This is a genomic window from Streptomyces sp. NPDC006925 (assembly GCF_042869575.1).
In the GTDB taxonomy this organism is placed as follows: Bacteria; Actinomycetota; Actinomycetes; order Streptomycetales; family Streptomycetaceae; genus Streptomyces.
Genome location: NZ_JBIAGB010000005.1, coordinates 171,292 through 226,284 on the forward strand (window position 1 = coordinate 171,292; position 54,993 = coordinate 226,284).

Here is a 54,993-nt window from a genome sequence, read left to right on the forward strand (position 1 = left end):
TGTACATGGTCACCTTGCCGCCGCGGATGGTCGACCTGGATCCCTCGGCGGCCTGCACGTGGTAGGTCAAGCCGTCGGCCTGCACCGTCTGGTGCAGATCGCCGATGTCCAGCGCGTCGGCGGTGAACTTGAGGGCCTGCTTGGTCTTCCCGTTGGGCATGGTGATGTTGACGACCCCCTCGTAGTCGAGGCCCATCAGCGTCAGCGAGGACGCCTCCAGGTGCCAGGGGACGTTGGGGACCTGGGTCGGGGTCTGCTCGCCGGTGCCCTGGACGTCCATCTTCTCGGGGCACGGGAAGGGCTTGCCGGCGTCCTTCTCGGGGTCGTAGTCGCGGGCGGTGCCGTCCTTCGCGTCGACTCCGGAGTCCTCGCCCGGCTTGTCGCCCTTGCCGTCCTTCTCGTCCCCGGCGTCCTTGTCGCCCTCGTCGCCCTTGCCGGCCTTGTCGGACCCGCTCGCGGGACCGCTCCCGTCGGCCTTGCTCCCGTCGGACTTCTCGGTCCGGTCGGCCGTACCGCCGCCGTCCGATCCGCGCTCGGACTTCGCGTCACCGCCGGACGAGGAGTTCGCGTCCCCGGAGTCCCCGGCATCCCCGGAGCCCTTCGAGGGGCTGGGCGTGGGGCTGTCGGAGGGCTCGCCGGCGGGCTCGTCGGTGTCCTCGCCCTTGTCCGGGTGGAGGAGGTCGTCGAGTGTCTTGCCCACCCCCAGCGGGTCGTACCAGGGGTTCTCCTCCTCGTCGTCCGACGCGCTGTCCTCGGACTTCGCGGACGGCGAGGGCGAGGTGGCGGGCTCCTCGGAAGGGGTCTTCCCGGAGGACCCGGAGGACCCGGAGGACCCGGACGGCTTGTCGCCGTCGGACCCGGCACCGGAGGCGCCGTCCTCGGACTTCCCGTCGGACTTCCCGTCGGCCTTCTCGCCGTCGGCCTTCCCGGCAGCCTCCTCCGCCGCCTTCTCCCGCTCGGCCTGCTTGCGGGCCAGCTCCTTCTTGAGCTTCTCGGCCCGTTCCTTGCGCTCGGCCTTCTCCTCCTCGGTCTCCTGCTGCTCGGATATGGAGACGCAGGAGTCGCCCTTGAAGGGGTTCTTGGGGAGCGGCTTGGCGTTGGCGAGCTGCGGGGTGATCCCGACTCCCAGCAGGACGGCCGAGGGCATCGCGGCCAGGGCCACCGCCTTGCCGGCCGGCAGGTGGAACCGGGTCAGCAGCGGCTTCCTGGGGGCGGCGTGCCGGGGCCCGGCTCTCCCCCGGGCACCCGACGCGGCGCCCGGGCGCGCGCCCTCCCCTTCGTGGACCTCGTCACCCGGCACGGTGCCTCCCGTTCCCGTCGTGCGCGTCGACCCCGTCCGCGGGGGACGCTCCAGAGACTGCTGTGTTGTCGCTCGCCGGCCCCGTTCCGGCGTCCGTACCGGCATCCTCCGCGGGGTGCTCCGCCTGGTCGGTGCGCTCGGCCCGTTCGGCCGGCGCGGTGGGCTCGGCCACGACCGTCTTGCCCGGGGCCCAGGAGACGCCCAGCGCTCCACCGATCAGTCCGAGCAGGAAGCCGATGAGGAAGGCGCCGAAGTTGGAGACGACGAGGGAGACCAGCGCGAGGAGGATCGCGGCCACGCCTGCGAACACCCGCGAATGGGGCTGGAACCACATGGTCAGTCCGAGGACGACCAGCAGCACGCCGATGATCAGCGAGCCCGCGCCCGCGGTCGTCGACATCCGGATCGTCAAGGACCCCAGGGTGAGGTTCTGGTAGGGGACGTACATGATCGGGATGCCTGCCAGCAGCGTCAGCATCCCGCCCCAGAACGGGCGCTGGCCGCGCCAGTGCCGGAAGGACTGCCTCTTGTGGCCGAATCCGGTCGTCAGACTCTGTCGCGTGTCGGCGCTCATGGTAGGGGGCTCCTCGGAACTGGCACAGAACTTGCTGGTGTGGAGCGGACCCTACGGGTGCGGAGGTGCGGTCGGAGCGGGTGCCCTCGCCCTCCGCACCCGCGGGAGGCTCACATCAGTAGCACTCGGACTTGCCCTTCTTGACGCTCATGTGCAGACCACTGAGCTTGAAGGTGCCGGCGGTGGTCGCCCACGCGCGCTGCTTGACGTCGGTGAACCGGACGCTCTCCGCCTGCTGGGCGAAGGAGCCCTTGGCGTAGGCGTCGCCCTTGTGCGGACCGGGACCCTTGGTGGTCTTGTCCGTGCTGACGCCGATGTCGATGTTCTTGAACGTGGCGTTCGCGTACAGGTCGTCGGCGTCGATGTAGAGCTTCTTCGCCTCGACCTTGGGGCCGCCGGCGCCGCCGGCGCTCAGCTTCATCGAGACGTCGCCGAAGACCGGGACCGGAACGACGACCGACTGGCAGAGATTGCGTATCTTCGCCGAGTTCATGCCGACGACGGCGACGGGCTTCTTGCCCTTCTCCGTGCTGTCGAGCGCGCCGTACTGGACGAATCCGCTGCCGTCCAGCTGATCCGCCGTGACCTTGAACTGCTGGCCGGAGACGCTGAACGACGCCGCCAGCGCACCCTGCGAGAGGGCGACGCCGATCGCTGCCGTAGCGGCCACGCTCGGCACCATGACTACGGCGAACCGCTTCCATCTGGTCCCGCCACGAGCCAGGGACTCCATGACTTTCCTCCTTCTCGGACGTACATCTCCGGCTCGGAGAGCCGTGCCGCCTGTGCTCAGCGGGCCGCTCCTGCCGTGGGGGTACCTCCCGGCCACGTGGCTGGGGAGGGAGACGAGCTACGTCCTCGGAACGGAGAGCGCCAACGTCGTCCATGCCGTCCTCACGCACGTCACGTCCGAGTTGTTGACGATCACCCCCGAGCGACAACCACGGGCCACGCTCTCGCGCAACCTTGCTTTGCAAGGACAGGCCCTGCCGTGGAGCAGGGACCCCCCTGTCCTGAGGACCGGCGGGTGGAACGGATGTTGGGTGATGCAGGTGGTGCGATGCCGGTCCACTCGGTGGGGAACCATCGACCGCGGCGCCGAATGGATGCCGGGCTGCGGGGCGATGGACCGAGCGTGGCCGATCGTGGTGCATCTGAGCCCGCCGCACAAGGGGGTTCGTTACTTACGAGTAACGGCTGGATAACCCGGAAGCCGTCGCGGGGTACCGATCGGCGACGGAGGGTTGCGGAAGGGGGTGGGTGCGGAACCGACTCAACCGGGCAATCCGGGAGCTATCCGCGAGATTTCGCTACCGTGCGTAAAGGCGGCCGCGATTACCAAGTTTTGGTAAAGCGCGGCCGCCGATGTCGCTAAATCAATGAGTGGCGACGCCTGTGTGACCGTCGGTACGGGCAGGTCAGAACAGCGCGCGAGCGAGGGCCGCCCGCGCGGTCACGACGCGCGGGTCCTCCGGGCCGATGACCTCGAACAGCTCCAGCAGCCGCACCCGTGCCGCGTCCCGGTCCTCACCGGCCGTGCGCCGGACCGTGTCCACCAGCCGGCTGAAGGAGTCCTCGACATGACCGCCGGCCATGTCCAGGTCGGCCACCCGCAGCTGCGCGGCCACGTCGTCCGGACGGTCGGCGGCGTCCTTGCGCACCTGCCGGGCGTCCATGTCCTGGACCCGGGAGAGCAGTTCGGCCATCGCCAGACCGACCTTGGCCTCCACGTTCGCCGGCTCGTCCGCCAGCTTGTTGCGGTACGCCTGGATGGCACCGGGCAGATCGCCCGAGTCCAGCGCCTGCTGGGCGGCGGCCAGCACCGGGTCCTCCGGGGCCTGCGGCTCGGCCGGCTCGTCGGCGGCCTCCTCCTGGGGGACGCCCTGCAGGCCGGTGATGCCGAAACGCTGCTCGGCGACCTGGACGAGCTGGTCCAGCGTGGCGCGGATCTGCTGCTCGGGGGCCGCCCCCTGGAACAGCGGCAGCGCCTGCCCGGCCACCACGGCGAAGACCGCCGGGATGCCCTGGACGCCGAACTGCTGCATCAGCATCTGGTTCCGGTCGACGTCGATCTTGGCCAGCAGCAGCCGGCCCGCGTACTCCTGGGTGAGCCGCTCCAGGAGCGGTGAGAGCTGCTTGCACGGCTCGCACCACTCCGCCCAGAAGTCGATGACGACCGGTACCTCGGCGGAGCGCTCCAGCACCTCCGCCTCGAAGTCGGCCTCCCCGACATCGAGCACCAGGCCGGCCGGCCCCGGCGCCCCGTTCCCCTCGGCGGCGCGGGCTCGCCCCTGCTCCGCCTTCTGCTTGGCCTCACCGGCCGCCTTCACCGCGGCGAGGTCGACGACTCCGCTCATGGACATGTTGCGTGGCTGCATGAGTCCAGTCTCCCCCCTTGCCGCGGCCTCGTGTGCAATGGTCGCCAGGTCCCCACCCGGCGGGTGATCGTCGCGGGGGTCATTCCGCTACGAGTCGTAGCGTAACTTGTGCGCCCCGCGCCCCCGCAAGACGCAAGCGCCCGGGCGCGCAGTGATCCACCTCACTCTGCACCTCCCGTACCGATCGGTAGGGTCTGCGCATGGCCGTCCCCGACCCCCTGCCCTCAGCCCAGCGCCGCGGCCGCCCGCGCAGCGCCGCGGCCGACCGGGCGATCCTCGCCGCCACGCGCGCCGCGCTGGTCGAGGTCGGCTGGAGCAGGCTGACGATGGGCGAGATCGCCCAGCGCGCCGGCGTCGCCAAGACCACCCTCTACCGGCGCTGGGCCGCCAAGAGCGAGCTGGTGATCGACGCGGTCGCCGTCCTCTTCGACGAGTTGCAGCTGCCCGACCGGGGCTGTCTGCGTGCCGACGTGGAAGGGGTCGTGCTCTCCTTCGCGGCCCTGCTGCGCCGCCCCGAGGCCAAGACCGCGCTGATGGCCGTGCTCGCCGAGTCCACCACCGACGAGGCGCTCCGGCCCCGCATCCGCGAGGCGATCGTCGACCGCCAGAAGCGGCTGGTCCTGGACGGCCGCTCGCGGGCGCAGCGGCGCGGAGAGCTGCCTCCCGACCCGGCCGACCCCGCCGAGACCGCACGCGTCGTCGACCTGATCTTCGATGTGATCGCGGGCGCTGTGGTGCACCGCTCGCTGGTGAGCGACTGCCCGGTGGACGAGACGTGGGCCCGCCTGTTCACCACCCTGCTGCTGGAGGGCCTGGGCGCGGTCTCACCCCCGCAGGGCGCCGGCGACGCGGCCCCGCCGGACGGGACGGAGCCGCCCGGCGGCGGAGGCCGGTAGCCGCCCGGCGGCGGGAGTCCACGCCCGGCACCGGAATCGCGCGGGCCGGCCGGGGACCGGGCCACCACCACCCGGCCCGGCATGCGAAGAGCCGGGCCGCGGGGCCCTGCGGCCCGCGTCCCGGCTCCCCGTGCACCCGGCTCAGAAGACCGGCGGCTCGGTGTAGGTGCCCCACTCGTCCCGCAGGGCACCGCAGATCTCCCCCAGCGTGGCTTCGGCCCGGACGGCGTCCAGCATGGGCACGATCATGTTGCCCTCGCCCCGCGCGGCCTGCACGAGGGTGCTGAGCGCGGTGCGCACGGCGGCGTCGTCCCGCGCGGCGCGCCGGTCGGTGAGCGTCACCACCTGCTCGCGCTCCACCTCGTGGCTGACCCGCAGGATCTCCAGATCGCCGGTGACCGACCCGGTGTGGCAGTTGACGCCGACGACCTTCTTGTCGTTCTTCTCCAGCGCCTGCTGGTAGCGGAAGGCGGACTCGGCGATCTCGCCGGTGAACCAGCCGTCCTCGATGCCGCGCAGGATGCCGGAGGTGATCGGGCCGATCGGGTGCTGCCCGTCGGGCACGGCGCGCCGTCCCCGCTCGCGGATCTGCTCGAAGATCTTCTCGGCGTCGGCCTCGATGCGGTCCGTCAGGTCCTCGATGTACCAGGAACCGCCCAGCGGGTCGGCGACGTTGGTGACGCCGGTCTCCTCCATCAGCACCTGCTGGGTGCGCAGCGCGATCTCGGCGGCCTGTTCGCTGGGGAGCGCGAGGGTCTCGTCCAGCGCGTTGGTGTGCAGCGAGTTGGTGCCGCCCAGGATCGCGGAGAGTGCCTCCACGGCGGTGCGGACGACGTTGTTGTAGGGCTGCTGGGCGGTCAGCGAGACGCCCGCGGTCTGCGTGTGGAAGCGCAGCCACTGCGCCTTCTCGCTGGTGGCGCCGTACACGTCGCGCATCCAGCGGGCCCAGATGCGGCGCGCCGCACGGAACTTGGCGATCTCCTCGAAGAAGTCGAGGTGGGCGTCGAAGAAGAAGGAGAGCCCGGGCGCGAAGGTGTTGACGTCCAGGCCGCGGCTGAGCCCCAGTTCGACGTAGCCGAAGCCGTCGGCCAGCGTGTAGGCGAGTTCCTGCGCCGCGGTCGCCCCGGCCTCGCGGATGTGGTAACCGGAGACCGACAGCGGCTTGTAGGCGGGGATGCCCGCCGCGCAGTGCTCCATCAGGTCGCCGATGAGGCGCAGATGGGGCTCCGGCGGGAAGAGCCACTCCTTCTGCGCGATGTACTCCTTGAAGATGTCCGTCTGCAGGGTGCCGTTGAGGACGGCCGGGTCGACGCCCTGCCGTTCGGCGGCGACCAGGTACATGCAGAAGACGGGGACGGCGGGACCGGAGATCGTCATGGAGGTGGTGACGTCCCCCAGCGGGATGTCCCGGAAGAGAACCTCCATGTCGGCGGCGGAGTCGATGGCTACGCCGCAGTGGCCGACCTCGCCCAGCGAGCGCGGATCGTCCGAGTCCCGCCCCATGAGCGTGGGCATGTCGAAGGCGACGGAGAGCCCGCCGCCGCCGGCCTCGAGGATCATCTTGTAGCGCTCGTTGGTCTGCTCGGCGTTGCCGAACCCGGCGAACTGGCGGATGGTCCAGGTCCGGCCCCGGTAGCCGGTCGGGTAGAGCCCGCGGGTGAAGGGGAACTCACCCGGCCACCCGATGCGCTCGAAACCCGCGACGGTGTCGCCGTCCCGGGGCCCGTAGGCCGGCTCCACGGGATCGCCGCTGAGCGTGGTGAAGTCGGCGTCCCGCTTGCGCGCGGAGTCGTAGCGCTCCTGCCAGCGGCGGCGGCCTTGTGCGATGGCGTCAGCATCCATACCACCGAATTTACTAGGACGTCCAAGTAAATGTCGATGACCAAGCGCCCGGTGTGGCCCAGCCGACCCCGGCCGGAGGGCCGGAGCCGACGGGACCCGAAGCGGGCCGGGCCGCGCTCAGGCGCCGACCGGCGTCGCCGTCCCGTCCTTGACCAGCGGCGCGACCTCGCGGGTGACCTTGCGCTCGACGAAGAAGGCGGCGGTGGGGACAGTGCCCGCCAGCAGCACCCACAGCTGCTTGCCCAGCGGCCACTTCGCCTTCTGGCCCAGATCGAAGGCGAAGATCAGATACAGGATGTAGAGCCAGCCGTGCGCGATCCCGACCACGCTGGTGAAGCCCTCGGCGCCGTCCATACCCAGCAGGTACTTGCCGATCACGCCGAGCGTCAGCAGGACGAGGAGCACAGCGGTGACGTACGCCATGACGCGGTAGCGGGTCAGCACGCTTTGTTTCATGGAAACGAGCGTAACCGTCGCTCCGGCCCGCCCCACCACCGCCCCGGACCCCCGGTGACCGCGTCCCGCCGCCTCCTCGGGCGGGTCCGGCTCAGTGCCCGGGCTCCTCGGGGAAGTCCCCGGCGGCCACCCGCAGCGGACGCAGCAGGGCGAAGATGTCACCGAGCTGCCCGACGTCGTAGGCGCCGAGGCCGAAGTCCATCGCCATCAGGTCCTCGGTGGCCGCGTCGCACACCTCGCGGCCCTTGTCGGTGATCGCCGCCAGGGTGCCGCGGCCGTCGTTGGGGTTGGGCCGCTTCTCCACGAAGCCCGCCGCCTGCAGCCGGTCCACGGTGTTGGTCACCGACGTCGGATGCACCATCAGCCGCTCGCCGATCTTCGACATCGGCAGCTCGCCCTTCTGCGAGAAGGTGAGCAGCACCAGGGCCTCGTACCGCGCGAACGTCAGCCCGTAGGGCTTGACCACCGCGTCGACCTCGGACAGCAGGATCTGGTGAGCGCGCATGATCGAAGTGATCGCGGCCATGGACGGGACCGAGCCCCATCGCTGCTTCCAGTGCTCATCGGCACGGGCGATCGGGTCGAACGTCAGACTGAGCGGCTTGGACACCCTACGACCCTACCGGCCGGTCATGTACCGGCTGAAGCCGTCTCACTCTCCGGGCGTTCCACACCACGCAGCCGGTGCCCACGACGCCGGTCGACGCGATCACGAGGTGCGTCGGCACGGCCTCGGCCAGCGCACCGCCCAGCGCCATCCCCAGCCCCTGGGAGCTCATCAGGCCCGCCGTCATCAGCGTCAGGGCCCGGCCGCGCAGCTCCTCGGGGGCCGCGTCGAAGAACCACCGGTCCAGGCCGAGGGTGTAGCCGATGCCCGCGCCCGAGAGGCAGAGCGCGGCCAGTGCCAGCGGCAGCGCGGGGCGCAGGACGAAGACGAGCAGCGGAAGCAGAAGCGTGGAGGCGAGCGGCAGGACCAGCCGCTCACGGGCCGCCGGGGACAGCAGCGAACCGACGGCCAGCTCGCCCGCCACGCTGCCCACCGGCGCCGCGGCCAGCAGCAGCCCCACCCCGACGGGCCCGGCCCCCAGCGCGTCCGCGTACGGCGCTGCCAGGCCCTCGGGGACGACCACGAACAGCGGCGGGAGCCAGCACAGCAGCAGCAGCGCCCGCACCCGCGGATCGGCCAGCAGCCGGCGGGTGCCGCCGCGGGTGTGTGCGGCCGCGCGCACCAGCGCCGGCCGCAGCCGGGTGCCGGTCCGCAGGATCAGCGCCGAGCCCAGGAACCCGGCGACGGTGAGCACCAGCGCCGTGCGCGGCGCGATGACGACCAGCAGCAGCCCGGTGGCCGCGTTGCCGACGATCAGGGCGCTCTGTGCGACGACCCGCAGCAGCGACCGGCCGAGCACGAACGCGTCCTCGCCCGGCAGGATCGCGCCCAGACTGGCGGCCCGCACCCCGGTGAACAGCGGCTGGACGAAGGCGGCCGCGGCCCGCAGCGCGAGCAGCAGCGCCACGTGCGCCCCCGGCAGCAGCATCGCGGCGACGCAGGCCGCGCTGAACACGTCACAGGCGACCAGTACCCGGCGGGCGCTGAACCGGTCCGCGACCGAGGCCAGGGCGGCCCCGCCCACCGCGTTCGGGAGGAAACCGAGCGCGAAGGTCAGGGCGCTCAGCAGCGGCGAGGAGGTCTCCGCGTAGATCATCACGGGCAGCGCGAGTCCCGCCACGACCGTCCCAAGTAAGGACAGCACATGCGCCGCGAACACGGCGCGGAACTCCGGCACGCGGAAGAGCCCGGCGTACCGCGCCCGCTGCGGGACCGCGTCCGGCCGCGCGCTGTTCGCCCCGCTGTCCGCCCGCTGTGGGACCGCATCCAGCCGCGCGCTGTCCGACGGGGTGCTCGGTTCGTTGTCCGGTGGCATGGAACGAGACTGGACCACCCGGCCCGCGCCGGACAGGGGTTCGCCTCGGCCCGGGCCCACCTCGCGGCGCCAAGCGCAGCGGGGAGCCGCCGGCCTCGTCGCGGGGCCGGCCGCCGGGTGCTGTACGGGCGCACTCCGCTGGGCCGGGCGCCGGCAGCCGGCCGGGACGGGGACACCCCCGCTCCCGGTGGCCCGGTCAGCTCCCGTCGAGGTACCGGTCGACCGTCGCGACCTTCGAGGTGAGTCCGTCGGCCACGCCGGGCCGGATGTCGGCCTTGAGGACGAGCGAGACCCGGGGTGCCCGCGCCTCGACCGCCGCGACCGCCTGCCGTACGACCTCCATGCACTCCTCCCAGTCGCCCTCCAGCGAGGTGAACATGGCGTCGGTCCGGTGCGGCAGCCCGGACTCGCGGACCACGCGCACGGCGTCGGCGACGTACTCCCCCACGTCCTCGCCGACTCCCAGCGGCGTGACGGAGAAGGCGACGATCACGAGTTGACCGCGCTGGGCGAGGTCTGCTCCTTGCGGGCGCGCGCCGCGATCACTCCCGCTTCCTCCTCCTTGCGGAGCATCTTGTCCGCGAAGAAGCCGCCGGTCGGGAGCACCGAGAGGACGAAGTAGAGCGCGGCGCGGTTCCTGTCCCACTTGTTCCGGTACCAGGCGTCCAGCCAGAAGAGGACGTAGATGATGAACAGGACTCCGTGGAGGGGACCCATCACCTTCACGGCGCCCGGCGCCCAGCCGATGTCCGTCGCCCACTTCAGCAGGGAGCAGGGGAGAAGGATGAGGAAGGAGATCGCCTCGGGCACCGAGGTGAGTCGCAGACGGCGCAGGGCGGAGACCGCCTTGGGCGGCAGGCCGCTAGGAGTTTCCAGTATGGCCACGGCAGGTCCTCAGATCGTATGGGTCGAGCGGGGTCGGCGGTGCGGGGAAGCCGCGGGGAAGGGGACGAGCGACGCCCGGCGTTTGTGAAGGAACGCACAAGCTCTTCCATTGTGGCAGCCCTGCAATGGATCACGGGCCGCAGGGTAGGTTCGTCGGGTGGCTCAGTTCCGACTCGACGGCACCAAGGTGCTGGCCGTCACGCTCGAGGGCGGCGGCGACGCGGTCAAGGCGAAGAACGGCTCGATGGTCGCCTACGACGGCGAAATGGCGTTCAAGAAGTTGAGCGGCGGCGGCGAGGGCGTGCGCGGCATGGTCACGCGGCGGCTCACCGGCGAGCAGATGACGGTGATGGAGGTGAAGGGCCGGGGCACCTGCTATTTCGCCGACCGGGCCTGCGACATCAACCTCGTCCGGCTGAACGGCGAGAAGCTGCACGTCGAGGCGAGCAACCTGCTGTGCACCGACAGCGGTCTGCGCACCGGCACCAGTTTCACCGGGCTGCGCGGCGCCTCCCAGGGCAACGGGCTGTTCACCACCTCCGTCGAGGGCACCGGCCAGGCGGCGCTGATGTCGGCGGGCCCCGCGGTGCTGCTGCGGGTCGGTCCGCAGACGCCGCTCCAGGTCGACCCGGGCGCCTACGTCGCGCACCAGGGGGACCTGCGGCAGAGCTTCCAGTCCGGGGTGAACTTCCGCACCCTGATGGGCGAGGGTTCCGGCGAGGCGTTCCAGATCCGGTTCGAGGGCACGGGCCTGGTGTACGTGCAGCCGAGCGAGCGCAACACGCTGGGAGGGGACGTCTGATGCCGTTCCGGGAGTTGTCCGGCAAGCTGGTGGAGGCCCGTGTCGCTCCCGGGCAGCGGATGTTCAGCCAGCGCGGCGCGATGGTCGGCTACCGGGGCGAGGTCTCCTTCACGCCCAACCTCCAGGGCGGCCAGGGCGGTGTGATGTCGATGATCGGCCGCCGGGTGGCGGGCGAGGCAGCGCCGCTGATGACCGTGGAGGGCGACGGCACCGTGATGTTCGGCCACGGCGGCCACCACATCCAGGTGATCGACCTCGACGGCGACACGCTGTGCGTCGAGTCGGACCGCCTCCTCGCCTTCGACGGCACCCTGCAGCAGGGCACCCTCTTCCTCGGCAGGGACGGCGGGGTGATGGGCATGGTGCGCGGCCAGGTCTCCGGGCAGGGCCTGTTCACCACCACGCTCTCCGGGCGGGGTTCGGCGGCCGTGATGGCACACGGCGGCATCATCCAGCTCCCCATCGCACCCGGCCGCCCGGTCCATGTGGACCCTCAGGCGTATGTGGCGCACTTCGGCGACGTACGCAACAAGCTGTCCTCGGCGTTGGGCTGGCGGGACATGGTGGGGCGCGGCTCGGGCGAGGCGTTCCAGCTCGAACTGTCCGGCAGCGGCGCCGTTTTCGTGCAGGCCAGTGAGGAGAAGCTGTGATGTCCCAGCCGCCGCAGGGGGGCGCCCCGCAGGACTACCAGGTGTACGACGCGGCGTCGCTGCCCGCGAACGACAACGTCAACCCCTACGCCTTCTGCGTCGAGCTGGACGGCCAGTGGTTCCTGCAGAAGGGGAAGATGATCGCCTACTACGGGCAGATCGACTTCCACGGCATCGGGCACGGGCCGCTGGACGGACTCGTCGCCGGCAGCTTCCACTCGCCGCTGCACGCCGCGGACTGGGTCGTCGCCCAGGGGCGCGGCAAGCTGCTGTTGGCCGACCGTGCCTTCGACATCAACTCCTACGACCTGGAGGACGGCAATCTGACCGTCCGGTCCGGCAACCTGCTCGCCTTCGACCCGTCCCTCTCGCTGAAGCAGTCGATCATCCCGGGTTTCCTCACCCTGATCGGCACCGGCTCCTTCGTGGCCGCCTCGAACGGGGAGGTGCACTTCGTGGAGCCACCGGTACGGGTCGATCCGCAGGCGCTCGTCGGCTGGGCGGACTGCCCCTCGCCGTGCCACCACTACGACCACCGGTACCTCAAGGGCGTCATGGGCGGGCTGCGCGCCCTGACGGGGGTGGGTGGCGCCTCCGGCGAGGAGCACCAGTTCGAGTTCGTCGGGGCGGGCACCGTGCTGATCCAGTCGTCCGAGGTGCTCATGGACGAGCGCGACACCGGCGCCGTCCCGCAGCAGGCCGGGGTACCCGGCGGCGGCCACGGGGGCGACGGCGGCCACGGCGGACAGCAGGGGCCGCAGCTGCCGGGCCAGTTCGGCAGTCTCCAGCGCCGACTGGGGCTGTGAACGGCCGTCCGGCAACGCTGCGGAGCCCGAATACCACGCGGTGTAAGCACGCCTGTACGAGCCTGGGTAGAGTCTCACGGTATGGACACCGATGACGGCACCCGTTGGCTCACCGAGGACGAGCAGCGCGCCTGGCGCACCCACCTCGACGTCGGCAGGCTGCTCAGCTATCAACTCGAGCGCGATCTGCAACCGTTCGGGTTGACCCTCAACGACTACGAGATACTCGTGAATCTCTCGGAGTCGCCCGAGCACCGCATGCGGATGACCGACCTGGCCACAGCGACGCTCCAGTCCAAGAGCCGGCTGTCGCACCAGATCACCAGGATGGAGAAGGCCGGGCTGGTCCGGCGGGAGTCCTGCGAGTCGGACAAGAGAGGGCTGTTCGCGGTGCTCACCGAGCACGGCTGGGAGACCATGCGCACGGTGGCACCGCACCATGTCGCCTCGGTGCGGCGCCACTTCATCGACGGGGTCTCCCCCTCGGACCTCGCCCACCTGGAGCGCATCCTGCGCCCCATGGCGGAGAAGCTCCGCACCGAGCGGGGCCGCGTGTAGCGCTCCCGCACGGACCGGCCCCACCCGCCGGGCTCCCAGTCCGTCTCACCCGTCGGCGAGCGGCAACCGCAGGACGCACCGGCCCCTCTCCCGGAGGGTGCCGGTGCGCGGAAGGTGCCGCCGTGCCGCTCCGCGACTTCCCCGGAAGATGGCCGGCCCCGGACCGGGCCCGCCGCCGTCGCGGGCGCGCACGGCACCCGGCCGCACAAGGCGTTCGACGATCCGCCCGCCCGCCGCACCGGGACCCGCACCTACGCGGCGGCGTGCCGCTGGGCGTGGTCCAGCAGGTCGGCCCGGCCGGGGCGTCACCCCTCGGTGACGCCCTCGACCAGTTCGTCGGCCGCGGTGTAGGGGTCCAACGTCCCCTCGAGCACGCGCGCGGCCAGCGCGTCGAGCCGCTTGCCGCCCCGCAGCTCGCCGATGCGGCGGCGCAGCGCGGTGACCGCGATGGTCTCGATCTCCTTCGCGGCACGCGCCGCGCGGCGCTCGGCCAGCACGCCGCGCTCCTCCATCCAGCCACGGTGCTTGTCCAGGGCCGCGACCATCTCCTCCAGCCCCTCGCCGCGCGCGGCCACGGTCCTGACCACCGGCGGCCGCCAGTCGCCGGGACCGCGGGCCTCGCCCAGCCCGAGCATGTGGTTGAGCTCGCGGACGGTGGCGTCGGCGCCGTCCCGGTCGGCCTTGTTGACGACGTAGACGTCGCCGATCTCCAGGATTCCGGCCTTCGCCGCCTGGATGCCGTCGCCCATGCCGGGCGCGAGCAGCACCACGCTGGTGTCCGCCTGCGCCGCGATCTCGACCTCGGACTGCCCGACACCGACGGTCTCGACCAGGATCACGTCGCAGCCCGCCGCGTCCAGCATCCGGATCGCCTGCGGGGCGGCCCAGGCCAGACCGCCCAGGTGGCCGCGGGTGGCCATCGACCGGATGTAGACGCCCGGGTCGGAGGCGTGCTCCCCCATCCGCACCCGGTCGCCCAGCAGGGCGCCGCCGGAGAACGGCGAGGACGGGTCCACGGCCAGCACGCCCACCCGCCTGCCCTGCGCACGGTACGCGGTGACCAGTGCGGAGGTGGTGGTGGACTTGCCGACACCGGGCGACCCCGTCAGGCCGACCACATAGGCGTTGCCGCAGTGGGGTGCGACGGCCGCCATGGCCTCGCGAAGCTGCGGGGAGGCTCCCTCGACGAGGGAGATCAGCCGCGCCACGGCCCGCGGCGCGCCCTCCCGGGCCGCCGCCACCAGCGCTGCGACATCCGCCATGTCAAACCGCTCCGTTCTGGGCTGTCACCGTCTGTCCGTTCCTCCTACCCGGTTGCGGCGGGATCTCCGCTCCGGGACCCGGCCGCACCCGCATCATCCCGCCGCATACCGCCGGCGGACGGAGGGCACCCGCCGGTGCGGCCGCCCGGCCCGGGAGGGAACGGGTTCCCGGGCCCCGGCGGGGAGCCGCCGTCAGGGGACGCGGATGAGCAGGGCGTCGCCCTGTCCGCCACCACCGCAGAGGGCGGCGGCGCCCAGCCCGCCCCCGCGCCGCTTCAACTCCAGCGCGAGGTGGAGGACCAGGCGCGCCCCGGACATCCCGATGGGGTGCCCCAGGGCGATGGCACCGCCGTTCACGTTCACCTTTTCGGGGCTGATTTCCAGGTCCTTCATGGACTGGTACGCCACGGCCGCGAACGCCTCGTTGATCTCGACCAGATCGAGGTCGGCGACCGCGCGCCCCGCCTTCTTCAGCGCGTGCTGAATGGCGTTCGAGGGCTGCGACTGGAGCGAGTTGTCCGGCCCGGCGACATTGCCGTGGGCGCCGATCTCGGCGATCCACTCCACCCCGAGCTCCTCGGCCTTCGCCTTGCTCATCACGACGACCGCCGCGGCGCCGTCGGAGATCTGCGAAGCGGAGCCGGCGGTGATCGTGCCGTCCTTGGCGAAGGCGGGCCGCAGCTTGCCCAGCGACTCGGCGGTGGAGTCGCCCCGGATGCCCTCGTCCTCGGAGAAGAGCACCGGGTCGCCCTTGCGCTGCGGGATCTCCACGGGGGTGATCTCCGCCTGGAAGAGCCCGTCGCGCTGCGCGGCGGCGGCCCGCTGGTGGGAGCGGGCGGCGATCTCGTCCTGCACCTCGCGGGGGATGCCCAGGCGGGTGTTGTGCTTCTCGGTGGAGGCGCCCATGGCCACGCCGTCGAAGGAGTCGGTCAGGCCGTCGTGCGCCATGGAGTCCAGCACCTCGAGGGAGCCGTACTTGTAGCCCTCACGGGACTTGGGCATCAGATGCGGGGCGTTGGTCATGGATTCCTGGCCGCCTGCGACGACGACGTCGAACTCGCCCGCGCGCACCAATTGGTCGGCGAGCGCGATGGCGTCGAGCCCGGAGAGGCACACCTTGTTCACGGTCAGTGCCGGGACGTTCATCGGGATGCCGGCCTTGGCCGCGGCCTGGCGCGCCGGGATCTGCCCGGCCCCGGCCTGCAGGACCTGGCCCATGATCACGTACTCGACCTGGTCGCCGCCGATCCCCGCCCGCTCCAGGGCCGCCTTGATGGCGAAGCCGCCCAAGTCCGCCCCCGAGAAGGACTTCAGCGAACCGAGCAGCCGCCCCATGGGCGTACGGGCTCCGGAGACGATCACGGATGTGGTGCTGCTGGGGGTGGGAGTCATGAGGAGTTTCCTTCCGGGGGGAAGTTAACGAGGGTTACCACTCAAGATACTGAGCGGTACCACCCCGGGTCACCGGTCAGTGAGTGTGACCGTGCGCACGTTGCGTAACCGCGCGGAGAGCGCTGCACTGTTCCCCATGCTGACGCGTATCGACCACATCGGAATCGCCTGCCGGGACCTGGAGGCCACCGTCGACTTCTACTCTCGCACCTACGGCTTCCAGGTGTTCCACACCGAGGTCAACCAGGAGCAGGGCGTCCGCGAGGCCATGCTGAGGATCAACGGCACGGACGACGGGGGCGCCTCCTACCTCCAGCTCCTGGAGCCCATCCGGGAGGACTCGGCGGTCGCCAAGTGGCTGGCCAAGAACGGCGAGGGCGTCCACCACATCGCGTTCGGCACCGCGGACGTGGACGGCGAGGCGGAGGCCATCCGCGACAAGGGCGTCCGCGTGCTGTACGACGAGCCCCGCAGGGGCAGCATGGACTCGCGGATCACGTTCCTGCACCCCAAGGACTGTCACGGGGTGCTCACCGAACTGGTCACCGCGGCGGCGCCCGGTGACGGGGAGCACTGAGTTCCGGCCCGCCACCAGCAGCGGACCCGGTCCGGCGGGGCATCGCGCGCCGTCCGGGCGACGGCGCGGCCCGCCCCGAGGGTCGGCACCCCGGAGCTCCCAGGGGCGGCACCCGGAGGATCTGCGCCCCGCCCCCGCCGATCCGGTCACGCTCCGCCACGCCCGGCGCACCGCCCCCGTACCCCCTGGACCACAGCAGCATCAACGGACCACTGACGTCGGCTTCCAGGCCCGGTAGAGTGGCCCTTCGGCCGGGGCGGGCCCTCCCCACCCGTACGGAGATCTCCGGGCTGGGGGCTCGGTCCACGTTCCGCCGATGATCTGACACCATTTCCGGGAGACGTGTCCACTCAAGTCCGGGAGAGGGCTCGGATCATCTCCACGACTACCAGGGGACGGATGGGACCGCGCAGTGCGGGGCTACGACCGCTACGAGGCTGACGATCACCTCTCGCAGTTCGAGGCCGAGATGGAGCGGCTGAAGAAGGAGCGGGAGAAGGCCGTCGAGCATGCCGACGACCTCGGCTACCAGGTCGAAGTGCTGCGCGCCAAGCTGCACGAGGCGCGCCGCGCCCTGGCCACGCGCCCGGCGGGGTACGACAATCTCTCCCATCAGGCCGAGCAGTTGCTGCGCAACGCCCAGCTCCAGGCCGACCAGATGCGCGCCGACGCCGAACGCGAGCTGCGCGAGGCGCGCGCCCAGACCCAGCGGGTGCTCCAGGAGCAGGCCGAGCAGCAGGCGCGGCTGGAGGCCGAGCTGCACGCCGAGGCGGTACGCCGCCGCCAGCAGCTCGACCAGGAGCTGGCCGACCGCCGCGCGACGGTGGAGACCCACGTCAACGAGAACGTGGCCTGGGCCGAGCAGCTCCGCTCCCGCACCGAGCAGCAGGCCCGCCGGCTGATGGAGGAGACCCGCGCCGAGTCCGAGCAGGCGCTCTCCCAGGCGCGTGCCGAGGCGCAGCGGCTGACGGAGGAGTCGCGGCAGCGGCTGACCACCGAGGCCGAGCAGGCCCGCAGCGAGGCCGAGTCGATCCTGCGGCGGGCCCGCGCCGACGCCGAGCGGCTGCTGACCGCCGCCTCCACCCAGGCGCAGGAGGCCACCGACCACGCCGAGCAGCTCCGCAGCTCCACCGCCGGGGAGGTGGAGAGCAGTCGCCGCGAGTCCGCCGAGCTGATGCGCGGCGCCGAGGAGCGGATGCGGGAGGCCGAGGAGGCCCTGCGCGAGGCCCGGGAGCAGGCCGCCGAGAAGCTCCAGGAGGCCGAGGAGGAGGCGGGCAAGCGGCTCAGCGACACCGAGTCGGTCAACGAGCAGCGCACCCGCACCGCCAAGGCCGAGGTGGCCCGGCTGGTGGGCCAGGCCACCAAGGACGCCGAGGCCATCACCGCCGAGGCGGAGCAGGTCCGCGAGGACGCCAGGGCCGAGGGCGAGCGGCTGATCGCCGAGGCCCGCGAGAAGGCCCGCACCACCACGGCCGAGGAGTCCGCGAACCAGCTCGCCGAGGCGGCCCGCACGGCCGAGGACGTCCTCAACCGCGCCTCGGAGGAGGCCCAGGCCACCACGAAGTCGGCCACCGAGGAGGCGGAGCGGCTGCGCCGGGAGGCCGAGGAGGAGGCCGACCGGCTGCGCGCCGAGGCGCACGACGTGGCCGCGGAGCTCAAGGGCGCCGCCAAGGACGACACCAAGGAGTACCGGGCCAAGACGGTCGAGCTCCAGGAGGAGGCCCGCAGGCTGCGCGGTGAGGCCGAGCAGTTGCGCGCCGAGGCGGTCGAGGAGGGCGAGAAGATCCGCGGCGAGGCCCGCCGCGACGCCGTCCAGCAGATCGAGGAGGCCGCCAACCGGGCCGAGGAGCTGCTGGGCAAGGCCAAGGCAGACGCCGAGGAGACCCGCACCGACGCCGCCACGGAGAGCGAGCGCGTGCGCACGGAGGCGATCGAGCGGGCCACGGCGCTGCGCACCCAGGCCGAGGAGGCGCTGGAGCGGGCCCGTACGGAGGCCGAGGAGACGCGTACCGAGGCCGAGGAGCACGCCGAGCGGGCGCGCACCGAGGCGGACGAGACCGCCCGGCGCACCCGCGAGGAGGCCGAGGAGGCGGTCCGCGAGCGGAAGGCCGAGACCGAGGCGGAGCTGACGCGGCTGCGCGAGGAGGCCGAGGCCAGGCTGGCGGAGGCCGAATCCGGGCTCGCCGAGGCCCGCACCGAGGCCGAACGGCTGCGCGAGGAGGCCAGGACCGAGACCGAGCGGCTGCGCACCGAGGCGGCGGAGCGGGTGCGCACGCTGCGCGAGCAGGCCGAGGAGGAGGCGGAGCGGCTGCGCACCGAGGCCGCCTCGGATGCCTCGCAGGCCCGCGCGGAGGGCGAGTCGGTCGCCGTCCAGCTGCGCAGCGAGGCGACGGCGGAGGCCGAGCGGCTGCGCGAGGAGGCCAGGACGACGGCCGACCGGGTGCGCGCCGAGGCGGACGCGGCGGCCGAGCGGACGAACGCGGAGGCCGCCGAGGCGCTGGGCGCGGCCCAGGAGGAGGCCGCCCGGCGCCGGCGCGAGGCCGAGGAGCTGCTGACCTCCGCCCGCGAGGAGGCGCACCAGGAGCGCACGGCGGCCCGCGAGCAGAGCGAGGAGCTGCTGGCGGCGGCCCGCAAGCGGGTGGCCGAGGCCCAGGAGGAGGCCGAGCGGCTGACGGAGGAGGCCGAGCGTCGCGCGGCCGAACTCGTCGCGTCGGCCGAGGAGACGGCCCAGCAGGTGCGGGACTCGGTCGCGGGCCTGCGCGAGGAGGCCGAGGAGGAGATCGCCGGGCTGCGGTCGGCGGCCGAACTCGCGGCGCAGACGCTGCGCCGCGAGGCGCAGGAGGAGGCCGACGCGGCCAAGTCGCTGGCCGAGCGCACGGTCTCGGAGGCGGCCGAGGAGGCCGAGCGCACCCGTGCCGACGCCCAGCGCGGCAGCGAGGAGGCCCGCGCGGAGGCCGACCGGCTGGTGGACGAGGCGCGCGAGGCGGCCGCCAAGAAGCGCGCCGAGGCCGCCGAGCAGGCAGACCAGCTCCTCACCGAGGCCCGGGAGGAGGCGGACCGCACGCGAGGCGAGGCGGAGCGGTACAGCACGGAGACCCGCACCGGTGCCGACCAGTACAGCGCCGAGACCCACGCCGGAGCCGACCAGTACAGCCAGGAGACCCGCGCCGAGGCAGAGCGGATCGGCGCAGAGCTGCGGACGAAGGCGGAGCAGTTCAGCGAGGAGACGCACGCCGCAGCCGAGCGGATCGCCGAAGAGGCCCGTACGGAGGCCGACAGGCTGCTGGACGAGACGCGCGAGGCGGCCGCCAAGAAGCGCGCCGAGGCCGCCGAGCAGGCAGACCAGCTCCTCGCCAAGGCCCAGGAGGAGGCGCTGCGCACGCAGGCCACCGCCGAGGAGCAGGCGGATTCCATGGTCGGTGCCGCGCGCGGGGAGTCGGACCGGCTGGTGACCGAGGCGCAGGCCGAGGGCCGGGAGCTGGTCGAGAAGGCGCGCTCGGACGCGGACACCATGCTGGAGGAGGCGCGCAGCGACTCCGGGGCGATCCGGGAGCGCGCCGAGGAGCTGCGCACCCGCGTCGAGGCGGAGGTCGAGGAGCTGCACGAGCGGGCCCGCCGGGAGGCCGCGGAGGCGATGCAGTCGGCGGGCGAGCGGTGCGACAAGCTCGTGGCGGCGGCCGAGGAGCAGCTCGCCGAGGCGCGGAAGAAGGCCGAGGAGGTGCGTGCGGACGCCGATGCCGAGGCGGGCAAGGTGCGTATCGCCGCCGTCCGGAAGGCCGAGGGGCTGCTGAAGGAGGCCGAGCAGAAGAAGGCCGCCATGCTCCAGGAGGCCGAGCGGATGCGGGAGGAAGCCTCGGAGGAGGCCCGGCACACGGTCGAGACGGGGCAGCAGGAGCTGGATGTGCTGATGCGCCGCCAGGAGGACATCAACGCGGAGATCTCCCGCGTGCAGGACGTACTGGAGGCACTGGAGTCGTTCGAGACGCCGGGGGCGGCGTCAGCGGCCGGAGCGGACTCCGGACCGGAGTCCGAGGAGGATTCCGCTTCCGCCTCCGGGGGTGGCTCCGGCTCGGGGTCCGGGTCGGGGCGTGGCGCGGGGTCCGGCGCGGGGTCCGGCCGGAAGAGTGGACGTGACACCGGCGCAAAGGGTGGTGTGACAGCGGGCGTTGGCGCTGGTACAACTCGTTCGAGTGGCAAGAGTTCGGAGAGTTAGCCACTCGAACGAGGGCACATTCTCCAGATCAAACCCGCATAAGCTCGATGACACGCCGCTTCGGCCCCTAGGATTCCCTCTATCACTCCCCCGTCTGATAACCCGTCTGACTCGACAGGAACCCCATGAGCGACACTTCCTCCCCCTTCGGCTTCGAGCTCGTGCGGCGTGGCTACGACCGCGGGCAGGTGGACGACCGCATCACGAAGCTCGTCGCCGACCGTGACAGCGCCCTGGCCCGTATCACCTCTCTGGAAAAGCGCATCGAGGAGCTGCACCTCGAAACGCAGAATGCCCAGGCTCAGGTCAACGACTCGGAGCCGTCGTACGCCGGGCTGGGCGCCCGTGTCGAGAAGATCCTCCGACTCGCGGAGGAAGAGGCCAAGGACCTGCGTGAGGAGGCCCGTCGCGCCGCCGAGCAGCACCGCGAGCTCGCCGAGGGCGCCGCACAGCAGGTGCGCAACGACGCCGAGGCGTTCGCCGCCGAGCGCAAGGCGAAGGCCGAGGAAGAGGGCTCGGGCATCGTCGACAAGGCGAAGACCGAGGCCGCCTCGCTGCGCAGCGAGGCCGAGAAGGACGCGCAGTCCAAGCGCGAGGAAGCCGACTCGCTCTTCGAGGACACCCGCGCCAAGGCGGCCCAGGCCGCCGCGGACTTCGAGACGAACCTCGCCAAGCGGCGCGAGCAGTCCGAGCGCGACCTCGCCTCCCGGCAGGCCAAGGCCGAGAAGCGGCTGGCCGAGATCGAGCACCGCGCCGAGCAGCTCCGGCTGGAGGCCGAGAAGCTGCGCACGGACGCGGAGCGGCGCGCCCGGCAGACGGTCGAGACCGCGCAGCGCCAGGCCGAGGACATCGTGGCGGACGCCAACGCGAAGGCCGACCGGGTGCGCAGCGAGTCCGAGCGCGAGCTGGCGGCCCTCACCAACCGCCGCGACAGCATCAACGCGCAGCTCACCAACGTGCGCGAGATGCTGGCCACGCTCACCGGTGCGGCCGTGGCGGCCGCGGGCCAGCCCGGCGCCGAGGAAGCCACCGACGAGGAGGCCGCGGGCCGTTCGGTGCCGGCTCAGCAGTCCCGCTGAGCGTCCGCGCCGGGGGCGCCGTCCTCCGCCGCGTCCGCCGCAGGACGCGGCCGTACGACGCGCCCGTCCGCGGTTCCCGCCGCGCGGGGCCGGTGGGGTTCCAGCAGCCCCACCGGCCCCGCGCGGCGTGTGTGTGCGGGTGCACGGCACGCGGCACACCGCCGACCGGCCGACTCCGGAGCGATGCGTTTCGCGTGTGCGGATGATGTGCGGATAATGCGCACGAGTGGCGGGAGCGGGGACCGGCCCTTAGCGTCGAAGAATGATCGAGTTGCGGGATCTCACCAAGAGATACGGTGACAAGCTGGCCGTCGACGGCCTCAGCTTCACCGTACGTCCCGGTACGGTCACCGGATTCCTGGGCCCGAACGGCGCGGGCAAGTCGACGACCATGCGGATGGTGCTGGGGCTCGACGAACCGACGCGGGGCGACGTGCGGATCGAGGGGAAGCGCTACCCGGAGCTGCGCGAGCCGCTGCACAGCATCGGCGCGCTGCTGGAGGCCAAGGGCGTCCACGGCGGCCGCCGGGCTCACGACCACCTGCTGTGCCTGGCGCAGTCCAACGGCATCCCCGAGCGCCGGGTCGGCGAGGTGCTGGAGATGGTGGGCCTGCGGGAGGTGGCGCGCAAGCGGCCCAAGGGGTTCTCCCTGGGCATGGGGCAGCGGCTGGGGATCGCGGCAGCGCTGCTGGGCGATCCGCGCATCCTGATGTTCGACGAACCCGTCAACGGGCTGGATCCGGAGGGCATCCACTGGATCCGCACCCTGATGCAGCAACTGGCCCGGGAGGGCCGGACGGTGTTCGTCTCCAGCCACCTGATGAGCGAGATGGCCCAGACCGCCGAGCACCTGGTCGTCATCGGCCAGGGCAAGCTGCTGGCGGACACCTCGATGTCGCAGTTCATCGCCGAGAACTCGCGTACCCACGTCCGGGTGCGCACCCCGGAGCCGGAGCGGATGCGGGACCTCCTCACCGAGGCCGGGCTGCGCCCGGTGCCGGGTGCGGAGGGCGCCCTGGAGGTGGACGACGGAGACGCACCCCGGATCGGCGAACTGGCCGCCGAGCACGGCGTGGTGCTGCACGAGCTGAGCACCCAGCGGGCCTCCCTGGAGGAGGCGTTCATGCGGCTGACGGCTCAGAGCGTCGAGTACCACGCCGCCGCACCCGGCGGCGTGCCCGCCTCACCGGTGCCGCAGGAGGGGACGGCGCCGCATCCGGACGGCGCGCAGAGCCCTCCGGGCCCGGCCCGGCCGCCCGGGGCGTGGGGCGAGGACTGGCAGCAGCGCCCGGCCCGGGGCCTGGGACGGAAGGGGCGCCGAGGATGAGCCACAGCACGCGGGTACTCAAGTCCGAGTGGACCAAGGTCCGCTCCGTCCGCTCCACCGTCTGGACACTGGCCACCGCGCTGCTCGTCTCGGTCGGCCTGGGCGCCTTGATCTGCGGGGTGACCGCGTCCACCTTCGACGACATGTCCGGCTCGGAGCGGGTGACGTTCGACGCCACCTACACCAGCTTCGCCGGGATGGGCATCGGGCAGCTCGCGATGATCGCGTTCGGTGTGCTCATCGTCTCGGCCGAGTACAGCACCGGCATGATCCGCAACTCGCTGGCCGCGGTTCCGCAGCGGGGCACGTTCCTGTGGAGCAAGGTGCTGATCGCCGGGGCGCTGGTCCTCGTCGTCGGGATGGTCACCAGCTTCTGCGCGTTCTTCCTCGGCCAGGCGCTGCTCGGCTCGCACGGGGTGGGCATCGGCGACGAGGGCGTACTGCGCGCCGTGGTCGGCGGCGGCCTCTACATGGCGCTGATCGCGATGTTCGCCGTGGGGATCACCTTCGTGCTGCGCAGCCCGCTGCTGGCGTTCGCGATCCTGATGCCGTTCTTCTTCCTGATCTCGAACATCCTGGGCAACGTCGAGGCGACCAAGAAGGTCGGCCAGTACCTTCCGGACCAGGCCGGGACGACGGTGATGGCCGTGGTGCCGGACACCTTGAACCGGCCGTACGGGCCCTGGGAGGGGCTGCTGATCATGGTGGCCTGGACGGCCGCCGCACTGCTGGCGGGCTTCTTCGTCCTCAAGAAGCGCGACGCCTGAACCCCGCGGGGAGCCCCGGACACCGACCCGGGCGTGCGCTGCCCCGGCGTGCGCCCTCTTGACGTGCCCGCTTCGGGCGTGCGCGTTGCCGGGGCGTGCACGTTGCCGGGGGCGTGCGTACTGCCAGGGGGCGCCGTAGGGAACCGATTCCCCGCCCCGTAGCCTCCTAGCCCATGTCCGGGGGCGAACGAGCCCCGAACTGCGTCCAGGGGCAAAGGATGATCGAGGCGTACGGCCTGACGAAGCGCTACGGCGCCAAGACGGCCGTCTACAACCTGTCCTTCCAGGTACGGCCGGGGGCCGTGACCGGGTTCCTGGGGCCCAACGGCTCCGGGAAATCGACCACGATGCGCATGATCCTGGGGTTGGACACACCGACGTCCGGCCGGGTCACCGTGGGCGGCCACACCTTCCGCGGGCTGCCCAACGCCCCCCGCCAGGTCGGTGCGCTCCTCGACGCGAAGGCGGTGCACGGCGGGCGCAGCGCCCGCAACCACCTGCTCTCCCTCGCCCAGCTCTCCGGCATCCCGGCCCGCCGGGTCGACGAGGTGCTGGGCGTGGTGGGGCTGCAGGACGTCGGCCGGAAGCGCTCCAAGGGGTTCTCCCTGGGCATGGGCCAGCGGCTGGGCATCGCCGCGGCCCTGCTCGGCGACCCGCAGGTGCTGCTCTTCGACGAGCCGGTCAACGGCCTGGACCCGGAGGGCATCCTGTGGGTCCGCAATCTGATGCGGCAGCTCGCCGCCGAGGGCCGCACGGTGTTCGTCTCCAGCCATCTGATGAGCGAGATGGCGCAGACCGCCGACCACCTCATCGTCATCGGCCGCGGCCAGTTGATGGCCGACATGTCGGTGCGCGAGTTCATCGAGCACAACTCCATCGGCTTCGCGCGGGTGCGCACCCCCGACAGTGAGCCGGAACAGCGGGAGAAGCTGCTGACGGCGCTGCAGGAGGCGGGCGGCCAGGCGCAGCCCGAGGAGGACGGGGCGCTGCGCGTCACCGGACTCCCGCTCCCGCGCATCAGCGATCTGGCGCACGGCGCCGACGTGCGGCTGTGGGAGCTGTCGCCGCACCAGGCGTCGCTGGAAGAGGCGTACATGCGCCTCACGCAGGGCTCGGTGGACTACCGCTCGACGGCCGACCCGCGCTCCGGCCTGCAGCAGCCGATGGGAGCGCCGGGAGCGGCCGGCCCGGGAGCGGTGCCGCCGCAGGCGGCCGCGGTTCCGGGGATGGCAGCGGCGCCGCAGATGCCGTCGGCGCCTCAGGGTGCCCCGCACCCGGCTCCGTACGGTCCGCCGCAGCAGCAGGGCGCCCCGATGCAGCCGGGCGCGCCGATGCAGCCGGGCGCAACCCCGGTGCAGCCGGGCACTCCTGCGCAGCAGCAGAGCGCCCCCGCGCCGCAGGGCCCGCCGGCCGCGGTTCCGCCGCAGCCGCGCGCCCCCGAGGGCGGCACGCTCCAGATGCGGGCGCCGCAGGCCCCTGCGGGCGGCCCGGGCACCCCGAATCCGTACGCGACCGACAACCCCGCGCCCCCGGTCGGCCCGCCGGCCGGAAACCCGCCCGGCACCGCCCCTGGCAGTGCGGCCGACAGCGCCAAGAACGAAGGCGAGGACGCCTGATGAGCATCCAGCAGCACGACGGCCAGGCGGCTCCGGGTGCGCCGCAGCAGCAGGCGGCGCAGGGGAACTGGCCGAACGGGATCGCCCCCTACAGCTCGCCCATCCCGATGGCGCGCACCCACCTCGGCCACGCGCTGGTCTCGGAGTGGACGAAGATCCGCACCGTCCGCTCCACCGTGTGGACGCTCAGCGTGATGTTCGCCCTCGTCGTCGGGATCGGCTTCCTGACGGCACTGGGGCTGAGCGGTGACGACTTCACCGGCCAGCCGCTGCTGGCCGGCGGCCTGTTCGGGCTGATGCTCGGACAGATCTGCGTGATCACACTCGGTGTACTGGTGGTCACCTCCGAGTACGGCACCGGAATGATCCGCACCACCCTCACCGCCTGCCCGCAGCGCGGCAGGGTACTGCTGGCCAAGGCAGTGGTCTTCTTCGGACTGGCCTTCGTGACCACGACGCTGGCCTGCGTGCTCACCGCGCTGATCAATTCCGCGCTGTTGGGCGACCAGACCCGTCCCTCGTACGTGAACGCCGAGGACTTCAGCGGGTCCTTCGAAGGAGGGAAGGTCGTCGCCTCGGGCGGCGAATGGCTGGGCGCCACGGTCGGCGCGGGGCTCTACGTGGCGCTGCTGGGGCTGCTGTCGCTGGCGGTGGGCGCACTGCTGCGGCACTCGGCGGGCGCGATCACCACGATGCTGGGCGTGGTGCTGCTGCCGCTGGTGATGGCGCTGTTCATGGTGGGCGAGGCGCTGCAGGACGTCCGCAGGATGCTGCTGGAGTACTCGCCCCTCAACGGGCTGGCCTCCCTCTACCGGATCCCGATGAGCGAGGATCAGGACGCGACCGGGTGGCCGCTGCTGGGCGGCCTGGCGGTCGTCACCCTGGTCGTCCTCGCGGCGGCCTACGCGCTGCTCAACAAGCGCGACGTGTAGGACGTGCGCGGCGGCGCCCCGCGCGGGCCCCGCTGCGTGCGTGCATCCGCGTCAGTAGCGCGGCGCGTTCCGGGACCGCTGGAGCCTGGCGCTCCGGCGGTCCCGCGCGTTCCAGCAGGCGCGGTGCCAGTGCCGGCGGTCGGCCACATCCCCCTCCAGGGGCCAGACGACCACGTGCGGGACGCCCGGTGGGATCTCCTGGTCGCAGCCGGGGCACCGGTAGTGCTTGACCGCGGCGCCCCCGCTTATCTGCCGGACGGCCCACTCCTCGCCCTGCCAGTCCTCCGTGCGCTGCAGTCCGAACCGCTCCCGCCCCTCGCGCTCCCCGCCACCGGCGGATCCGGTGCGGGCGGCCTTGGCTGACTTGACGGCGCCGCTGCGGGAGCGGTTACGACGCGGGGACACGGGGGCACCTCGGGGATCGGCGGCGGTGGACGCGTTCCCGGCCGGTCACGGTACGGCGTGCGGTACGCGCGGTTCTGCTGCCGTGGGGCGCGGCGGCCGGGTATTTTCCAGCCTACGCAGAGGACCGGCGACCGCACGCCCCCGTCCACAGGCGGGAGCGAATCGGCGTTCATCGGATGAACAGCACTCCGGACCGTGCCTTCGGCACCCCGTCCGCCGTTAGTGCTGGATGGGGTGTCCGGTCCTGCCGAACGCCCGGCCCGGACCGGACCGGCCGCGGGCAGTCACGAGGGCGGTGGGGAATGCAGGTTGGAGCTTTCGTCCTGGGTGCGCAGTTCCCGGGCCAGCAGCAGGGCGAGGCGCTGGACCGGGCCGTGGGCGTCGCGGAGACCGCCGAGCGGGCGGGGCTGGACCACGTCTGGCTCGCCGAGCACCACTTCGTGTCGTACGGCGTATGCCCCTCGGCGGTGACGCTCGCCGCGCTGCTGCTGGGACGCACCCGGCGGATCGGCGTCGGCACCGCGGTCAGCGTGCTGCCCAACGCGCACCCCGTCGCGCTCGGGGAGCAGACCGCGCTGCTGCACCTGCTCTCCGAGGGGCGCTTCACGCTCGGGGTCGGGCGCGGCGGGCCGTGGGTGGATCTGGAGGTCTTCGGCGGCGGGGCCCGCGCGTTCGAGGAGGGTTTCCCCGAGGCGCTGGACCTGCTGCTGCGCTGGCTGCGCGAGCCGCGGGTGGGCGCGGACGGCGAGCGCTACCGCTTCCGCGAGGTGGCCGTGGTGCCGCGCCCGGACGCGGCCGACTGCCCCGGTCCCGGTACGGCTACCGGGCCCGGCGTGGTCGTCGCCTGCACCTCGCCGGGAACCGTCCGGCTGGCCGCCGAGCGGCTGCTGCCCATGCTGCTGGGCATGCACTGCGGGGACGGGGACAAGGCGGATATGACGCGGCTGTGGCGCGCTGCGGCGCTGGAGGCCGGACACCCCCCGGAGGCGGTCGCGGCCGCCGCCCGGCAGCATGTGTCGGCCGGGGTCGTGCAGGTGGGCGACTCGCACGAGGAGGCGCGGCAGGCACTGACCAAGGCGATGCCCGGCTGGCTGCAGGAGGGCCTGGGGCAGCATGTGACCGTGGACGGCCGCCCCCGCTCCATGCGGGACCCTCTCGCGTACACGGAACTGCTGTGCGAACTGCACGCGGTGGGCTCGCCCCGACTGTGCGCCGACCGGCTCGCGGCGACGGCCGAGCGCACCGGGATCGAACGGTTCGCGCTGCTGGTCGAGGGCACCGGTGAGCGGGACGGCACCCTGCGGAACGTCCAGCGGCTGGCCGACGAGGTGCGACCGCTGCTCGCGTGAGACCGAGCGGCGGCCCGGCATCCGATCCTCGGCGCGGCATCCCGCAACGGCCGAAAAACGTTGCAGCCAAACGGTGTTGCCCGACGGCGCTGGACTGCCGCAGGGCACAGCGGCGTTGCGGCGGTGGGTCCCCACCGCCGCAACGGACCCGGTCCGTACCCGCCCGACGCTCAGCAGCCCCGCGGGCCGCTCAGCAGTCGCGCAGCTCCGGCGACTGGTTGAGGAGCTGCCCGCGTATGGAGGTGAAGCGGGCGAGCCGGTCGTCAGCCGACGTGTCCAGCGGGAAGACGGCCACGCGGTGGCAGTTCTGGAAGGCGAGCCGCACCCCGAAGTGCCGCTCCAGGGCACCGCGGATCGCGTCGCTGGCCAGCGCGCGGAGCAGCTGGCCACGGCGCTGCTCGTCCGGGGGGGGCGTCTGGTTGTCGGCGAACTCCCCGCCGTCCACCTTCAACTGCGCGACGAGCGAACTGACCATCTCCCACGCGTACGGGAGGGACGTGCGGACGCAGTCGACGAACGCCGCCTCATCCACCTCGCCACGCTCTGCCTGGTCCAGAAGCGCAGGTGGGACGTCGAGCGACATGGGTTTCTCCTCTCGCGACCCGGGCCCTGGGGCCGAGGTCTCTTGGGGGTGAAAGGACATCACCGCGTAGTCGCGCAACCTCGGACGGCGACGTCCAGCCTTACCGTACGGCTCCGGACGTGAGAGCAGCACGAGAATGGGAATACTCGCGCCACTGCCGAACACCCCATCCGGGGGCGAATCGCGCGCGGTGGCGGCGGTCGAGTAGCGTGACCGACCATGCGTCTCGTCATCGCCCGCTGCTCGGTCGACTACGCCGGCAGGCTCACCGCGCATCTGCCCGCCGCACCCAGGCTGATCCTGGTCAAGGCGGACGGCTCGGTGTCCGTCCATGCCGACGACCGGGCGTACAAGCCCCTCAACTGGATGTCTCCCCCGTGCACCCTGAAAGAGGGGGACGACCAGCGCTGGACGGTGGAGAACAAGGCGGGCGAGAAACTGATCATCACGATGGAGGAGATACTGCACGACTCCTCCCACGAGCTGGGCACCGATCCCGGACTGATCAAGGATGGCGTGGAAGCGCACCTCCAGGAACTCCTCGCCGACCGCATGGAGACGCTGGGCGAGGGCTGGTCCCTGATCCGCCGTGAGTTCCCCACCGCGATCGGCCCCGTCGACATCCTGGGCCGCGACAGCGACGGGACGACAGTCGCCGTGGAGATCAAGCGCCGCGGGGAGATCGACGGCGTGGAACAGCTCACCCGCTATCTGGAACTGCTCAACCGCGATCCCCATCTCGCCCCCGTCAAGGGCGTCTTCGCCGCACAGGAGATCAAGCCCCAGGCCAGGGTGCTGGCCGCCGACCGCGGCATCTCCTGCGTCACCCTCGACTACGACGGTCTGCGCGGCATCGAGGACGACAAACTCCGGCTGTTCTGAGCCGCGCTTCGGCGCTCACCGGACCGCCGAAGCGGCCGGTGAGCGCTGTGGTGCGCCCGCAGCCGGGTTCGCACCTGCTTTCGCGCGAGGCCGCGAGCGGCACCGCCGCGCGGCCCGTGCGGGCCGCCCGTACGGGGCGTCAGGACGCCGAGGGTTCGGGCGCGCTCGCATCCGCACTGCCGCTGGGCGACCGCTCCGGTTCGCCGCCGGTCTGGGTCGTGGTGTTGTCCGCGCCGCCCGAGGGGGTCTTCGGCGGGTCCTCGGAGGTCGGGTCGTCGCTGGGGGTGGGCGAGGGGTCCTCGGAAGTGGGCGGGTCCTCCGGCGAGGAGGACGGGGGCCGGTGCGAGGAGGGCGGATCGTCCGGCGAGGACGGCGGCTCGTGCGGGCTGCTGGGGTCGTCGGGTGCTTCGGAGGAGCTCTTGGAGGAACTGGGCTCCTCCCCCGGCGGCCCGGCGTCCCGCGAGGAAGTGGGGCTGTCCGTGTCCGGCTGGGGCCGGTCCGCGACGGGCCGCTGGTCCGGCCGCCCGCTCCGGCCGCCGTCTCCGGGCGCGGCGTCGCCGGGGGCGTTGTCCTCGTCGTCCTGCGAGGTCGCCGAGTCCGGCTGCACGGAGTCCGGCGGGCTCTCGTCGGAGACCGTGCCCAAGGTGACGACGGTGCCGAGCACGGCCGCCAGCAGGGCGCCGGCACCGGCCGCCGCCAGGTTCCGCTTGCTGCTCGTGAAGGCGCGCCAGCCGCGCGCCGCGCCGTGCCGGCCGCTCGCGGAGGCGGTGTCGCCGGCCCAGGGTGCCGCCTCCTGCGCGCCGTCCGACGGGGAGACGAGTGTCGCGCCCGGCTGCTGCTGGGCGGCGGCGGTCGAGAGCGCCGGGGTGGTGGTGGCGTCCGCAGCGGCCCGCGGCGTGCCCGGCGTCGGCGTACCGGCCGCGGCCTCACCGCCCGGCGCCCCGGCGGCCGGGGCGGAGAGCTGGTCGGTGACCAGTGCGAGGGCCCTGCGGCCCGCGACCGTCCCCTGCTGCTCGGCCAGGGTGCCGCGCAGCCCCAGTGCCGTCTCCAGTTCGGAGCGGGCCCGCTCGGGGTTGCCCGCGGCGAGGGCCAGCACGCCCAGCTCGTGGTGGAAATAGGCTTCCTCGGCGACCTCACCGGAGGCCCGTGCCGCCTCCTGGCCGGCGCGCAGCACCCGCTCCCAGGCGCTCCAGCGCATCGCCGCGGCCAGCACCGGCGCCGCGGTACGGGCGAGCAGTACGGCGGCGCTGGCGCTGCCCGTGCGCTGCGCGCCGCGCACGGCGGCGAGCAGCGGGTCCGCCTCCAGCGCGACACGGTCGGCGGTGACGGTGCTCTGCCCGGCCCACCAGCTGTAGTGCTGCGCGGCGGTGCGGGCGTAGGGGGTGGCCGTCTCGGCGTGCCCGGCCTCGGTCAGTTCGGCGGCGCAGCCCGCGGCGAGCTTGAAGTGGTCGCCCGCGGGGCTGAGCAGCCCGGCGGCCAGCAGTTCGCCCTGGCAGTCCGCGGCCTGCGGATCGCCGATGAGGGCCGGCAGGTGTTCGGCGTGCGGCAGTTCCCCGCCGAGCGCGAGGGCCAGCCGCAGCGCCTCGCGCCCCGCCTCGGAGAGGGCCGCGGCCAGCAGGGGGGCGAGTGCCACGTCGTCCGGCAGGTCGGCGACGACGCTCTCGCTGCCCTGCAGCCGCAGCAGCGCGCCGGCCTGGACGAAACGGAGCGGCAGCCCCTCGGAGCCGAACCACAGGTCGGCGGCCCAGTCGGCCTCGCCGTCGGTGGCCTGGCGGTGCACGGCCCGCTCCAGCAGCTCCAGGCAGGCGGTGCGGCTGAGTCCGGGCAGGAAGACCTCTTCGAGGCCGGAGCCGGAAGCGGGTGCGGGCACCTCGGGCGTGGCGGTGAACAGGAAGGCGCATTCGGGAGTGGCCCGCAGCAGGTCGTCGAGCGCCGCGCCGCCGAACTCCAGGTCGTCGACGAGTACGACAGCGCCGACCCCACCCAGCGCGCTGTCCAGCTCGGCCTTCCCCGGGCGGTGCTGGGGGGCGCTGTGGACCGCGGCGAACAGGTCGTACATCAGATCGCTGGGGGTGCGGCGGTACCCGTTGAGCCGGACCACTCCGTCGGGGGCCAGGGTGGCGACGTCCTCGGCGACGGCGTCGAGGAGGACGGTGCGCCCGGACCCGGCCGGCCCGGTGAGCCGGACCGAGCGGCCGCGGGAGAGCAGCCGGGAGAGCCGTTCGCGCTCCTCGTCGCGCTCCAGGAGGCTGCCGGGGGGCAGTGCCGCGGCGGCGGTGGCCTCCTGGGCCGGACGGTCTCCGAGGGCGCGCTTGCGCGGGGCATCGTGCTCGGTGCCCGGCGGGCGGGGTTCCACCTCGCTGCCGTCGACCGGGTTGACCGTCACGAGGTACCGGTCGGCGACGAGCCGGACGGCCCGGACCTGTTCGCCGCTGGTCCCACCGCTGGTGGACGGATGCTCGTCGCCGTGTGCGGGACGGTCGCTGCCGTGCCGTTCCATCGTCATGTCTCCCAAGAACAGGTGGCGCGATCGGCCGACCGGGAGGGGCCGGTCCGGCGCACGGCCCCCATTGTCCAGGAAGCGACGGCGCGTGAGGGCGGTACCGGCCCGGCTGTCATGGCTTCGCCAGGATACCGGGCTGCCCGGGGCGGGATCCGGCGGCCGGGGAGGCGCCCGGCGCGGCGGTCTCGATGGCCAGGATCCGGTGCAGCCGGGTGGCCACCAGCAGGCGCCGCATCTGCGGGGGTACCTTGCGCAGGACGAGTCTGCGGCCGCAGCGTCCCGCGCGGCGGTGTGCGCCCATGATGACCCCGAGCCCCGTGGCGTCCCACGAGTCGAGCTCGGCGAGGTCCAGCACGAGGTCGCCGTCGCCCGAGTCGACGGCTGCGTGCAGGACCGTACGGGCGTCCGCCGCGCTGCGGACGTCGAGACGACCTCCGACGACCAGCTCGGCGTGGTCGCCCCTGATATGCATATGTGCTCCCGGCGTGGTGTCCGTGGCGTGGTTCCTCATGCTGGTGCAGTCCCACTGCGGATGACTGGTGCCACAGCGGCGGAGTTGCCGTCCGTTTCCGGACCGATACCGAGTTTCACCCCCACGGGTGCCTCGGGCGACGATCCGGCCGCCGTCCGGCCCGGCCTCCCCGCTCCGACCGGGCCGTGCGCGCCGCTCCCGGCCGGGCCGCGCGCGGCGGGGCGCCGGTGCGGCCGAGGGGCGGATCCGCGCCGCCCCCCACCGCACCGGCCCCGGGGTCAGTGCTGGTAGAAGCCCTGCCCGGCCTTGCGGCCCAGGTCCCCGGCGTCGACCATGCGGCGCATCAGCTCGGGCGGGGCGAACTTGCCGTCCTGGGACTCGGTGTGGATGTTCTCCGTGGCGTGCAGCAGGATGTCCACCCCGGTCAGGTCGGCGGTCGCCAGCGGGCCCATGGCGTGGCCGAAGCCGAGCCGGCAGGCGGTGTCGATGTCCTCGGCCGAGGCGACGCCGGACTCGTAGAGCTTCGCGGCCTCCACCACGAGCGCCGAGATCAGGCGCGTGGTGACGAACCCGGCGACGTCCCGGTTGACGACGACGCAGGTCTTGCCGACCGACTCGGCGAACTCCCGTGCGGTGGCCAGGGTTTCGTCGCTCGTCTTGAGGCCGCGCACCAGCTCGCACAGGGCCATCATGGGCACGGGCGAGAAGAAGTGCGTGCCCACGACCCGCTCCGGCCGGGCGGTGGCCGCAGCGATCTTGGTGATCGGGATGGCGGAGGTGTTGGAGGCGAGGACGGCCTCGTCGCGGGCCAACTTGTCGACGGCCGCGAAGATCTCCCGCTTGACCTCGATCCGCTCGAAGACGGCCTCGACGACGACATCCGCCTCGGACACCGCCTCCAGGTCCGTGGTGGTGGTGATGCGGCCGAGGGCGGCCTCGGCGTCCGCCGCGTCGAGCTTGCCCTTGGAGACGAACTTGTCGTACGACGCCTTGATCCCGTCCCTGCCGCGGGCGAGCGCCTCGTCCGTCACATCGCGGAGCGTCACGTCCCAGCCCGCCTGAGCGGAGACCTGTGCGATTCCGGAGCCCATGAGTCCGGCTCCGATGACGGCGAGCTTCTTCGCCACGTTGTTCACCCTCACTTCGTCGCACCGGCTCGCACGCCCGCTGCGGCGGTGTGCCCGGCGCCTTGTGAATGACCGTTCGTTGGGCGGACATTAGCGTCTCCCGGCGGGGCGTGGGAGACGAAGAGACACGTATCACGTCTCACATGGCGGACGTCACACCCCGCGCGCCGCGCCCCGCCGCCGGTCCCATCAGCCGGGCCGGACCGCGTACTTGAGGAAGCGCTCGGAGACGAGTCCCTCGTAGGTGTCGAGCTTTCCTAGCGCGGCGACAGCCGCCTGTTCGGGTGACATCCCGGCGGCGACGGCCCGGGTCGCGCCCCGGAAGAGCTGGTTGGAGATGTGGACGAGTTCGCCCGCGACCAACTGGGGCATGGGGTCCTCGGGATCGTCGCCGGTCTCCTCGGCGAGCGTCTCGGTGAGCCGCTCGGCGGTCCGGTACTGCATGAGCATCATCCGGGCCAGCAGCGAGGGTGCCCCGTGGATGCAGCGCATGAAGGCGTCGTAGCCCTCCATCATCCCGGCGTAGACGCTGCGGTCCTCGATCTCGGCGCGCAGCCTGCCCAGCACCGCGTCCGCCGCCGACTGGCCCGGCAGCCGCTCGCGCACGAACCGGGAGGGGCGGTCGATCACCTCCTCGGCGCGGTCGAAGAAGAGGTCCTCCTTGGTCGGGAAGTAGTTGTAGACCGTGTTCACCGAGACGTCCGCGGCCTCCGCGATCTCGGCGATGGTGACGGCGTCGAAGCCGCGGTCGAGGAAGAGTCCCGTGGCGATGTCGGAGATCCGCAGCCGGGTCTCGCGCTTCTTCCGTTCCCTGCGGCCCTCCTGGGGTGCGGTGCTGGTCATGGCTCCATCGTAGGCCGGGCATGGTGCCGATGAATTTTTGGAGTGGTTGCAAATTTTAAGTCACTCTGTTTTTCTGGGTGCCATGCCAGCAGCCATCCGGACCTCCGGGCTGACCCGGACGTTCCGCACCAAGGCCCACTCATCCCGCGCAGCCCGCACGTCCCGCGCGTTCCGCCTGCCCCGCACGCCCCGCACCGTCGAAGCCGTCCGCGGCATCGACCTCACCGTCGAGCAGGGCGAGATCCTCGGCTTCCTCGGCCCCAACGGAGCGGGCAAGACCACCACGCTCCGGATGCTCACCACCCTGCTGCCGCCCAGCTCCGGCACGGCGACCGTCGCCGGGCACGACCTGCGGGCGGACCCCCGCGGGGTACGGCGGCGCATCGGATACGTCGCCCAGTCCGGCGGCACCGACCCCGCCGTGAGCGTCCGCGAGGAGCTGACCACCCAGGCCAGGCTCTACCGGCTGAACAGAACCACAGCCGAACGCCGCACCCGGGAGCTGGCGGCGGACCTCGACCTGACCGACCTGCTCGACCGCCCCTGCGGCGCGCTCTCCGGCGGGCAGCGGCGCCGGCTCGACATCGCCATGGCCCTCACCCACGACCCGGAGCTGCTCTTCCTCGACGAACCCACGACCGGACTCGACCCCGGCAGCCGCGCCGAGGTGTGGCGGCTGGTGCGGAGGCTGCGCGACGAACGCGGCGTGACCGTCTTCCTCACCACGCACTACCTGGACGAGGCCGACGTACTCGCCGACCGGCTGGTGATCGTGGCCGACGGCCGGATCGCGGCACAGGGCAGCTCCGCGGAGCTGCGGCGCACCTATGGCGGCTCGGCCGAGGCCGGACTGCAGGACGCCTTCCTCGCCGTCACCGGGCGGCCCGTCCCGCGCGAGGAACAGGCCCCCGTCGCCGTCTGACGCCCCCCCCCCCGACCGCCTCCGCAGAGAACGGACCACCTCGCTGTGCACCACCTGCTGACCGACACCCGGATCATCGCCGGCCGCTGCATCCGGCAGACGGCCGCATCGAAACTCGGGCTGCTCTTCGGCCTCCTCCAGCCCCTGCTCTTCCTGCTGTTCTTCGGTCCCCTGCTGAAGGACCTGAGCATCGGCGGGGACGGCGACTCCTGGCAGACCCTGGTGCCGGGACTCCTCGTCCAGCTCAGCCTCTTCTCCTCGGCCTTCGCCGGATTCACCCTCCTGATGGAGAAGCAGCACGGCGTGGTCGAGAGGATGCGGGTCACCCCGGTGAGCAGGCTCGCCCTGCTGCTGGGCCGGCTCGTGCGCGACGTCCTCCAGCTCTCCGTGCAGTCGGCCCTGCTCGTCCTGGTCGGCGTCGCGATGGGTCTGCGCGCGCCGCTGACCGGGATCCTGCTCGGCTTCGCCCTGGTCGGCCTGCTCGCCGCGGCCCTGGCCGCACTGTCCTACGCGCTGGCGATGCGGGTCAGCACCCCCCAGGAGTTCGCACCGGTGATCAACTCCCTGAATATGCCCGCGATGCTGCTCTCCGGTGTCCTGCTGCCGATGACGCTGGCGCCGGGCTGGCTGGACGCGGTCTCGCGCTGCGTACCGTTCCGGTACGTCGTCGAGGCCGTGCGCGACGCCTACACCGGGGACTACACGGACGGCACCCTGGCCCTCGGCACGGCGGTGGCCGTGGCGCTGGCCGCCGCCGCGCTGGCGCTGGGCACCCGGGTCTTCCGCAGAGTGGGCGCCTAGGGACTCCCCCGGCGGCGCCCTTCCCCGACGGCGGGCGCGGGCTACGCTCGCTGCATGGTGAACCTCACGCGGATCTACACCCGCACCGGCGACAAGGGCACGACGGCGCTCGGCGACATGAGCCGCACCGCCAAGACCGACACCCGTATCGCGGCGTACGCCGACGCCAACGAGGCGAACGCCGCGATCGGCGTCGCGCTGGCCATGGGCGGACTGGACGAGCCGGTCCGCACCGTCCTGCTGCGGGTGCAGAACGACCTGTTCGACGTGGGCGCCGACCTGTCCACGCCCGTCGTGGACAACCCCGAGTTCCCGCCGCTGCGGGTCGAGCAGAGCTACATCGACAAACTGGAGGCCGACTGCGACCGCTTCCTGGAGGAGCTGGAGAAACTCCGCTCGTTCATCCTTCCGGGCGGCACCGCGGGCGCGGCGCTGCTGCACCAGGCGTGCACCGTCGTACGGCGGGCAGAGCGCTCCACCTGGGCGGCCATGGAGGAGCACGGCGAGACGATGAACCCGCTGCCGGCGACCTACCTCAACCGGCTCTCCGACCTGCTGTTCATCCTGGCGCGGACGGCCAACAAGCCGGTCGGCGACGTGCTGTGGGTGCCGGGCGGCGAGCGGTGAACGCACCCGGCACCCGGCCCGCGCGGGGACGGCCCGCACTGCTGATGGATCTGGGCGGGGTGCTGGTGGCCGACAAGTTGCCGGCCGCCGCCGCCAAGTGGGCGGCGCGGCTGGGCCGCACCGAGCGGGACATCGTCACTGCCGTCTACGCGGGCAACGACACCGAGGTGCTCGTGGGGCGGATGAGCGGCACCGCGTGGTGGTCCGTCGTCCGCGAGCGGCTCGGCCTGGACGCGGCAGCCGTGGCCGAACTGCGCCACGATCTGGCCGGCGACCCGGTGTGGGACACGGCGCTGCTGGACGCGGTGGCGGCGCTGCGGGGCCGTGCACGGACGGCGTTCGTCAGCAACGCCTGGCCCGACGCACGCGCGAACCTCGCCCCGCACCTGACGGTCGCCGACGCGGTCGTGCTCTCCTGCGAGGTGGGCTTCGCCAAGCCCGATCCGCGCATCTACACCCACACTCTGGGCCTGCTCGGCGCCGCGGCCGAGGACGCACTGCTCGTCGACGACGTCCCGGAGAACGTCGAGACCGCCAGGGCGCTGGGCATGGCCGGTCATCTGCACACCGGCACCGACGGCAGCCTCGCCGCCCTGGACGCGTTCGCCGCTCGGCTTCCGCAGGTCACAGACCTGTAGCCAGCGGTCTGCTGCCGAGTGGAACCGGGTACTGTGCGGGCATGGCCATACCGGGGGCACAGCCGCAGCAACCGTTCTCACAGCAGCCCACATCCGCGACACCCGCGTATCAGTTCAACCCGTACGCGCAGCCGTCCCCTCCGCTGCCCGGCCCGCCCGGGCAGCCCCCGACGGGGCAGGGACGCGGCGGCGGGCCGCGCTGGCTGTGGGCGCTGGGCGGCGTGGTGGTCGCCTCGGTCACCTGGGCGGCGACGCTGATGGCCACGGGGGCGCTGGAGAAGGACACCGCCGACTTCCGCGGCTACCGCTTCCACCACGACATGTGCGAGACGGCCGAACTCGCCTCCTTCAAGGAGGACTACGAGCTCAAGGACACCTCCTCGGACTACCCCGACGGCTACTCCTCCCGCCAGAAGGGGTACGACATCAGCCAGTGCAGCCGCACGATGACCAAGAAGGGCGAGACGTCCAGCACTCCGCCGACCACGTACGTGAGCACCACCGTGGAGTGGCACAAGAAGTCCGACCCCACCGGGGAGTTCGCCTCCCAGCAGCAGGTGTGGGAGGACCAGAAGTCGCGTACGTACAAGTACGAGGTCTCTTCCGTGGACGGCTTCGGCGACGAGGCGTACCTGGTCAAGGAGGAGCGGGGCAGCAGCCTGGGCAGCCTCAAGCTGACCGTGCGCGCGGGGTGGATGACCTACGAGATGCGCTGGAGCTGGTTCGGCGGCGGCATCGACGAGGACGCCGACCCGCCGTCCGCCGAGACGGTCACCGAGTGGCTGAAGACCGACACCCGCGCCACCCTGAAGGCCCTGGAGAAGCCCGACTCCAAGGATGTCCCGGGCCGCGACCCCGACGCCTGACGCGCTCGCGGCGCCCTGCGCCGCGGCGCGGGTGACCCTCCGAGCGGCGAGGGCCCGCCGCGGGCGGCTATTCCCGGAACCGCGCGGCCGACGGGTCCGCCCGCCCCTGGGGATACCCATAGGCGGCCGAGGGCCTCGCTTGGGACGCCGGCTCGGTGCGTCCGGGCCCGGCATCGGACTGCGCGGGCCGGGGCTCGGATCCGGGCTCCGCGTGACCTGGCCCGCGCGTCGGCCGGGGCGGCCTGGGGCGCTCGAACCGCTCGGCCCACTGCCCGTATCCGTGTTCGTGTTCGTCCGCACGCTTCGGCCGCCTGGGCCAGATCGTGTAGCTGACCGCGATCAGCAGGCTGATACCGGCCACCACGCCCATCCGGCTCTGCCACTCGCGCAGCGGCGCGGCCTGCGACGCGTCGTCGACGTACCAGATCGCAGCTTGCAGCAGGACGGCGGCGAGGGCGACGCCACCGAGGGCACGCCCGCACATCTTCCACTCGTGCACGGTGTGCGCCATGCCGTAGCGGGGCGGCTTGGCCGGGCGTTCCCCCTTGCCGAGCAGATGCGCCGCGTGGCCGTCCGCCCACCTGACCATGTAGTGACCGTGCGTGGCCGTGAACCCGATGTACACGGCGGCCAGCCCGTGCTTCCAGTCGGGCTCCGCACCGTTGCGCAGGTCGATCGCGGTGACGATCAGCAGCACGACCTCCAGCAGTGGCTCGCACAGCAGTACGGCGGCACCGGCACGGGGCAGCTTCGCGAGATAGCGCAGCGCGAGGCCCGCGGCGAGCAGCACCCAGAAGGCGACCTCGCAGATGACGATCAGAGTCACGATCACAGGGGAGCCTTTCTGACACGGCCCTTGGACGAGGGGATGCGGCGGCGGCACCACCGGCCGCCGGTCCGCACGGCCGGGGCGGGAGACGGTCCGGAAGCGCACCCCCACTGTGGCGCCCCGCAACCGCCCGCGGCGTCGTCGCGCACGACGATTCGCGGCGGCGGGGACTGCATCTTTCGATGCAGTCCCCGCCCTCCGGCTGCTCGCTCCGGCGAACGACGACCGCCGCCGCGGCCCCGGATAGGCTGAGCCGACCGGAGGACGGAATCCGCAAGGGCCCCACCGGCCGGGCTCCGGGTACCCGGGCGCGCGGCCGGCACCGTCGCGCCGGATGGATACCCGGAAGGATGATCTCCCCTTCCTGGGAGGGATGCTCGCCCTGCGGAAGGGACGCTCCCTCCCGGGGAGCCGTGACCCGTTGGAGTCGTGATCGCCGCAGTCATATCCCGGGCCGCGCGTACCCCGCGTGGCCGCCGCCCGCACCGGGACGACGTGCTGGTCGCGGCCGCCGGTGCCGCCGGGGGGCTGCTGCTGTGGGCGTTCGAGCTGAACAGCCGACCGCTGTGGCAGACCGGACCGCGCTGGCTGGTTCTGCTGCCGCTCGCCGCGATGTGCCTGGCCACACTGTCACGGCGGTTCGGGCAGCCGTACCCGCTGCTGCTGGGCACGGTCGCCGAGGTCGCCGACCTGACGGTGGGCTCGCTGCTGGCGACCATGGTGCTGTTCACCGATGTCCTCTACGCCGCGGTGCTCTATGGCTCGGCCCAGCTCTCCCGCCTGGTGCTGCGGACCTCGGTCGTGGTCAGCGTGCTGGTCTCGGCCGGATTGCTGATCGCATTCCGGGACGCGGAGATGCTGCTGGTCGGAGCGGCCTGCGTCGGGATCCTCGTGGTGCCCACCACCTCGGGCGAGATGATCCGCAACCACCGCGACAAGGCGGCCGCCGAGCGGCTGCGAGCGGAGCAGACGGCGCTGCTGGCGGAGCTGGACCGCAAGCAGGCGGTGACCGCCGAACGCGCCCGGATGGCCCGTGAGCTGCACGACGTCGTCGCCAACCACCTCTCGGCCATCGCCATCCACTCCACGGCGGCGCTCTCCTTCCCGGAGCCGGCTGCCGGCGGCGGCGCCACCCGCGACGCACTGGGAGTCATCCGGGAGAACAGCGTGCAGGGGCTGGCCGAGATGCGCCGCCTCATCGGGCTGCTGCGCAACGCGGACGGCTCCGGGGAACCGACCGCGACGCCCTCGCTGGAGGGGCTGGAGGCGCTGCTGCGGCGGGCCCGGGCGATGGCGGGCGACGGCCGCACCTTCACCCTGGCCGACCACCGGCCCAGCGGCGAGCGCCTTCCGGCCCCCGTGGAGCTGGCGGCCTACCGCGTCGTCCAGGAGGCCGTCACCAACGCGCTGAAGCACGCCGCTCCCGGCGATGTCACCGTGGCACTCGACCGGGACGCGGTCCGCCCGGACACCCTCGGCATCCGCGTCCGCAGTCCGCTGGGCGCGGCTCCGGTGGACGACGGCGCCCCGCGCGCGCCCGGCGCGGGCGCGGGCCTGGTCGGGATGCGGGAGCGGGTCGAACTGCTGGAGGGCGAGCTGACCGCGGGGCCCGCGGACGGGGCAGCCGGGGAGCGGGTCTGGCAGGTGTACGCGGTGCTGCCCGCCCCGCACGAGGCGGAACCGGCCGCCGAGGGCTCCGGCGCCGCACGCCGGCACGAGAAGCAGGGGACACCTGAGAAGCACGAGAAGAGGGAGCCGGAGCGTGACCGCTGATCGGACCGTCCGCGTACTGATCGCCGAGGACCAGCAGGCCGTACGCGCGGGGCTCGTGCTCATCCTCGGCAACGCCGCCGGAATCGACGTCGTCGGCGAGGCGGGGGACGGCGAGGAGGCCGTCCGGCTCGCCCGGGAGCTGGCTCCGGACGTGGTGCTGATGGACATCCAGATGCCACGCCTGGACGGGGTGACGGCCACCGGGCAGATCACCGGCGACCGGCTCGCCGACGTCCTGGTCCTCACCACCTTCGACCTGGACGCCTACGTCTTCGGGGCACTGCGCGCGGGCGCCGCCGGGTTCCTGCTCAAGGACAGCGAGGCGGCGGAGGTGGTGGAGGCGGTACGCACCGTCGCACGCGGCGAGGGCATGATCGCTCCCGCCGTGACCCGGCGACTGATCGCCGAGTTCGCCGGCTCGGCGGCGCCGGGCACCGCCCGCGCCCCGGACACCCCGGGTACGCCGCCGCCCGGACTGGGCGAACTCACCCGCCGGGAGCGGGAGGTGCTCGGGTGCCTGGGCGTGGGCCTGTCCAACGCCGAGATCGCCGATCGCCTCACCATGGCGGAGGGCACCGTCAAGACCCATGTGAGCAGGCTGCTCGCGAAGCTGGAACTGCGCAGCCGCACCCAGGCCGCCGTACTGGCCCAGGAGTGGGGTGTCGGGGCGCCGTAGCCGCAGGAGACCCGCCGCCCTGCGGCGTGGAGCACCTGAGTCCGGCGCACGCCGGACGACAGAGGTCAGGCCACGTTCACCCGCTGGCCGGGCGGGGCGGCCTCCAGCCAGGCGAGGAAGCCGGTGAGCGCGTCCTCGCTCAGGGCGAGCTCGACCCGCACCCGGTCGGGGCCGACGGCGCAGGCCAGCACCACCGCGTCGGAGAGCAGCGCCTGCTCCTCCTCGCCCAGCGGGGAGCGCCGCTCCAGAACGTCGATGGCCCCGCGCACCAGATGGCGGCGGGGCCTGGGGGCATAGGAGAAGACGCGGAACCATTCGATCCGGTCTCCGTTGTAGCGAGCGATCCCGTACGCCCAGCCTTTTCCTTTGGGGTCGTCGGCCTCTCCCTCGGAGACCGCCCAGCGCAGGTTGCAGTCGAACGTTCCGCCGGACCGCTGGATGAGCCGCCGGCGTACGCCGAAGGCGAAGAGTCCCGCCACCACCAGCAGGACGACCACGCCGCACAGCAGCAGAGCAAGGGCCATCGTCACCGACCTCCTCGCTCTCTTCGGGACCTGCCGCGCGACAAGTCTCTCAAACCCTGCGGTATGGCTTCAGCCGCGGGCGGACCCGGGAAATTCCGGGACCGCCCGCGGCTGAGGGTCGTCGTGCGCCGGATGTGACGCGACTGACGTCAGCGTGCGGCCGTCACCGACCGCAGCCGGACATCGGCGCGCTTCTCGGCGTCGGCGTCCGCCTGGGACTTCGCGTCCTCCAGGGCACGCTCCGCCCGCTCGACGTCGATCTCGTCGGTCAGCTCCGCGACCTCGGCGAGCAGCGAGAGCTGGTTGTCGGCGAAGGAGATGAACCCGCCGTGCACCGCGGCGACGACGGTGCCGTTGCCGCTCTCGCCCGTCGTACGAATGGTGACCGGGCCGGACTCCAGCACACCGAGCAGCGGCTGGTGGCCGGGCATGACGCCGATATCACCCGAGGAGGTACGCGCGACGACCAGGCTGGCCTCGCCGGACCAGACCTTGCGGTCGGCGGCGACCAACTCGACGTGCAGCTCAGCCACTGTGGCTCCTCAGACTGGGATGGGGAAAGGATACGGGGTGCGGCGCGGGGGCGGGTACTTCACCCGCCCCCGCCGCGGAGCACGACCGGCGCACATCCCGCACCCGGTCGCTCGCGACCGCGCACGGGGGCACATGGATGCGCCGTGGTGCCGGGGCCCGGCGTCAGGAGACGCCGAGCTCCTTCGCCTTGGCCTTGAGGTCCTCCAGGCCACCGCACATGAAGAACGCCTGCTCGGGGAAGTGGTCGTACTCGCCGTCGGCGATCGCGTTGAAGGCCGCGATCGACTCGTCCAGCGGGACGTCCGATCCGTCGAGACCGGTGAACTGCTTCGCCGCGTGGGTGTTCTGCGACAGGAAGCGCTCGATCCGGCGGGCGCGGGACACCGTGAGCTTGTCCTCCTCGGACAGCTCGTCGATGCCGAGGATGGAGATGATGTCCTGCAGGTCCTTGTACTTCTGCAGGATCCCCTTGACGCGCTCGGCGCAGTCGTAGTGGTCCTGCGAGACGAAGCGCGGGTCCAGGATCCGGGAGGTGGAGTCCAGCGGGTCCACCGCCGGGTAGATGCCCTTCTCCGAGATCGGACGCGAGAGCACCGTGGTGGCGTCCAGGTGCGCGAAGGTCGTCGCCGGAGCCGGGTCGGTGAGGTCGTCCGCGGGCACGTAGATCGCCTGCATCGAGGTGATGGAGTGGCCGCGGGTCGAGGTGATGCGCTCCTGGAGCACACCCATCTCGTCCGCCAGGTTCGGCTGGTAACCCACCGCGGAGGGCATCCGGCCCAGCAGGGTGGAGACCTCGGAACCGGCCTGGGTGAAGCGGAAAATGTTGTCGATGAAGAACAGCACGTCCTGCTTCTGCACATCGCGGAAGTACTCCGCCATGGTCAGACCCGCCAGCGCGACCCGCAGCCGGGTCCCCGGCGGCTCGTCCATCTGCCCGAAGACCAGCGCGGTCTGCGGGAGCACGCCGGACTCCTTCATCTCCTCGATGAGGTCGTTGCCCTCACGAGTGCGCTCGCCGACGCCGGCGAACACGGAAACGCCCTCGTGCAGCTTGGCCACACGCATGATCATTTCCTGGATGAGGACGGTCTTGCCGACGCCCGCACCGCCGAACAGGCCGATCTTGCCGCCCTTGACGTACGGGGTCAGCAGGTCGACGACCTTCAGGCCGGTCTCGAACATCTCGGTCTTGGACTCGAGCTGGTCGAAGCTGGGGGCCTGGCGGTGGATCGCCCACCGCTCGGTGACCTCCGACTCGGCCTCCGGCTCGTTCAGGATCTTGCCGAGGGTGTTGAACACCCGGCCCTTGGTGACGTCGCCGACCGGCACGGTGATGCCCGCACCCGTGTCGGTCACCGGGGCCTGGCGGACCAGGCCGTCGGTCGGCTCCATGGCGATGGCGCGGACCACGCCCTCACCCAGGTGCTGGGCGACCTCGAGGGTCAGCGTCTTGCGCTTGCCCTCCTCGGACGGGTCGAGGATCTCGACCGTCAGCGCGTTGTAGATGTCCGGCATGGCGTCGACGGGGAACTCCACGTCGACGACCGGGCCGATGACCCGGGCTACGCGGCCCGTCGCAGCGGCCGTCTCAACTGTGGTGGTCATGGTTAGCGGTCACTCCCCGCGTTAGCGTCAGCCAGCGCGCTCGCCCCACCGACGATCTCGCTGATTTCCTGGGTGATGTCGGCCTGACGGGCCGCGTTGGCAAGCCGTGTCAGCGACTTGATGAGATCTTCGGCGTTGTCGGTCGCGGACTTCATCGCCCGGCGCGTGGCGGCGTGCTTGGAGGCAGCCGCCTGCAGCAGGGCGTTGTAGACCCGCGACTCGACGTACCGCGGCAGCAGCGCGTCCAGCACGTCCTCGGCCGACGGTTCGAAGTCGTAGAGCGGCAGGAGCGCGGTAGCGCCCTTGGCGGCGCCCTCGCCCTCGCCCTCGCCCTCGCCGGACGACTCGACGCCCCCCGCAAAGGAGAGCGGCAGCATCCGGGCGTCCACCGCGGTCTGCGTCATCATCGAGACGAATTCGGTGTAGACGATGTGCAGCTCGTCCACGCCGCCCTCGGCGGTCTCCCGCTGCACCGCCTCGATCAGCGGTGCGGCGACGGCCTTCGCGTCGGCGTAGCTCGGGTTGTCGGTGAAGCCGGTGAACGACTCCTTGACCGCCCGGTCGCGGAAGCCGTAGTAGGCGACGCCCTTGGAGCCGACGATGTAGCTCTCGATCTCCTTGCCCTCAGCGGCCAGCCGGGCGTTGAGCCCTTCGGCCGCCTTGATGGCGTTGGAGTTGTAGCCGCCCGCCAGACCGCGGTCGCTCGTGATGAGCAGGACCGCGGCCCGCTTGGGCTGCTCCGCCTCGGTCAGCAGCGGGTGCTTGGTGTCGGAACCCTGAGCGACGGCGGTGACCGCGTGGGTCAGCTCCTTCGCGTACGGCTCCGACGCCGTCACCTTGCGCTGCGCCTTGATGATGCGGGAGGCCGCGATCATCTCCATCGCACGCGTGATCTTCTTGGTCGCAGTGACGGATTTGATCCGCCGCTTGTAGACCCTGAGCTGGGCACCCATGCTCAGCCCTCGCCCAGCAGCTTGCCGTCCGAGGTCTCGAACTGCGTCTTGAACTTGTCGACCGCGTCACCCAGCATCTGGATGGTGTCGTCCGACATCTTGGCGCCCTCGCGGATGCTGGTCAGCAGGGGCTGCTCCTCGCGGTGCATGTAGTCCAGCAGCTCGCGCTCGAAGCGCCGGATGTCCTCGACCGGCACGTCGTCCATCTTGCCGTTGGTGCCGGACCAGACGGAGACGACCTGGTCCTCGGTCGAGAACGGGGCGTACTGCGACTGCTTGAGCAGCTCGACCATGCGCTTGCCGCGCTCCAGCGCGCCCTTGGAGGCGTCGTCCAGGTCGGAGCCGAAGGCGGCGAACGCCTCCAGTTCGCGGTACTGGGCCAGGTCCACCCGGAGCGAGCCGGTGATCTGCCGGATCGCCTTGTGCTGGGCCTTGCCACCGACGCGGGAGACGGAGATACCGACGTTCAGCGCCGGGCGCTGGCCCGCGTTGAACAGGTCGGACTCCAGGAAGCACTGGCCGTCGGTGATGGAGATGACGTTGGTCGGAATGAACGCCGAGACGTCGTTGGCCTTGGTCTCGACGATCGGCAGGCCCGTCATCGAGCCCTTGCCCATGTCGTCGGAGAGCTTGGCGCAGCGCTCCAGCAGCCGGGAGTGCAGGTAGAAGACGTCGCCCGGGTAGGCCTCACGGCCCGGCGGACGGCGCAGCAGCAGCGAGACGGCGCGGTAGGCGTCGGCCTGCTTGGACAGGTCGTCGAAGACGACCAGGACGTGCTTGCCCTGGTACATCCAGTGCTGGCCGATGGCCGAGCCGGTGTACGGGGCGATGTACTTGAAGCCGGCCGGGTCGGACGCCGGGGCCGCCACGATGGTGGTGTACTCCAGCGCGCCCGCCTCCTCCAGCGCGCCTCGCACGGACGCGATGGTGGAGCCCTTCTGGCCGACGGCGACGTAGATGCAGCGGACCTGCTTGTCCGGGTCGCCCGAGCGCCAGTTGTCGCGCTGGTTGATGATCGTGTCGACGCACAGCGCGGTCTTGCCGGTCTGGCGGTCGCCGATGACGAGCTGGCGCTGGCCGCGGCCGACCGGCGTCATGGTGTCGACGGCCTTGTAGCCCGTCTCCATCGGCTCGTTGACTTCCTGGCGCTGCATGACCGTCGGGGCCTGGAGCTCCAGGGCACGGCGGCCCTCGGTCTCGATCTCCCCGAGGCCGTCGACCGGCGCACCCAGCGGGTCGACGACACGGCCGAGGTAGCCGTCGCCGACCGGGACCGACAGGACCTCGCCGGTCCGCTGCACCGACTGGCCCTCTTCGATGCCGCTGAACTCACCGAGGACGACCGCACCGATCTCGCGCTCCTCGAGGTTGAGGGCGAGGCCGAGGGTGCCGTCCTCGAACTTCAGCAGCTCGTTCGCCATGGCCGAGGGCAGCCCCTCGACCTTCGCGATGCCATCACTGGCAGCGCTGACCGTACCGACCTCTTCGCGCGAGGCCGCGTCCGGCGTGTACGACTGGACAAAGTTCTCCAGCGCGTCCCGGATCTCATCCGGCCGGATCGTGAGCTCCGCCATCTGGGTTCCCTGCTCTCCTTGTTGGGCCCGTAAGTTCCTTCGGGCTCCGGGGGGCGCTTTCCCCCGACTCCCTGTGTACGGCCCAACTCGGGCCGCTTTCGTGCTTGTTGAGTTGGTTGGCGCTCGCGCGCCGGGGTACTGCTTCAGCCCGCCATCCGGCGTTTGGCCGCTTCCAGCCGGTCGGCGATCGAGCCGTTGATGATCTCGTCGCCCACCCGCACCGTGATCCCGCCGAGGACCTCGGGGTCCACGTCCAGGTTCAGATGCACCTGGCGGCCGTAGAGCGTGGCCAGTGCCGCGCTCAGGCGCCGCTTCTGCTCGTCGCTCAGCGGAACCGCGGAGGTCACGACGGCGACCGAACGGTTGCGCCGCTCGGCAGCCAGCCGGGAGAGGGCTTCCAGCCCACTGTCCAGGCTACGTCCCCGCGGCTGGGTGACCAGCCGGGTCACCAGGCGCTCGGTGGCCGGCCGGACCCGGCCGCCCAGCAGCTCCCGCAGCAGGGCGCGCTTGGCCTCCGGTCCGGCCGTACGGCTGGCGAGCGCCGCACGCAGCTGCGGCGAGGAGGCGGCGGTCCTGCCGAAGCGGAACAGCTCGTCCTCGACGTCGTCCAGCTGCCCGTCCCGCTCGGCCGACACCAGGTCGGCCAGGTCCGCCAGCTCCTCGACGGCGTCCGCCAGGTCGCGCGGCGCGGACCAGCGGGAGCGGACCATGCCGGAGACCAGGTCGGTGGCCGGGCCGCCGACCTGGCCGGCGAGCAGCCGCTGCACCAGCGACGCCTTGGCCTCGCCGTCCTGCGCCGGGTCGGTGAGGGCCCGGCGCAGCGAGACCTCACGCTCCAGCAGCGCGGTGACGGCGGCGAGCTCGTCGGCGAGGGCCGCTGCGTCGACCGAGGTGGAGTCGGTCAGCGCGGTCAGGCTCTCGCGCGCGGCGGCAAGCGCCCCACGGCTCGCACCATTCATCGGGCGGCTCCGCTGGCGTCTGCCTCGGCGGCGTCTTCGAGCCCGTCGAGGAAGCGGTCGATCACGCGGCTCTGCCGGGCGTGGTCGTCGAGCGACTCGCCGACGAGCTTGCCCGCCAGGTCGGTGGCGAGCTTGCCCACGTCCTGGCGCAGCGTCTGCGCGGCCTGCTTGCGGTCGGCCTCGACCTGGGCGTGACCGGCGGCGATGATCTCCTCACGCTGCCGCTGGCCCTCCGCGCGCATCTCGGCGATGAGCGTGGCGCCCTGCTCCTGGGCCTCGGACCGCAGCCGGGCAGCCTCGTGGCGGGCCTCGGCGAGCTGGTCCTTGTACTGCTGGAGTACGTCGGCGGCTTCCTGCTGCGCGGCCTCGGCCTTCTCGATGCCGCCCTCGATGGCGTCACGACGCTCTTCCAGCACCTTGTTGATGCTCGGGAGGAGCTTCTTCCACAGGGCGAAGAAGACGATGGCGAAGGCGAGCAGACCGATGACGAACTCGGGGATCGGCGGGACGAGGGGGTTCTCCTCCTCGGCCGCCATCTGCACGAAGGCGATCACATCAGTGCCTTTCGTCGAAAGGGACGGTCGGTCGCCGGATCAGCTGGGGTAGGCGTAGCCCATGACCAGACCGATCAGCGCCAGCGCCTCACAGAGGGCGAAGCCGAGGATCTGGTTCTGGCGGATGAGGCCGGCGGCCTCGGGCTGCCGGGCGAGCGCCTGCGTGCCGTTGCCGAAGACGATGCCGACGCCGATGCCGGGGCCGATGGCGGCGAGGCCGTAGCCGATCGCGGCGAGGTTGCCCTGGATCTGGACGGCGGCGAGGCTCTGGAGAGCGGACATGCTCGTTACTTCCTTCTCGTTCACGGACCGGTGGGGGTTGGCCACCGGTGGATGGGAAATCGGGTGAGCGGCGGCCGGTCAGTGGCTCTCGGAGAGAGCGCCCTGAATGTAGTTGGTGGCCAGCAGCACGAAGACGTACGCCTGAACCGCCTGGATGAACAGCTCGAAGGCCACCATCAGCACGGTCATGATGAAGGAGACGCCGGAGTAGAGAATGCCGAAGCCGTTCAGCAGGTACCACGTGGCGAGCGTGAACAGCAGCAGCAGGGTGTGCCCGGCGAACATGTTGGCGAAGAGTCGCACCGCGTGCGTGAAAGGACGCACCAGCAGGTTCTGGAAGAGCTCCAGGAACATGATCAGGGGCAGCACCGCACCGAGCGACTTGTCGTAGCCCGAGAGGTTCTTCCAGCCTCCGACGAATCCATTGCGCTTGAACGTGAGGCTGATGTACAGCACGTACACGATCAGGGCCAGGGCCGCCGGGTAGGAGATGACCGACGTCACGGGGAACTGGGCGAGCGGAATGACCGCCCACATGTTCATGATCCAGACGAAGAAGAACAGCGAGACGATCAGCGGAACGTACTTCTCGCCTTCCTTCTTGCCGAGCCCCTCGTACACGACACCGCGGCGGATGAAGTCGTACCCGGCCTCGCCGACCATCTGGAGTTTGCCCGGCACCAGCTTCGGCCTGGCGAAAGCGGCCCAGAAGAACCAGACGATCGCGACCGTGCCCACCAGCGCCAGCAGCATGGTCTTGTTGAACTCGATGCCACCGACGGTGAACAGCGGCTTGAAGATGAACGAATGGACTCCGGGCGCCTCGAAGCCGCAGCCGGAGAAGATGTGGCAATCGGTCTCGAAGGCGAGCATCTGGTCAGCACTCACCGCGAGCTCCTTCTGCATGGCGCATGTATACGGCTACCTCGGTGTGTCGGCGCGGCGTGCGACCGCGGAGCGGCACTGGACTGGTCTTGCGGATTGGGGGGCGGCGGCCGGCCGGAGAGCGAGAGCGCCCGTTCCGTCTCCCGGAACGCGGAACCTCGACCGTCCCCGCCTGCTGCGCCGCAGTTGGTCTCGGACGATAGCAGTTGCTCGAACGAGCACTTATCCCGCCCCTACGTGCCACTGGCCTTCTCGCCGGAGCTGGAGGAGGGCTCGACGTAGAGGATCTTCGCCTTCATGTGTGCCCTGGTCTGCGCGGCCACCCACACGATGGTGCTGGCGAGAAGGGCGAGGGCGAAGCTCCTGGTGTCGAAGAGGGTCGTGTCCCGGAACGCGATCAGCACCACGAGCAGCAGCAGGATCTGCGTCGTGTAGAGCAGCAGACCCATCGCCTGAAAGAGGTGCGGGAGGGACTTGGCCGTGCGCTGCAGAGCGTAGAGACCCATCCCCATGAAGAGGATCGCCACGAGCGCTCCGGCGGCACCGCCGATCGCTCCCTTGCTTCCGGCGAAGACGCCGCTGATCACTGCGGCCACGACAGCGGCCACGGCGGTCGGGACGGCGCAGTGCAGCAGCATGCGTGCGTCGTTCGACTGCATGTGGTGTGCTCCGGGGGAAATCTGGGGGACGTGAATCGTCGAGGAAGAGCGTAGCCCGGCACGGAGGACGGGCCTCCCGCAGAAGAGCCCGCGAGAGTGCGGAACTTCGGCTGGCCACCGGGTTTCGTGAACGGTATCACAAACTATTTGATGAGGTCTTTACCTACTTGGTGTGCCCCCCGTCACACGCAGGTGTGACGGGGGGCATCTCTGGCTGACGCCAGCCACTTTGTCTGGTATCAGAGGCTTCCACTGCTCACGGAGCAGCTCACTCAGGGGTGTTGATCTTCTTCTCCCGGGTGAACTGCCGACGTTCCCCGATGGCCGTCGCCCCGTGCAACCCGGCCATCGCGGGCTCCCGCTCCGCCTCCCGCGGCGCCGGCCGCTCCCCCGCGGCCTCCGCGTCCTCCGCGGCCGAATCCGGCGTCGTCACCTCGGCGTCCGCCGTCTCCCGCCCACCCCGTCGGTACCGGGGCGGCAGCACCCGCTGCGCCCAGCCGGGCACCCGCGGCGTGTAGCGCGGCATCAGCAGCACGACCAGGCCCACGGCGCTCAGCAGCACGATCGTCAGCACGATGGCGAGGCTGGAGGAGCGCACCGAGAAGGCCACGGCCCCGAAGGCGATCAACGCGGCCCAGAAGTACATGATCAGCACGGCACGGCTGTGCGAGTGCCCGACCTCCAGCAGCCGGTGGTGCAGATGCCCCCGGTCGGCCGCGAACGGCGAGCGGCCGTTCCAGGTGCGGCGCACGATCGCCATCACCAGGTCGGCCACCGGGATCGCGATGATGCTCAGCGGCAGCAGCAACGGCATGTACAGCGGCACCATCGTGTGCACCGCGGACTTGACCGAACCGGTGTGCTCGACCATCAGGTCCGGGTCGACCTGGCCGGTGATGGAGACCGCGCCCGCGGCCAGGACCAGGCCGATCAGCATCGAACCGGAGTCGCCCATGAAGATGCGGGCCGGATGCATGTTGTGCGGCAGGAAGCCCAGGCACATCCCCATCAGCACGGCCGCGAAGAGCGTGGCAGGGGCCGCCGCCTCGATGCCGTAGCCGTACCAGATGCGGTAGGCGTACATGAAGAACGCCACACTCGCGATGCAGACCATGCCCGAGGCGAGGCCGTCCAGGCCGTCCACGAAGTTCACCGCGTTGATGGTGATCACCACCAGCGCCACCGTGAGCAGCGTGCCCTGGAAGGGGGTGAGTGCGACGTTCCCCACGCCCGGCACGGGCAGCCACAGGATCGTCAACCCCTGGAGCACCATCACGCCGGCGGCGATCATCTGCCCGCCGAGCTTCACCAGCGCATCGACACCCCACTTGTCGTCCAGCACGCCGATCAGCCAGATCAGCCCGGCACCCGAGAGCAGCGCCCGGGGCTCATCGGAAAGAGTGAACAGCTTCCCGATGTTGGTGAGTTGTGAAGCGACCAACAGCCCCGCGCACAGCCCGCCGAACATCGCGATGCCGCCGAGCCGGGGAGTCGGCTCCCGGTGCACGTCGCGCGCGCGGACCGGAGGCATCGCGCCCGCCGCGATGGCGAACTTCCGCACCGGCCCGGTCAGCAAGTAGGTGACCGCGGCCGTGACGCACAGCGTCAGCAGATATTCACGCACCGGAAGGGCTCCCCAGAGGTCTCGCAGTTCGTACGCAGGCCCGGTCGGCCGGGCTGTTCAGGCCCACACCATAGGACACGCTCACCGCCGACCGCTGGTTCTGGTGTGGCGCTACGCGGTGGTGCGGCCGGGAGGGCACGGTCTAGGCAGGCGCCGGGACCCCCGTCAGGGCGGTGACCACCGGATCCAGCGCGCCGCTGATCTCCTCGCCGACGCTGCGGAAGTACGGGATCGGCGCACCGTAGGGATCGTAGATCTCGTCCGCCTCCGGGCTCGGCGCCAGCAGCCAGCCGCGCAGCGCGGCCGCCGCCTGCACCAGCGCGCGGGCGCGCTCGACCACGTCCTCGGGGCTGCCCGCGACCGGCAGCGTCGCGGGGTCTATCGCCCGCACCAGCCGGGTGAACTCCTTGAGCGTGAAGGTGCGCAGGCCCGCGGAGTGGCCCATGGAGATCACCTGCGCACGGTGGTCGCGGGTGGCCGTCAGCACCAGGTCGGCGCGGATCACGTGCTCGTCCAGCAGCTCGCGCCCGGTGAACCCCTCGGCGTCCGCACCGTGTTCGAGCAGCACGGCGACCGCGTTCTCCTCCATGGGCGCGCCCTCGTGCCCCCACGTCCCCGCACTCTCGACCACGAGGCCGCCCGTGCGGCGCTCCCCGAGCCGGTCGGCCAGGGCATGCCGGGTGAGCCGCTCGGTGATCGGCGAGCGGCACACGTTGCCTGTGGAGACGTGGAGGATACGGAACGCGCCGTCGGCGCCGCTTATGCCGCCGGCCGCAGCCGGCCCACGCCCGGGTGGGGCGGTCACTACGGGGCCACCTCCAGGCCCGGTACGACCTTGCGCAGCTCGTCGGCGTCGATGGCGCCCGCTCGCAGCAACACCGGCACCGAGCCGGTGACATCCACGATCGACGAGGGCACGTTGTCCTGGGTGGGGCCGCCGTCCAGGTAGACGGCGACGGACTCGCCCAGCATCTCCTGGGCCTCGTCGCAGTCCTTCGGCGCCGGGTGCCCGGAGAGGTTGGCCGAGGAGACGGCCATCGGGCCGAACTCGTTCAGCAGCTCGATGGCGACCGGGTGCAGCGGCATCCGCACCGCCACCGTGCCATGGGTCTCCCCCAGGTCCCAGGTCAGCGACGGCTGGTGCCGGGCCACCAGGGTGAGCGCGCCGGGCCAGAAGGCGTCGACCAGTTCCCAGGCCGCCTCGGAGAAGTCCGTGACCAGGCCGTGCAGCGTGTTCGGCGAACCCACCAGGACCGGCGAGGGCATGCCGCGGCCGCGCCCCTTGGCCTCCAGCAGATCGCCGACCGCGTCCGCGCTGAACGCGTCCGCACCGACGCCGTAGACGGTGTCGGTCGGCAGCACGACGAGTTCTCCGCGCCTGACGGCCGAGGCGGCCTCGCGGAGGCCGGTCGCCCGGTCGGTCGCGTCGGAGCAGTCGTATCGCCGTGCCATTACGGCACCTCCCTGCGTGCAGTGGCAAAACGGGGCCGGTTGTTGAGGTCGGGGTGGTCCGCGGCGTCAGCCCAGCCGCGGTCCTCGGTGAAGATCCAGGGCACCTGCCCGCCCTGGGTGTCGGCGTGCTCGACGACCACGACGCCGCCGGGGCGCAGCAGCCGGTGGGCGGTGCGCTCCAGGCCGCGGATGACATCCAGGCCGTCCTCGCCGGAGAACAGCGCGACCTGGGGGTCGTGGTCGCGGGCCTCCGGCGCCACATACTCCCACTCGGTGAGCGGAATGTAGGGCGGGTTGGAGATCACCAGGTCGACCTGGCCGTCCAGCTCGCCCAGCGCCGTCCGCGCGTCGCCCTGGTGCAGGGTCACCCGCGAGCCCTCGACATTCTTGCGCGCCCACACCAGCGCCGACTCGTCCAGCTCCACAGCGTGCACCCGGGAGCGGGGCACCTCCTGCGCGAGCGCCAGCGCGATGGCCCCCGAACCGGTGCACAGGTCCACGATCAGCGGCTCGGCCACGTCCATCGCCCGTACCGCGTCTATCGCCCAGCCGACCACGGACTCGGTCTCGGGCCGGGGCACGAAGACGCCCGCTCCCACATACAGCTCCAGGTAGCGGAAGAAGGCCCGCCCCGTGATGTGCTGAAGCGGTTCGCGGGCCTCGCGGCGGGCCACCGCCTCCCAGTAGCGCGCGTCGAAGTCGGCGTCGGCGACGCGGTGCAGCTCGCCCCGCCCCACGCCGTGCACGAAGGCGGCCAGCTCCTCCGCGTCGAAGCGCGGTGAGGGCACACCCGCGTCGGCCAGCCTCTGGGTGGCCTGGGCCACCTCGGCGAGCAGCACGTTCACTCCGTCCCCCTCCCGGGCGTCATTGAGCGGCGGCCAGCTTGGCCGCGGAGTCCGCGTCCACGCACGCCTGGATGACCGGGTCGAGCTCGCCGTCCAGCACCTGGTCCAGGTTGTAGGCCTTGAACCCGACGCGGTGGTCGGAGATGCGGTTCTCCGGGAAGTTGTAGGTGCGCACCCGCTCGGACCTGTCGACCGTGCGAACCTGGCTGCGGCGGGCGTCCGAAGCCTCCTTCTCGGCCTCCTCCTGCGCCGCGGCCAGCAGCCGCGCGCGGAGGATGCGCAAGGCCTGCTCCTTGTTCTGGAGCTGGCTCTTCTCGTTCTGGCAGGAGACGACGATGCCGGTCGGCTCGTGGGTGATGCGCACGGCCGAGTCGGTGGTGTTCACCGACTGCCCGCCCGGCCCGGAGGACCGGTAGACGTCGATGCGCAGGTCGTTCGGGTTGATCTCCACGTCCACGTCCTCCGCCTCCGGAAGCACCAGGACGCCGGCCGCCGAGGTGTGGATGCGGCCCTGGGACTCGGTGGCGGGCACCCGCTGCACGCGGTGCACCCCGCCCTCGTACTTCAGCCGCGCCCACACGCCCTGGCCCGGCTCGGCCGAGCCCTTGGTCTTCACGGCGACCTGGACGTCCTTGTAGCCGCCGAGGTCGGACTCGTTGGACTCGATCAGCTCGGTCTTCCAGCCGAGGCGCTCGGCGTAGCGCAGATACATCCGCAGCAGGTCCCCGGCGAACAGCGCGGACTCGTCGCCGCCCTCACCCGCCTTGATCTCCAGGATGACGTCCTTGTCGTCGCTGGGGTCGCGCGGGACCAGCAGCAGCCGCAGCCGCTCGGTGAGCTCCTCGCGGCGCCGCTCCAGCACCTTGATCTCGTCGGCGAAGTCCGGGTCCTCCGCGGCCAGTTCCCGCGCCGTGCCGATGTCGTCCCCGGTCCGCTTCCACTCGCTGTAGGCGGTGACGATGGGGGTGAGTTCGGCGTAACGCTTGTTGAGCCGGCGGGCACCCGCCTGGTCG

The 54,993-nt window shown here is 72.0% G+C and carries 54 protein-coding genes and 1 pseudogene (2 of these 55 cut by a window edge); 21 read left to right on the plus strand and 34 right to left on the minus strand.

The window, feature by feature from the left end:
- The 4 genes from ACFYNS_RS09910 to ACFYNS_RS09925 all read right to left on the minus strand — a co-directional run.
- On the minus strand, positions 1–1,300 hold the 5' portion of the coding sequence (locus ACFYNS_RS09910) for a hypothetical protein (protein WP_388601945.1). The gene continues 173 nt to the left of window position 1, outside the view; the window shows 1,300 of its 1,473 coding nt (coding positions 1–1,300); it begins with the start codon at positions 1,298–1,300; its stop codon lies off the left edge, out of view.
- Positions 1,290–1,874, minus strand: coding sequence for a DUF6114 domain-containing protein (locus tag ACFYNS_RS09915; RefSeq protein WP_388601947.1), 585 nt, complete (start codon positions 1,872–1,874; stop codon positions 1,290–1,292). The genes ACFYNS_RS09910 and ACFYNS_RS09915 overlap by 11 nt, the downstream gene beginning before the upstream one ends.
- A gap of 115 nt (positions 1,875–1,989) precedes the next feature.
- Positions 1,990–2,607, minus strand: coding sequence for a DUF6230 family protein (locus tag ACFYNS_RS09920; RefSeq protein ID WP_026004312.1), 618 nt, complete (start codon positions 2,605–2,607; stop codon positions 1,990–1,992).
- A gap of 685 nt (positions 2,608–3,292) precedes the next feature.
- A complete protein-coding gene (locus ACFYNS_RS09925) occupies positions 3,293–4,252 on the minus strand; it encodes a tetratricopeptide repeat protein (protein WP_360292869.1) in 960 nt (319 codons plus the stop codon).
- Between the two features lie 200 nt (positions 4,253–4,452).
- On the opposite strand from ACFYNS_RS09925, the gene ACFYNS_RS09930 reads away from it, so the two are divergent.
- The gene (locus ACFYNS_RS09930; RefSeq protein ID WP_388601950.1) at positions 4,453–5,148 is read left to right on the plus strand and encodes a TetR/AcrR family transcriptional regulator; all 696 of its coding nucleotides are present in this window, start codon (positions 4,453–4,455) and stop codon (positions 5,146–5,148) included.
- Between the two features lie 141 nt (positions 5,149–5,289).
- Here the strand turns inward: ACFYNS_RS09930 and ACFYNS_RS09935 are convergent, their stop codons facing one another.
- The 6 genes from ACFYNS_RS09935 to ACFYNS_RS09960 form a co-directional block, all read right to left on the minus strand.
- Positions 5,290–6,990: a methylmalonyl-CoA mutase gene (locus tag ACFYNS_RS09935; protein ID WP_388601952.1), complete on the minus strand. Its 1,701-nt coding sequence runs from the start codon at positions 6,988–6,990 to the stop codon at positions 5,290–5,292.
- Between the two features lie 117 nt (positions 6,991–7,107).
- Positions 7,108–7,446, minus strand: a complete 339-nt coding sequence (locus ACFYNS_RS09940; protein WP_360292862.1) for a DUF3817 domain-containing protein — start codon at positions 7,444–7,446, stop codon at positions 7,108–7,110.
- A 91-nt stretch (positions 7,447–7,537) separates the two neighbouring features.
- Positions 7,538–8,056 (minus strand): MarR family transcriptional regulator, encoded by a 519-nt coding sequence (locus ACFYNS_RS09945; protein WP_360292860.1) that lies wholly within the window; start codon positions 8,054–8,056, stop codon positions 7,538–7,540.
- A gap of 1 nt (position 8,057) precedes the next feature.
- Positions 8,058–9,368 (minus strand): MFS transporter, encoded by a 1,311-nt coding sequence (locus tag ACFYNS_RS09950; RefSeq protein ID WP_360292857.1) that lies wholly within the window; start codon positions 9,366–9,368, stop codon positions 8,058–8,060.
- 196 nt (positions 9,369–9,564) lie between these two features.
- Positions 9,565–9,861 (minus strand): MTH1187 family thiamine-binding protein, encoded by a 297-nt coding sequence (locus ACFYNS_RS09955; protein WP_360292854.1) that lies wholly within the window; start codon positions 9,859–9,861, stop codon positions 9,565–9,567.
- The gene (locus tag ACFYNS_RS09960; protein WP_388601955.1) at positions 9,858–10,253 is read right to left on the minus strand and encodes a DUF3817 domain-containing protein; all 396 of its coding nucleotides are present in this window, start codon (positions 10,251–10,253) and stop codon (positions 9,858–9,860) included. Before ACFYNS_RS09960 ends, ACFYNS_RS09955 begins: the two co-directional genes overlap by 4 nt.
- A gap of 157 nt (positions 10,254–10,410) precedes the next feature.
- Here ACFYNS_RS09960 and ACFYNS_RS09965 point away from each other — a divergent pair, with 157 nt between their 5' ends.
- The 4 genes from ACFYNS_RS09965 (at position 10,411) to ACFYNS_RS09980 (ending at position 13,069) form a co-directional block, all read left to right on the plus strand.
- Positions 10,411–11,055 (plus strand): AIM24 family protein, encoded by a 645-nt coding sequence (locus tag ACFYNS_RS09965; RefSeq protein ID WP_360292849.1) that lies wholly within the window; start codon positions 10,411–10,413, stop codon positions 11,053–11,055.
- Entirely contained in the window at positions 11,055–11,705 is a 651-nt protein-coding gene (locus ACFYNS_RS09970) for an AIM24 family protein (RefSeq protein WP_360292846.1), read from the plus strand. Before ACFYNS_RS09965 ends, ACFYNS_RS09970 begins: the two co-directional genes overlap by 1 nt.
- Positions 11,705–12,511, plus strand: coding sequence for an AIM24 family protein (locus ACFYNS_RS09975; RefSeq protein WP_360292844.1), 807 nt, complete (start codon positions 11,705–11,707; stop codon positions 12,509–12,511). The genes ACFYNS_RS09970 and ACFYNS_RS09975 overlap by 1 nt, the downstream gene beginning before the upstream one ends.
- A gap of 81 nt (positions 12,512–12,592) precedes the next feature.
- Complete coding sequence (locus ACFYNS_RS09980; protein ID WP_388601960.1) at positions 12,593–13,069, plus strand: MarR family winged helix-turn-helix transcriptional regulator; 477 nt, start codon at positions 12,593–12,595, stop codon at positions 13,067–13,069.
- A gap of 305 nt (positions 13,070–13,374) precedes the next feature.
- Here the strand turns inward: ACFYNS_RS09980 and meaB are convergent, their stop codons facing one another.
- Positions 13,375–14,331, minus strand: a complete 957-nt coding sequence (gene meaB / locus ACFYNS_RS09985) for a methylmalonyl Co-A mutase-associated GTPase MeaB (RefSeq protein ID WP_276477775.1) — start codon at positions 14,329–14,331, stop codon at positions 13,375–13,377.
- Positions 14,332–14,523: 192 nt separating this feature from the next.
- Complete coding sequence (locus ACFYNS_RS09990) at positions 14,524–15,723, minus strand: acetyl-CoA C-acetyltransferase (RefSeq protein ID WP_360292837.1); 1,200 nt, start codon at positions 15,721–15,723, stop codon at positions 14,524–14,526.
- A 136-nt stretch (positions 15,724–15,859) separates the two neighbouring features.
- On the opposite strand from ACFYNS_RS09990, the gene mce reads away from it, so the two are divergent.
- The 7 genes from mce (at position 15,860) to ACFYNS_RS10025 (ending at position 26,234) form a co-directional block, all read left to right on the plus strand.
- Positions 15,860–16,300 (plus strand): methylmalonyl-CoA epimerase, encoded by a 441-nt coding sequence (gene mce, locus ACFYNS_RS09995; protein WP_075001928.1) that lies wholly within the window; start codon positions 15,860–15,862, stop codon positions 16,298–16,300.
- 412 nt (positions 16,301–16,712) lie between these two features.
- Positions 16,713–20,513 (plus strand): polarized growth protein Scy, encoded by a 3,801-nt coding sequence (scy, locus tag ACFYNS_RS10000; RefSeq protein WP_388601964.1) that lies wholly within the window; start codon positions 16,713–16,715, stop codon positions 20,511–20,513.
- A gap of 125 nt (positions 20,514–20,638) precedes the next feature.
- Positions 20,639–21,592 carry a cellulose-binding protein gene (locus ACFYNS_RS10005; protein WP_019354647.1) on the plus strand — a complete coding sequence of 318 codons (954 nt, stop codon included), beginning with the start codon at positions 20,639–20,641 and terminating at the stop codon, positions 21,590–21,592.
- Positions 21,593–21,854: 262 nt separating this feature from the next.
- Entirely contained in the window at positions 21,855–22,919 is a 1,065-nt protein-coding gene (locus ACFYNS_RS10010) for an ABC transporter ATP-binding protein (protein ID WP_388601967.1), read from the plus strand.
- A complete protein-coding gene (locus tag ACFYNS_RS10015) occupies positions 22,916–23,686 on the plus strand; it encodes an ABC transporter permease subunit (protein ID WP_360303156.1) in 771 nt (256 codons plus the stop codon). Before ACFYNS_RS10010 ends, ACFYNS_RS10015 begins: the two co-directional genes overlap by 4 nt.
- A 218-nt stretch (positions 23,687–23,904) precedes the next feature.
- Positions 23,905–25,302, plus strand: coding sequence for an ATP-binding cassette domain-containing protein (locus tag ACFYNS_RS10020; RefSeq protein WP_388601970.1), 1,398 nt, complete (start codon positions 23,905–23,907; stop codon positions 25,300–25,302).
- Positions 25,302–26,234 (plus strand): ABC transporter permease subunit, encoded by a 933-nt coding sequence (locus ACFYNS_RS10025; protein ID WP_360303152.1) that lies wholly within the window; start codon positions 25,302–25,304, stop codon positions 26,232–26,234. Before ACFYNS_RS10020 ends, ACFYNS_RS10025 begins: the two co-directional genes overlap by 1 nt.
- A 51-nt stretch (positions 26,235–26,285) precedes the next feature.
- On the opposite strand, the gene ACFYNS_RS10030 is transcribed toward ACFYNS_RS10025, so the two are convergent.
- Positions 26,286–26,639, minus strand: coding sequence for an ATP/GTP-binding protein (locus ACFYNS_RS10030; protein WP_388601973.1), 354 nt, complete (start codon positions 26,637–26,639; stop codon positions 26,286–26,288).
- 302 nt (positions 26,640–26,941) lie between these two features.
- On the opposite strand from ACFYNS_RS10030, the gene ACFYNS_RS10035 reads away from it, so the two are divergent.
- Positions 26,942–27,988, plus strand: a complete 1,047-nt coding sequence (locus tag ACFYNS_RS10035; RefSeq protein WP_388601975.1) for an LLM class flavin-dependent oxidoreductase — start codon at positions 26,942–26,944, stop codon at positions 27,986–27,988.
- A 190-nt stretch (positions 27,989–28,178) separates the two neighbouring features.
- Here ACFYNS_RS10035 and ACFYNS_RS10040 read toward each other — a convergent pair whose 3' ends face one another.
- Positions 28,179–28,571, minus strand: coding sequence for an SCO5389 family protein (locus ACFYNS_RS10040; RefSeq protein WP_360294234.1), 393 nt, complete (start codon positions 28,569–28,571; stop codon positions 28,179–28,181).
- Positions 28,572–28,790: 219 nt separating this feature from the next.
- On the opposite strand from ACFYNS_RS10040, the gene nucS reads away from it, so the two are divergent.
- On the plus strand, positions 28,791–29,453 hold the full coding sequence (gene nucS, locus ACFYNS_RS10045; protein ID WP_019354639.1) for an endonuclease NucS: 663 nt from the start codon (positions 28,791–28,793) through the stop codon (positions 29,451–29,453).
- Positions 29,454–29,592: 139 nt separating this feature from the next.
- Here the strand turns inward: nucS and ACFYNS_RS10050 are convergent, their stop codons facing one another.
- The 4 genes from ACFYNS_RS10050 to ACFYNS_RS10065 form a co-directional block, all read right to left on the minus strand.
- Entirely contained in the window at positions 29,593–31,959 is a 2,367-nt protein-coding gene (locus ACFYNS_RS10050; protein ID WP_388601978.1) for an ATP-binding protein, read from the minus strand.
- 109 nt (positions 31,960–32,068) lie between these two features.
- A complete protein-coding gene (locus tag ACFYNS_RS10055; protein WP_360294240.1) occupies positions 32,069–32,428 on the minus strand; it encodes an STAS domain-containing protein in 360 nt (119 codons plus the stop codon).
- Positions 32,429–32,706: 278 nt separating this feature from the next.
- Entirely contained in the window at positions 32,707–33,555 is an 849-nt protein-coding gene (locus tag ACFYNS_RS10060) for a 3-hydroxyacyl-CoA dehydrogenase family protein (RefSeq protein WP_388602107.1), read from the minus strand.
- 189 nt (positions 33,556–33,744) lie between these two features.
- Positions 33,745–34,398, minus strand: coding sequence for a TetR family transcriptional regulator (locus tag ACFYNS_RS10065; protein ID WP_360294243.1), 654 nt, complete (start codon positions 34,396–34,398; stop codon positions 33,745–33,747).
- Positions 34,399–34,480: 82 nt separating this feature from the next.
- On the opposite strand from ACFYNS_RS10065, the gene ACFYNS_RS10070 reads away from it, so the two are divergent.
- Genes ACFYNS_RS10070 through ACFYNS_RS10090 form a run of 5 tightly spaced genes read left to right on the plus strand, consistent with a single transcriptional unit; the run spans position 34,481 to position 38,252 of the window.
- Positions 34,481–35,320, plus strand: a complete 840-nt coding sequence (locus ACFYNS_RS10070; RefSeq protein WP_388601981.1) for an ABC transporter ATP-binding protein — start codon at positions 34,481–34,483, stop codon at positions 35,318–35,320.
- 45 nt (positions 35,321–35,365) lie between these two features.
- Positions 35,366–36,121: an ABC transporter permease gene (locus ACFYNS_RS10075; RefSeq protein ID WP_360294248.1), complete on the plus strand. Its 756-nt coding sequence runs from the start codon at positions 35,366–35,368 to the stop codon at positions 36,119–36,121.
- Positions 36,122–36,175: 54 nt separating this feature from the next.
- Entirely contained in the window at positions 36,176–36,748 is a 573-nt protein-coding gene (locus ACFYNS_RS10080) for a cob(I)yrinic acid a,c-diamide adenosyltransferase (RefSeq protein ID WP_360294251.1), read from the plus strand.
- Positions 36,745–37,386 (plus strand): HAD-IA family hydrolase, encoded by a 642-nt coding sequence (locus ACFYNS_RS10085; protein WP_388601983.1) that lies wholly within the window; start codon positions 36,745–36,747, stop codon positions 37,384–37,386. Before ACFYNS_RS10080 ends, ACFYNS_RS10085 begins: the two co-directional genes overlap by 4 nt.
- A 41-nt stretch (positions 37,387–37,427) precedes the next feature.
- On the plus strand, positions 37,428–38,252 hold the full coding sequence (locus ACFYNS_RS10090; RefSeq protein WP_360294256.1) for a hypothetical protein: 825 nt from the start codon (positions 37,428–37,430) through the stop codon (positions 38,250–38,252).
- 289 nt (positions 38,253–38,541) lie between these two features.
- Here the strand turns inward: ACFYNS_RS10090 and ACFYNS_RS10095 are convergent.
- Positions 38,542–39,084: pseudogene (locus tag ACFYNS_RS10095) on the minus strand (hypothetical protein); the annotation flags it as partial.
- Between the two features lie 426 nt (positions 39,085–39,510).
- On the opposite strand from ACFYNS_RS10095, the gene ACFYNS_RS10100 reads away from it, so the two are divergent.
- Together ACFYNS_RS10100 and ACFYNS_RS10105 are read left to right on the plus strand one after the other, a co-directional pair.
- A complete protein-coding gene (locus tag ACFYNS_RS10100; RefSeq protein WP_388601985.1) occupies positions 39,511–40,854 on the plus strand; it encodes a sensor histidine kinase in 1,344 nt (447 codons plus the stop codon).
- Positions 40,844–41,530 carry a response regulator transcription factor gene (locus ACFYNS_RS10105; protein WP_360294262.1) on the plus strand — a complete coding sequence of 229 codons (687 nt, stop codon included), beginning with the start codon at positions 40,844–40,846 and terminating at the stop codon, positions 41,528–41,530. Before ACFYNS_RS10100 ends, ACFYNS_RS10105 begins: the two co-directional genes overlap by 11 nt.
- Before the next feature lie 65 nt (positions 41,531–41,595).
- Here the strand turns inward: ACFYNS_RS10105 and ACFYNS_RS10110 are convergent, their stop codons facing one another.
- The 15 genes from ACFYNS_RS10110 to prfA all read right to left on the minus strand — a co-directional run.
- Complete coding sequence (locus ACFYNS_RS10110; RefSeq protein ID WP_075001947.1) at positions 41,596–42,054, minus strand: DUF2550 domain-containing protein; 459 nt, start codon at positions 42,052–42,054, stop codon at positions 41,596–41,598.
- Between the two features lie 149 nt (positions 42,055–42,203).
- The gene (locus ACFYNS_RS10115; RefSeq protein WP_276477795.1) at positions 42,204–42,587 is read right to left on the minus strand and encodes a F0F1 ATP synthase subunit epsilon; all 384 of its coding nucleotides are present in this window, start codon (positions 42,585–42,587) and stop codon (positions 42,204–42,206) included.
- A gap of 163 nt (positions 42,588–42,750) precedes the next feature.
- The gene (gene atpD, locus ACFYNS_RS10120; protein WP_360294265.1) at positions 42,751–44,193 is read right to left on the minus strand and encodes a F0F1 ATP synthase subunit beta; all 1,443 of its coding nucleotides are present in this window, start codon (positions 44,191–44,193) and stop codon (positions 42,751–42,753) included.
- Positions 44,194–44,195: 2 nt separating this feature from the next.
- Positions 44,196–45,146: a F0F1 ATP synthase subunit gamma gene (locus ACFYNS_RS10125; RefSeq protein ID WP_388601987.1), complete on the minus strand. Its 951-nt coding sequence runs from the start codon at positions 45,144–45,146 to the stop codon at positions 44,196–44,198.
- 2 nt (positions 45,147–45,148) lie between these two features.
- Positions 45,149–46,720 (minus strand): F0F1 ATP synthase subunit alpha, encoded by a 1,572-nt coding sequence (gene atpA, locus ACFYNS_RS10130; RefSeq protein ID WP_360294271.1) that lies wholly within the window; start codon positions 46,718–46,720, stop codon positions 45,149–45,151.
- Positions 46,721–46,863: 143 nt separating this feature from the next.
- On the minus strand, positions 46,864–47,679 hold the full coding sequence (locus ACFYNS_RS10135; protein WP_360294274.1) for a F0F1 ATP synthase subunit delta: 816 nt from the start codon (positions 47,677–47,679) through the stop codon (positions 46,864–46,866).
- Entirely contained in the window at positions 47,676–48,215 is a 540-nt protein-coding gene (locus ACFYNS_RS10140) for a F0F1 ATP synthase subunit B (protein ID WP_388546573.1), read from the minus strand. The genes ACFYNS_RS10135 and ACFYNS_RS10140 overlap by 4 nt, the downstream gene beginning before the upstream one ends.
- Positions 48,216–48,272: 57 nt before the next feature.
- Entirely contained in the window at positions 48,273–48,515 is a 243-nt protein-coding gene (gene atpE, locus ACFYNS_RS10145; protein WP_019354619.1) for an ATP synthase F0 subunit C, read from the minus strand.
- Positions 48,516–48,593: 78 nt separating this feature from the next.
- Positions 48,594–49,421 carry a F0F1 ATP synthase subunit A gene (gene atpB, locus ACFYNS_RS10150; protein ID WP_019354618.1) on the minus strand — a complete coding sequence of 276 codons (828 nt, stop codon included), beginning with the start codon at positions 49,419–49,421 and terminating at the stop codon, positions 48,594–48,596.
- Positions 49,422–49,633: 212 nt separating this feature from the next.
- Complete coding sequence (locus ACFYNS_RS10155) at positions 49,634–50,059, minus strand: hypothetical protein (RefSeq protein ID WP_276477802.1); 426 nt, start codon at positions 50,057–50,059, stop codon at positions 49,634–49,636.
- A 268-nt stretch (positions 50,060–50,327) separates the two neighbouring features.
- Positions 50,328–51,683, minus strand: coding sequence for an MraY family glycosyltransferase (locus ACFYNS_RS10160; protein ID WP_360294279.1), 1,356 nt, complete (start codon positions 51,681–51,683; stop codon positions 50,328–50,330).
- A gap of 142 nt (positions 51,684–51,825) precedes the next feature.
- Complete coding sequence (locus tag ACFYNS_RS10165) at positions 51,826–52,488, minus strand: low molecular weight phosphatase family protein (protein ID WP_019354615.1); 663 nt, start codon at positions 52,486–52,488, stop codon at positions 51,826–51,828.
- Positions 52,488–53,135 carry an L-threonylcarbamoyladenylate synthase gene (locus ACFYNS_RS10170; RefSeq protein WP_019354614.1) on the minus strand — a complete coding sequence of 216 codons (648 nt, stop codon included), beginning with the start codon at positions 53,133–53,135 and terminating at the stop codon, positions 52,488–52,490. Before ACFYNS_RS10170 ends, ACFYNS_RS10165 begins: the two co-directional genes overlap by 1 nt.
- On the minus strand, positions 53,135–53,980 hold the full coding sequence (gene prmC, locus ACFYNS_RS10175) for a peptide chain release factor N(5)-glutamine methyltransferase (protein ID WP_075001956.1): 846 nt from the start codon (positions 53,978–53,980) through the stop codon (positions 53,135–53,137). Before prmC ends, ACFYNS_RS10170 begins: the two co-directional genes overlap by 1 nt.
- 19 nt (positions 53,981–53,999) lie before the next feature.
- Positions 54,000–54,993, minus strand: partial view of a peptide chain release factor 1 gene (prfA, locus tag ACFYNS_RS10180; RefSeq protein WP_360294295.1) — the 3' portion only. It continues 77 nt past the right edge of the window; 994 of the gene's 1,071 nt are visible here — the last part of the coding sequence; the start codon falls outside the window, past its right edge; its stop codon occupies positions 54,000–54,002.

Excerpts from the sequence above, each read along its gene's own strand:
- ACFYNS_RS09915 (WP_388601947.1), bottom strand. The coding sequence starts at position 1,874 with ATGAGCGCCGACACGCGACAGAGTCTGACGACCGGATTCGGCCACAAG.
- ACFYNS_RS09920 (WP_026004312.1), bottom strand. The coding sequence starts at position 2,607 with ATGGAGTCCCTGGCTCGTGGCGGGACCAGATGGAAGCGGTTCGCCGTA.
- ACFYNS_RS09925 (WP_360292869.1), bottom strand. The coding sequence starts at position 4,252 with ATGCAGCCACGCAACATGTCCATGAGCGGAGTCGTCGACCTCGCCGCG.
- ACFYNS_RS09930 (WP_388601950.1), top strand. The coding sequence starts at position 4,453 with ATGGCCGTCCCCGACCCCCTGCCCTCAGCCCAGCGCCGCGGCCGCCCG.
- ACFYNS_RS09935 (WP_388601952.1), bottom strand. The coding sequence starts at position 6,990 with ATGGATGCTGACGCCATCGCACAAGGCCGCCGCCGCTGGCAGGAGCGC.
- ACFYNS_RS09940 (WP_360292862.1), bottom strand. The coding sequence starts at position 7,446 with ATGAAACAAAGCGTGCTGACCCGCTACCGCGTCATGGCGTACGTCACC.
- ACFYNS_RS09950 (WP_360292857.1), bottom strand. The coding sequence starts at position 9,368 with ATGCCACCGGACAACGAACCGAGCACCCCGTCGGACAGCGCGCGGCTG.
- ACFYNS_RS09970 (WP_360292846.1), top strand. The coding sequence starts at position 11,055 with ATGCCGTTCCGGGAGTTGTCCGGCAAGCTGGTGGAGGCCCGTGTCGCT.
- ACFYNS_RS09975 (WP_360292844.1), top strand. The coding sequence starts at position 11,705 with ATGTCCCAGCCGCCGCAGGGGGGCGCCCCGCAGGACTACCAGGTGTAC.
- ACFYNS_RS09980 (WP_388601960.1), top strand. The coding sequence starts at position 12,593 with ATGGACACCGATGACGGCACCCGTTGGCTCACCGAGGACGAGCAGCGC.
- meaB (WP_276477775.1), bottom strand. The coding sequence starts at position 14,331 with ATGGCGGATGTCGCAGCGCTGGTGGCGGCGGCCCGGGAGGGCGCGCCG.
- ACFYNS_RS09990 (WP_360292837.1), bottom strand. The coding sequence starts at position 15,723 with ATGACTCCCACCCCCAGCAGCACCACATCCGTGATCGTCTCCGGAGCC.
- mce (WP_075001928.1), top strand. The coding sequence starts at position 15,860 with ATGCTGACGCGTATCGACCACATCGGAATCGCCTGCCGGGACCTGGAG.
- ACFYNS_RS10005 (WP_019354647.1), top strand. The coding sequence starts at position 20,639 with ATGAGCGACACTTCCTCCCCCTTCGGCTTCGAGCTCGTGCGGCGTGGC.
- ACFYNS_RS10010 (WP_388601967.1), top strand. The coding sequence starts at position 21,855 with ATGATCGAGTTGCGGGATCTCACCAAGAGATACGGTGACAAGCTGGCC.
- ACFYNS_RS10015 (WP_360303156.1), top strand. The coding sequence starts at position 22,916 with ATGAGCCACAGCACGCGGGTACTCAAGTCCGAGTGGACCAAGGTCCGC.
- ACFYNS_RS10020 (WP_388601970.1), top strand. The coding sequence starts at position 23,905 with ATGATCGAGGCGTACGGCCTGACGAAGCGCTACGGCGCCAAGACGGCC.
- ACFYNS_RS10025 (WP_360303152.1), top strand. The coding sequence starts at position 25,302 with ATGAGCATCCAGCAGCACGACGGCCAGGCGGCTCCGGGTGCGCCGCAG.
- ACFYNS_RS10035 (WP_388601975.1), top strand. The coding sequence starts at position 26,942 with ATGCAGGTTGGAGCTTTCGTCCTGGGTGCGCAGTTCCCGGGCCAGCAG.
- ACFYNS_RS10040 (WP_360294234.1), bottom strand. The coding sequence starts at position 28,571 with ATGTCGCTCGACGTCCCACCTGCGCTTCTGGACCAGGCAGAGCGTGGC.
- nucS (WP_019354639.1), top strand. The coding sequence starts at position 28,791 with ATGCGTCTCGTCATCGCCCGCTGCTCGGTCGACTACGCCGGCAGGCTC.
- ACFYNS_RS10050 (WP_388601978.1), bottom strand. The coding sequence starts at position 31,959 with ATGACGATGGAACGGCACGGCAGCGACCGTCCCGCACACGGCGACGAG.
- ACFYNS_RS10055 (WP_360294240.1), bottom strand. The coding sequence starts at position 32,428 with ATGCATATCAGGGGCGACCACGCCGAGCTGGTCGTCGGAGGTCGTCTC.
- ACFYNS_RS10065 (WP_360294243.1), bottom strand. The coding sequence starts at position 34,398 with ATGACCAGCACCGCACCCCAGGAGGGCCGCAGGGAACGGAAGAAGCGC.
- ACFYNS_RS10070 (WP_388601981.1), top strand. The coding sequence starts at position 34,481 with ATGCCAGCAGCCATCCGGACCTCCGGGCTGACCCGGACGTTCCGCACC.
- ACFYNS_RS10080 (WP_360294251.1), top strand. The coding sequence starts at position 36,176 with ATGGTGAACCTCACGCGGATCTACACCCGCACCGGCGACAAGGGCACG.
- ACFYNS_RS10090 (WP_360294256.1), top strand. The coding sequence starts at position 37,428 with ATGGCCATACCGGGGGCACAGCCGCAGCAACCGTTCTCACAGCAGCCC.
- ACFYNS_RS10110 (WP_075001947.1), bottom strand. The coding sequence starts at position 42,054 with ATGGCCCTTGCTCTGCTGCTGTGCGGCGTGGTCGTCCTGCTGGTGGTG.
- atpD (WP_360294265.1), bottom strand. The coding sequence starts at position 44,193 with ATGACCACCACAGTTGAGACGGCCGCTGCGACGGGCCGCGTAGCCCGG.
- ACFYNS_RS10125 (WP_388601987.1), bottom strand. The coding sequence starts at position 45,146 with ATGGGTGCCCAGCTCAGGGTCTACAAGCGGCGGATCAAATCCGTCACT.
- atpA (WP_360294271.1), bottom strand. The coding sequence starts at position 46,720 with ATGGCGGAGCTCACGATCCGGCCGGATGAGATCCGGGACGCGCTGGAG.
- ACFYNS_RS10135 (WP_360294274.1), bottom strand. The coding sequence starts at position 47,679 with ATGAATGGTGCGAGCCGTGGGGCGCTTGCCGCCGCGCGCGAGAGCCTG.
- ACFYNS_RS10140 (WP_388546573.1), bottom strand. The coding sequence starts at position 48,215 with ATGGCGGCCGAGGAGGAGAACCCCCTCGTCCCGCCGATCCCCGAGTTC.
- atpE (WP_019354619.1), bottom strand. The coding sequence starts at position 48,515 with ATGTCCGCTCTCCAGAGCCTCGCCGCCGTCCAGATCCAGGGCAACCTC.
- atpB (WP_019354618.1), bottom strand. The coding sequence starts at position 49,421 with ATGCAGAAGGAGCTCGCGGTGAGTGCTGACCAGATGCTCGCCTTCGAG.
- ACFYNS_RS10155 (WP_276477802.1), bottom strand. The coding sequence starts at position 50,059 with ATGCAGTCGAACGACGCACGCATGCTGCTGCACTGCGCCGTCCCGACC.
- ACFYNS_RS10170 (WP_019354614.1), bottom strand. The coding sequence starts at position 53,135 with ATGGCACGGCGATACGACTGCTCCGACGCGACCGACCGGGCGACCGGC.